This is a genomic window from Amycolatopsis sp. CA-128772, from assembly GCF_002904295.1.
GTDB lineage: Bacteria > Actinomycetota > Actinomycetes > Mycobacteriales > Pseudonocardiaceae > Amycolatopsis.
The window spans coordinates 1-55,402 of record NZ_PPHG01000096.1 but is presented as its reverse complement, the minus strand read 5'-3'; the positions used below and the strand labels follow the sequence as shown (position 1 = coordinate 55,402).

60 protein-coding genes (1 of these 60 cut by a window edge) are annotated in these 55,402 nt (G+C 71.4%); 33 read left to right on the top strand and 27 right to left on the bottom strand.

Annotated features, from left to right (window positions below; translation table 11 throughout):
• The 3 genes in view from C2L59_RS42990 to C2L59_RS42980 are tightly spaced (at most 22 nt apart) and all read right to left on the bottom strand, a layout consistent with a single transcriptional unit that may run on beyond the window.
• Positions 1-433, bottom strand: partial view of an ABC transporter ATP-binding protein gene (locus C2L59_RS42990; protein WP_103355336.1) — the 5' portion only. 254 nt of this gene lie to the left of the window's left edge; 433 of the gene's 687 nt are visible here — the first part of the coding sequence; it begins with the start codon at positions 431-433; its stop codon lies off the left edge, out of view.
• Positions 430-1,524, bottom strand: a complete 1,095-nt coding sequence (locus C2L59_RS42985) for a peptidoglycan-binding domain-containing protein (protein ID WP_199199671.1) — start codon at positions 1,522-1,524, stop codon at positions 430-432. Before C2L59_RS42985 ends, C2L59_RS42990 begins: the two co-directional genes overlap by 4 nt.
• A gap of 22 nt (positions 1,525-1,546) precedes the next feature.
• On the bottom strand, positions 1,547-2,059 hold the full coding sequence (locus C2L59_RS42980) for a hypothetical protein (RefSeq protein ID WP_103355335.1): 513 nt from the start codon (positions 2,057-2,059) through the stop codon (positions 1,547-1,549).
• A 112-nt stretch (positions 2,060-2,171) separates the two neighbouring features.
• Here C2L59_RS42980 and C2L59_RS42975 point away from each other — a divergent pair, with 112 nt between their 5' ends.
• The 3 genes from C2L59_RS42975 to sepH all read left to right on the top strand — a co-directional run bounded on the left by C2L59_RS42975 (position 2,172) and on the right by sepH (position 5,039).
• On the top strand, positions 2,172-2,834 hold the full coding sequence (locus C2L59_RS42975) for a response regulator transcription factor (RefSeq protein WP_103355334.1): 663 nt from the start codon (positions 2,172-2,174) through the stop codon (positions 2,832-2,834).
• Positions 2,831-3,979: a cell wall metabolism sensor histidine kinase WalK gene (locus C2L59_RS42970; protein WP_103355333.1), complete on the top strand. Its 1,149-nt coding sequence runs from the start codon at positions 2,831-2,833 to the stop codon at positions 3,977-3,979. The genes C2L59_RS42975 and C2L59_RS42970 overlap by 4 nt, the downstream gene beginning before the upstream one ends.
• Before the next feature lie 214 nt (positions 3,980-4,193).
• Complete coding sequence (sepH, locus tag C2L59_RS42965) at positions 4,194-5,039, top strand: septation protein SepH (RefSeq protein ID WP_103355332.1); 846 nt, start codon at positions 4,194-4,196, stop codon at positions 5,037-5,039.
• A gap of 90 nt (positions 5,040-5,129) precedes the next feature.
• On the opposite strand, the gene C2L59_RS42960 is transcribed toward sepH, so the two are convergent.
• Genes C2L59_RS42960 through C2L59_RS42950 form a run of 3 tightly spaced genes read right to left on the bottom strand, consistent with a single transcriptional unit; the run spans position 5,130 to position 6,932 of the window.
• The gene (locus C2L59_RS42960) at positions 5,130-5,483 is read right to left on the bottom strand and encodes an MmcQ/YjbR family DNA-binding protein (RefSeq protein WP_103355331.1); all 354 of its coding nucleotides are present in this window, start codon (positions 5,481-5,483) and stop codon (positions 5,130-5,132) included.
• Positions 5,483-6,094 carry a DUF2537 domain-containing protein gene (locus C2L59_RS42955; RefSeq protein WP_103355330.1) on the bottom strand — a complete coding sequence of 204 codons (612 nt, stop codon included), beginning with the start codon at positions 6,092-6,094 and terminating at the stop codon, positions 5,483-5,485. Before C2L59_RS42955 ends, C2L59_RS42960 begins: the two co-directional genes overlap by 1 nt.
• 31 nt (positions 6,095-6,125) lie before the next feature.
• Positions 6,126-6,932 (bottom strand): RNA methyltransferase, encoded by an 807-nt coding sequence (locus C2L59_RS42950; RefSeq protein ID WP_103355329.1) that lies wholly within the window; start codon positions 6,930-6,932, stop codon positions 6,126-6,128.
• Positions 6,933-7,135: 203 nt separating this feature from the next.
• Between C2L59_RS42950 and C2L59_RS42945 the strand changes: the two genes are divergently transcribed.
• The 5 genes from C2L59_RS42945 to C2L59_RS42925 all read left to right on the top strand — a co-directional run bounded on the left by C2L59_RS42945 (position 7,136) and on the right by C2L59_RS42925 (position 11,718).
• A complete protein-coding gene (locus C2L59_RS42945; RefSeq protein ID WP_103355328.1) occupies positions 7,136-8,641 on the top strand; it encodes a glutamate-cysteine ligase family protein in 1,506 nt (501 codons plus the stop codon).
• Between the two features lie 15 nt (positions 8,642-8,656).
• Positions 8,657-9,253: a TetR/AcrR family transcriptional regulator gene (locus C2L59_RS42940; RefSeq protein ID WP_103355327.1), complete on the top strand. Its 597-nt coding sequence runs from the start codon at positions 8,657-8,659 to the stop codon at positions 9,251-9,253.
• A gap of 74 nt (positions 9,254-9,327) precedes the next feature.
• A complete protein-coding gene (locus C2L59_RS42935) occupies positions 9,328-9,987 on the top strand; it encodes a heme oxygenase (biliverdin-producing) (protein ID WP_103355326.1) in 660 nt (219 codons plus the stop codon).
• Between the two features lie 189 nt (positions 9,988-10,176).
• Complete coding sequence (locus C2L59_RS42930; RefSeq protein ID WP_103355325.1) at positions 10,177-10,800, top strand: superoxide dismutase; 624 nt, start codon at positions 10,177-10,179, stop codon at positions 10,798-10,800.
• A 105-nt stretch (positions 10,801-10,905) separates the two neighbouring features.
• Positions 10,906-11,718: an arylamine N-acetyltransferase gene (locus C2L59_RS42925; protein WP_103355324.1), complete on the top strand. Its 813-nt coding sequence runs from the start codon at positions 10,906-10,908 to the stop codon at positions 11,716-11,718.
• A gap of 236 nt (positions 11,719-11,954) precedes the next feature.
• On the opposite strand, the gene C2L59_RS42920 is transcribed toward C2L59_RS42925, so the two are convergent.
• Positions 11,955-13,211 carry an MFS transporter gene (locus C2L59_RS42920; protein WP_103355323.1) on the bottom strand — a complete coding sequence of 419 codons (1,257 nt, stop codon included), beginning with the start codon at positions 13,209-13,211 and terminating at the stop codon, positions 11,955-11,957.
• A gap of 113 nt (positions 13,212-13,324) precedes the next feature.
• Entirely contained in the window at positions 13,325-13,756 is a 432-nt protein-coding gene (locus C2L59_RS42915) for a MarR family winged helix-turn-helix transcriptional regulator (RefSeq protein WP_103355322.1), read from the bottom strand.
• Positions 13,757-13,856: 100 nt separating this feature from the next.
• Here C2L59_RS42915 and C2L59_RS42910 point away from each other — a divergent pair, with 100 nt between their 5' ends.
• Entirely contained in the window at positions 13,857-14,420 is a 564-nt protein-coding gene (locus tag C2L59_RS42910; protein ID WP_103355321.1) for a hypothetical protein, read from the top strand.
• On the opposite strand, the gene C2L59_RS42905 is transcribed toward C2L59_RS42910, so the two are convergent.
• Complete coding sequence (locus tag C2L59_RS42905; RefSeq protein WP_103355320.1) at positions 14,421-15,890, bottom strand: NCS2 family permease; 1,470 nt, start codon at positions 15,888-15,890, stop codon at positions 14,421-14,423.
• Positions 15,891-15,972: 82 nt separating this feature from the next.
• Here C2L59_RS42905 and C2L59_RS42900 point away from each other — a divergent pair, with 82 nt between their 5' ends.
• Complete coding sequence (locus C2L59_RS42900) at positions 15,973-16,200, top strand: DUF2530 domain-containing protein (RefSeq protein WP_103355319.1); 228 nt, start codon at positions 15,973-15,975, stop codon at positions 16,198-16,200.
• Between the two features lie 3 nt (positions 16,201-16,203).
• Here C2L59_RS42900 and C2L59_RS42895 read toward each other — a convergent pair whose 3' ends face one another.
• Positions 16,204-19,014, bottom strand: a complete 2,811-nt coding sequence (locus tag C2L59_RS42895) for a sacsin N-terminal ATP-binding-like domain-containing protein (RefSeq protein ID WP_103355318.1) — start codon at positions 19,012-19,014, stop codon at positions 16,204-16,206.
• Entirely contained in the window at positions 19,011-20,444 is a 1,434-nt protein-coding gene (locus C2L59_RS49985) for a DUF3027 domain-containing protein (protein ID WP_103355317.1), read from the bottom strand. Before C2L59_RS49985 ends, C2L59_RS42895 begins: the two co-directional genes overlap by 4 nt.
• A 51-nt stretch (positions 20,445-20,495) precedes the next feature.
• On the opposite strand from C2L59_RS49985, the gene C2L59_RS42885 reads away from it, so the two are divergent.
• Genes C2L59_RS42885 through C2L59_RS42875 form a run of 3 tightly spaced genes read left to right on the top strand, consistent with a single transcriptional unit; the run spans position 20,496 to position 23,811 of the window.
• The gene (locus C2L59_RS42885; RefSeq protein WP_103355316.1) at positions 20,496-21,263 is read left to right on the top strand and encodes a glutaminyl-peptide cyclotransferase; all 768 of its coding nucleotides are present in this window, start codon (positions 20,496-20,498) and stop codon (positions 21,261-21,263) included.
• A 50-nt stretch (positions 21,264-21,313) separates the two neighbouring features.
• Complete coding sequence (locus C2L59_RS42880; RefSeq protein WP_103355315.1) at positions 21,314-23,323, top strand: MFS transporter; 2,010 nt, start codon at positions 21,314-21,316, stop codon at positions 23,321-23,323.
• Positions 23,324-23,334: 11 nt separating this feature from the next.
• Entirely contained in the window at positions 23,335-23,811 is a 477-nt protein-coding gene (locus tag C2L59_RS42875; RefSeq protein WP_103355314.1) for a DUF2771 family protein, read from the top strand.
• On the opposite strand, the gene C2L59_RS42870 is transcribed toward C2L59_RS42875, so the two are convergent.
• Positions 23,808-24,194, bottom strand: a complete 387-nt coding sequence (locus tag C2L59_RS42870) for a cold-shock protein (RefSeq protein ID WP_004559993.1) — start codon at positions 24,192-24,194, stop codon at positions 23,808-23,810. The genes C2L59_RS42875 and C2L59_RS42870 overlap by 4 nt on opposite strands.
• A 131-nt stretch (positions 24,195-24,325) precedes the next feature.
• On the opposite strand from C2L59_RS42870, the gene C2L59_RS42865 reads away from it, so the two are divergent.
• Positions 24,326-24,562 (top strand): hypothetical protein, encoded by a 237-nt coding sequence (locus tag C2L59_RS42865; protein ID WP_199199662.1) that lies wholly within the window; start codon positions 24,326-24,328, stop codon positions 24,560-24,562.
• On the opposite strand, the gene C2L59_RS42860 is transcribed toward C2L59_RS42865, so the two are convergent.
• Complete coding sequence (locus tag C2L59_RS42860; protein WP_103355313.1) at positions 24,559-25,173, bottom strand: HAD family hydrolase; 615 nt, start codon at positions 25,171-25,173, stop codon at positions 24,559-24,561. The genes C2L59_RS42865 and C2L59_RS42860 overlap by 4 nt on opposite strands.
• A gap of 95 nt (positions 25,174-25,268) precedes the next feature.
• On the opposite strand from C2L59_RS42860, the gene C2L59_RS42855 reads away from it, so the two are divergent.
• On the top strand, positions 25,269-25,868 hold the full coding sequence (locus C2L59_RS42855) for a TetR/AcrR family transcriptional regulator (protein WP_103355312.1): 600 nt from the start codon (positions 25,269-25,271) through the stop codon (positions 25,866-25,868).
• A complete protein-coding gene (locus C2L59_RS42850) occupies positions 25,865-26,833 on the top strand; it encodes a R2-like ligand-binding oxidase (protein WP_103355311.1) in 969 nt (322 codons plus the stop codon). The genes C2L59_RS42855 and C2L59_RS42850 overlap by 4 nt, the downstream gene beginning before the upstream one ends.
• Before the next feature lie 40 nt (positions 26,834-26,873).
• On the opposite strand, the gene C2L59_RS42845 is transcribed toward C2L59_RS42850, so the two are convergent.
• A complete protein-coding gene (locus C2L59_RS42845; protein ID WP_103355310.1) occupies positions 26,874-28,532 on the bottom strand; it encodes an AMP-binding protein in 1,659 nt (552 codons plus the stop codon).
• Between the two features lie 103 nt (positions 28,533-28,635).
• On the opposite strand from C2L59_RS42845, the gene C2L59_RS42840 reads away from it, so the two are divergent.
• The 12 genes from C2L59_RS42840 (at position 28,636) to C2L59_RS42785 (ending at position 38,149) form a co-directional block, all read left to right on the top strand.
• The gene (locus C2L59_RS42840) at positions 28,636-29,535 is read left to right on the top strand and encodes a hypothetical protein (protein ID WP_103355309.1); all 900 of its coding nucleotides are present in this window, start codon (positions 28,636-28,638) and stop codon (positions 29,533-29,535) included.
• A gap of 37 nt (positions 29,536-29,572) precedes the next feature.
• Positions 29,573-31,201, top strand: a complete 1,629-nt coding sequence (locus C2L59_RS42835) for an AAA family ATPase (RefSeq protein WP_103355308.1) — start codon at positions 29,573-29,575, stop codon at positions 31,199-31,201.
• Complete coding sequence (locus tag C2L59_RS42830) at positions 31,198-31,407, top strand: DUF2997 domain-containing protein (RefSeq protein WP_103355307.1); 210 nt, start codon at positions 31,198-31,200, stop codon at positions 31,405-31,407. The genes C2L59_RS42835 and C2L59_RS42830 overlap by 4 nt, the downstream gene beginning before the upstream one ends.
• Positions 31,395-31,970 carry a 4Fe-4S single cluster domain-containing protein gene (locus C2L59_RS42825; protein WP_103355306.1) on the top strand — a complete coding sequence of 192 codons (576 nt, stop codon included), beginning with the start codon at positions 31,395-31,397 and terminating at the stop codon, positions 31,968-31,970. Before C2L59_RS42830 ends, C2L59_RS42825 begins: the two co-directional genes overlap by 13 nt.
• The gene (locus C2L59_RS42820; protein WP_103355305.1) at positions 31,967-32,410 is read left to right on the top strand and encodes a hypothetical protein; all 444 of its coding nucleotides are present in this window, start codon (positions 31,967-31,969) and stop codon (positions 32,408-32,410) included. The genes C2L59_RS42825 and C2L59_RS42820 overlap by 4 nt, the downstream gene beginning before the upstream one ends.
• Positions 32,407-33,582, top strand: a complete 1,176-nt coding sequence (locus tag C2L59_RS42815; protein WP_103355304.1) for a hypothetical protein — start codon at positions 32,407-32,409, stop codon at positions 33,580-33,582. Before C2L59_RS42820 ends, C2L59_RS42815 begins: the two co-directional genes overlap by 4 nt.
• Positions 33,583-33,617: 35 nt before the next feature.
• Positions 33,618-34,331: an ESX secretion-associated protein EspG gene (locus tag C2L59_RS42810; RefSeq protein ID WP_103355303.1), complete on the top strand. Its 714-nt coding sequence runs from the start codon at positions 33,618-33,620 to the stop codon at positions 34,329-34,331.
• A 46-nt stretch (positions 34,332-34,377) separates the two neighbouring features.
• Complete coding sequence (locus tag C2L59_RS42805) at positions 34,378-34,935, top strand: DUF3558 family protein (RefSeq protein WP_103355302.1); 558 nt, start codon at positions 34,378-34,380, stop codon at positions 34,933-34,935.
• A 112-nt stretch (positions 34,936-35,047) separates the two neighbouring features.
• Complete coding sequence (locus tag C2L59_RS42800) at positions 35,048-35,533, top strand: hypothetical protein (RefSeq protein WP_103355301.1); 486 nt, start codon at positions 35,048-35,050, stop codon at positions 35,531-35,533.
• A gap of 2 nt (positions 35,534-35,535) precedes the next feature.
• Positions 35,536-36,978, top strand: a complete 1,443-nt coding sequence (locus tag C2L59_RS42795; RefSeq protein WP_103355300.1) for a hypothetical protein — start codon at positions 35,536-35,538, stop codon at positions 36,976-36,978.
• Positions 36,979-37,025: 47 nt separating this feature from the next.
• Positions 37,026-37,775 (top strand): PhzF family phenazine biosynthesis protein, encoded by a 750-nt coding sequence (locus tag C2L59_RS42790; RefSeq protein ID WP_103355299.1) that lies wholly within the window; start codon positions 37,026-37,028, stop codon positions 37,773-37,775.
• Positions 37,775-38,149 (top strand): YccF domain-containing protein, encoded by a 375-nt coding sequence (locus C2L59_RS42785; RefSeq protein ID WP_103355298.1) that lies wholly within the window; start codon positions 37,775-37,777, stop codon positions 38,147-38,149. Before C2L59_RS42790 ends, C2L59_RS42785 begins: the two co-directional genes overlap by 1 nt.
• Here the strand turns inward: C2L59_RS42785 and C2L59_RS42780 are convergent.
• Both C2L59_RS42780 and C2L59_RS42775 read right to left on the bottom strand, forming a co-directional pair.
• The gene (locus tag C2L59_RS42780; protein WP_103355297.1) at positions 38,146-38,946 is read right to left on the bottom strand and encodes a metallophosphoesterase family protein; all 801 of its coding nucleotides are present in this window, start codon (positions 38,944-38,946) and stop codon (positions 38,146-38,148) included. The two genes, C2L59_RS42785 and C2L59_RS42780, sit on opposite strands and share 4 nt — an antisense overlap.
• A gap of 37 nt (positions 38,947-38,983) precedes the next feature.
• On the bottom strand, positions 38,984-39,778 hold the full coding sequence (locus tag C2L59_RS42775; protein WP_103355296.1) for an HAD-IIA family hydrolase: 795 nt from the start codon (positions 39,776-39,778) through the stop codon (positions 38,984-38,986).
• A gap of 190 nt (positions 39,779-39,968) precedes the next feature.
• Here C2L59_RS42775 and C2L59_RS42770 point away from each other — a divergent pair, with 190 nt between their 5' ends.
• Positions 39,969-41,741 (top strand): multicopper oxidase family protein, encoded by a 1,773-nt coding sequence (locus C2L59_RS42770; RefSeq protein ID WP_103355295.1) that lies wholly within the window; start codon positions 39,969-39,971, stop codon positions 41,739-41,741.
• 130 nt (positions 41,742-41,871) lie between these two features.
• On the opposite strand, the gene C2L59_RS42760 is transcribed toward C2L59_RS42770, so the two are convergent.
• The 5 genes from C2L59_RS42760 to C2L59_RS42735 all read right to left on the bottom strand — a co-directional run bounded on the left by C2L59_RS42760 (position 41,872) and on the right by C2L59_RS42735 (position 45,608).
• Entirely contained in the window at positions 41,872-42,939 is a 1,068-nt protein-coding gene (locus C2L59_RS42760) for a sulfate/molybdate ABC transporter ATP-binding protein (RefSeq protein ID WP_103355293.1), read from the bottom strand.
• Positions 42,936-43,700, bottom strand: coding sequence for an ABC transporter permease (locus C2L59_RS42755; protein WP_103355457.1), 765 nt, complete (start codon positions 43,698-43,700; stop codon positions 42,936-42,938). Before C2L59_RS42755 ends, C2L59_RS42760 begins: the two co-directional genes overlap by 4 nt.
• A gap of 61 nt (positions 43,701-43,761) precedes the next feature.
• The gene (gene modA / locus C2L59_RS42750; protein WP_103355456.1) at positions 43,762-44,532 is read right to left on the bottom strand and encodes a molybdate ABC transporter substrate-binding protein; all 771 of its coding nucleotides are present in this window, start codon (positions 44,530-44,532) and stop codon (positions 43,762-43,764) included.
• Between the two features lie 158 nt (positions 44,533-44,690).
• A complete protein-coding gene (locus tag C2L59_RS42740) occupies positions 44,691-45,095 on the bottom strand; it encodes a molybdopterin-binding protein (protein WP_091318504.1) in 405 nt (134 codons plus the stop codon).
• Between the two features lie 33 nt (positions 45,096-45,128).
• Complete coding sequence (locus C2L59_RS42735; RefSeq protein WP_103355292.1) at positions 45,129-45,608, bottom strand: MarR family winged helix-turn-helix transcriptional regulator; 480 nt, start codon at positions 45,606-45,608, stop codon at positions 45,129-45,131.
• A gap of 93 nt (positions 45,609-45,701) precedes the next feature.
• On the opposite strand from C2L59_RS42735, the gene moaA reads away from it, so the two are divergent.
• The 3 genes from moaA to C2L59_RS50140 all read left to right on the top strand — a co-directional run bounded on the left by moaA (position 45,702) and on the right by C2L59_RS50140 (position 48,751).
• The gene (gene moaA / locus C2L59_RS42730) at positions 45,702-46,766 is read left to right on the top strand and encodes a GTP 3',8-cyclase MoaA (protein ID WP_103355291.1); all 1,065 of its coding nucleotides are present in this window, start codon (positions 45,702-45,704) and stop codon (positions 46,764-46,766) included.
• A gap of 1 nt (position 46,767) precedes the next feature.
• A complete protein-coding gene (locus C2L59_RS42725) occupies positions 46,768-47,028 on the top strand; it encodes a MoaD/ThiS family protein (protein WP_199199661.1) in 261 nt (86 codons plus the stop codon).
• A 1,069-nt stretch (positions 47,029-48,097) separates the two neighbouring features.
• Positions 48,098-48,751, top strand: a complete 654-nt coding sequence (locus tag C2L59_RS50140; protein ID WP_103355290.1) for a transglycosylase family protein — start codon at positions 48,098-48,100, stop codon at positions 48,749-48,751.
• A 127-nt stretch (positions 48,752-48,878) separates the two neighbouring features.
• On the opposite strand, the gene C2L59_RS42715 is transcribed toward C2L59_RS50140, so the two are convergent.
• From C2L59_RS42715 to C2L59_RS42700, 4 genes are all read right to left on the bottom strand, one after another.
• Positions 48,879-49,799: a molybdenum cofactor biosynthesis protein MoaE gene (locus C2L59_RS42715; protein ID WP_103355454.1), complete on the bottom strand. Its 921-nt coding sequence runs from the start codon at positions 49,797-49,799 to the stop codon at positions 48,879-48,881.
• A complete protein-coding gene (gene moaC, locus C2L59_RS42710) occupies positions 49,796-50,266 on the bottom strand; it encodes a cyclic pyranopterin monophosphate synthase MoaC (RefSeq protein WP_103355289.1) in 471 nt (156 codons plus the stop codon). The genes C2L59_RS42715 and moaC overlap by 4 nt, the downstream gene beginning before the upstream one ends.
• Before the next feature lie 20 nt (positions 50,267-50,286).
• Positions 50,287-51,675: an NAD-dependent malic enzyme gene (locus C2L59_RS42705; protein ID WP_103355288.1), complete on the bottom strand. Its 1,389-nt coding sequence runs from the start codon at positions 51,673-51,675 to the stop codon at positions 50,287-50,289.
• A 102-nt stretch (positions 51,676-51,777) separates the two neighbouring features.
• A complete protein-coding gene (locus C2L59_RS42700; protein WP_103355287.1) occupies positions 51,778-51,957 on the bottom strand; it encodes a hypothetical protein in 180 nt (59 codons plus the stop codon).
• Positions 51,958-52,046: 89 nt separating this feature from the next.
• Between C2L59_RS42700 and C2L59_RS42695 the strand changes: the two genes are divergently transcribed.
• The gene (locus tag C2L59_RS42695) at positions 52,047-54,284 is read left to right on the top strand and encodes a helicase-associated domain-containing protein (protein ID WP_103355286.1); all 2,238 of its coding nucleotides are present in this window, start codon (positions 52,047-52,049) and stop codon (positions 54,282-54,284) included.
• 201 nt (positions 54,285-54,485) lie between these two features.
• On the opposite strand, the gene C2L59_RS47645 is transcribed toward C2L59_RS42695, so the two are convergent.
• Positions 54,486-54,749 carry a hypothetical protein gene (locus tag C2L59_RS47645; RefSeq protein WP_233224005.1) on the bottom strand — a complete coding sequence of 88 codons (264 nt, stop codon included), beginning with the start codon at positions 54,747-54,749 and terminating at the stop codon, positions 54,486-54,488.
• Between the two features lie 171 nt (positions 54,750-54,920).
• On the bottom strand, positions 54,921-55,402 hold a 482-nt coding region (locus C2L59_RS42685), incomplete at its 5' end, for a DUF742 domain-containing protein (protein WP_146060511.1).

Genomic DNA, 55,402 nt, shown 5'->3' with positions numbered 1-55,402 from the left:
CGCCGGACAGCTCGCCGGGCCGGTGCCACGCCCGGTGTCCCAGCTTGACGCGGTCGAGCGCGGCCAGCGCCCGCGCGCGCCGCTGCCGCCGCGGCACACCGGCGTAGAGCAGGCCGGTGCACACGTTGTCCACCGCACTCATCCCTTCGTCGAGGAAGAACTGCTGGAACACGAACCCGATCCAGCGCGAGCGCAGCGCCGAGACCTTGCGGTCGGGCAGCGCGGCGACGTCGTGGCCGTGCAGCTCGACGCGACCCGACGACGGCCGGTCGAGCGTGCCCATCAGGTGCAGCAGGGTGGACTTGCCGGACCCGGACGGCCCGACGATCGCCACCATCTCGCCGTCTTCCAGGGCGAGCGAGACGCCGTCGAGCGCGGCGACCCCGCCCGGGTAGGTGCGCGTGACCTCGTGCACGCGCAGGACGGGCGTCACGACGTCGTCACCACCCGCAGGCCCGCGGCCAGGCCGGTTCCGGTGACCTCGACCTTGCCGCCGCTGAACAGTCCCGTTTGGACGGCGATCAGCCGGCGTTGCCCGTTCTCGTCGACCTCGACCGCGTACCCGCCTTCGGCGAGCGCCAGCAGCGCGCCGACCGGGACCGCGAGCACGTCGGCGTGGACGTCCTTGGTGAACCGGACGCTCGCCGGGGACGAGTCGAGCGAGCCGGCGACGGCCGGGTCGTCGAGCCGGACGGTCACGGTGATCTTGGGCTTGCCGTCGTCCTGGCCCGCCTGGTCCTTGCCTTCGACGGCGGTCCGCCCGACGTCGGTGATCGTGCCCGTCGTCGTCTTCCCGTTGATCGTCACCGACACCTTCGCGCCCTGCTGGGCGAGGCCCTGCTTGGCCGCGTCGAGCTTCACCTGCACCGACCGGACGGTGCCGGTCGTCTTGAGCACCTCCCCCTGGGCCGGCGAGCCGAGCTTGGCCGCCACGGCCGACACGCGGACCTCGCCCGCCGCCAGCACGACGTCACCCTGGCCGAACGCGCCGGTCTGCTCCAGGCCGAGGGACTTCTGCCACTTCTTCAGCGCGGCCGCCGTCGCCGCGGTGAACTTCTTGTCCGGCGTGCCGAAGCCGCCGAACCCGCACGCCTTGAGGTTCTCCTCCAGCTGCTTGACGTCGGCGCCGTCCTCCGCGCCGAGCGCGAGGTCGCGGTAGAACGGCAGGGTGCCGTAGAACAGCGGCACCGGCTTCGCGTCCACGCCGTACGCCGCCTGGCAGCGGGTGAGGGTCGCGCCGGCGGCGGGCAGCGACGTGATCGTGCCCGGCTTGCGGCCCGGCACGGTCTCTTCGTCGCCGTAGCCGAGGGTGCCGTCGGCCTCTTCCTCTTCGCGGAGGTCGGTCTTGACGACCTCGGCGGTCTCGACCGCGGGCGGCGCGGCCTCCTTGACCGGCGTCGCGCTCGACACCCGGGTCAGGACCACGACGGAGCTGGTGCCCAGCACCACGACCAGGACGGCGCCGGCGACGAACCAGCGCGTCCGGCCGCGGCGGCGGGGCTTGAGGTGGGTCACGTCGGTCACTTGCCCGCCTCGGCGCTGACGCTCATCCGAGCCCGCACGCCTTCGCCGCGGCCTCGAACTTCTTCGGGTCGTCGCCCGGCCCGCCGATGCGCGTGGCGCCCTTGCCGGCCGGGTCCGGGTCGGGCATGTCGATGCCGTGGTCCCGCATGCACTTGGCGTCCTTGCGCATCTTGTCGAGCTCCTCGGCGCTCGGCGGCTTCATCTCGCCGCCGTTGGGCATGAGGTGGCGGCACGCCTCCTGCGCGCCGTCGATCTTCGAGGTGTCGACGCCGTCGCCGCCCAGCGTGATCGCCATGCCCTTGCCGTCACCGGCGGGTTTCGGGTCGGGCATGTCGACGCCGTGCTCGCGCATGCACTTGGCGAACTCGCGCATCTTGTCCTCGTCGCTCTTGCCGCTGTTGTCGGCCGCGGCGGGGCCGCCGCTCTTCGGCGGCGTCGAGATCGAGGCGACCTTCGACCCGTCGTCGGCCCTCGCGCCGCAGCCCCCGAGCAGCAGGGCCGCCCCGAGCGCCGCGACGGCCATCCGTGTCCGCATCGGCTCGCTCCTTTCCTCCGGTGGGGTCCCAGGTCTACGGACCGGGGGATTCGGGCGCGCTAAGCGACGCCGCTTATGCGGTCCTTATGGCCCGCCTGCGCAGACTGGGCCGGTGCGGGTGCTGGTGGTGGAGGACGAGCGGTTGCTGGCCGACTCGGTCGCGGAGGGGCTGCGGCGGTTTTCGATGGCCGTCGACGTCTGTTACGACGGCGCGCAGGCCCTGGAACGCGTCGGCGTGCACGGCTACGACGTCGTGGTGCTCGACCGCGACCTGCCGGAGGTGCACGGCGACGAGGTCTGCTCGGCGGTGGTCCGTGCGGGCGGCGAGGCGCGGGTGCTGATGCTGACCGCGGCCGCCGACGTCACCGACCGCGTCGCCGGCCTGGGCCTCGGCGCCGACGACTACCTGACGAAACCGTTCGCGTTCGCCGAGCTGGTCGCCCGGGTCCAGGCCCTGTCGCGGCGCGCGCGCCCGGCGTTGCCCCCGGTGCTGGAACGCGACGGCGTCGTGCTCGACCTGCCGCGGCACCAGGCCGCCCGCGACGGCCGGTTTCTGCTGCTGTCCCCGAAGGAGTTCGCCGTGCTGGAGGTGCTGATGCGGGCCGAGGGCACGGTGGTGAGCGCCGAAGAGCTGCTGGAAAAGGCGTGGGACGAGCACGCGGACCCGTTCACCAACGCGGTCCGCGTCGCGGTGATGACGTTGCGGCGCAAGCTGGGCGACCCGCCGGTGATCGGGACGGTGCCGGGCGCGGGCTACCGGTTCGGCGCACCGTGAACGGCATCTCGGTCCGGACGAAGCTGACGGCCTGGTACGGCGCGCTGTTCCTGCTCGCCGGGCTGGTGCTGGTGGTCATCAACTACCTGCTGGTGCAGAGCACCTTGCCGGACCCGACCCGGGCCGCCTTGACCACGATCGACTCCGCCGACGTGACGTTCGGCGTCGCTGCCCGCACGGCTGTCACGTCCCCGGGCGCCGCGGTGCAGCTGCTCAGCGGCTCCCTCGTTGAATACCGCTCCTCGACGCTGTCCACGCTGGTGGTGGGCTCGGCGATCGCCCTGGTGGTGACGGCGGCGCTGGCGGTGCTGTTCGGCTGGCTGATGGCGGGCCGCGCGTTGCGGCCGCTGCACGACATCACGTCGACCGCGCGCCGGCTGGAGGCGGGCAAGCTCGACCGCCGGATCAACCTGGAGGGCCCACCGGACGAGCTGAAGGAGCTCGCGGACACCTTCGACGGCATGCTCGACCGCCTGGCGGAGTCGTTCGACAGCCAGAAGCGCTTCGTCGCGAACGCGTCCCACGAGCTGCGGACGCCCCTGGCGGTGCAGCGGACGCTGATCGAGGTCGCGATGGCCGACCCGGAGGTGACGCCGGAGCTGCGCAAGCTCGGCACGCACCTGCTGCACACGAACGAGCGCAGCGAACGCATGATCGAGGGCCTGCTGGTCCTGGCCCGCAGCGACCGCGGCCTGCACACGCGCACCCCGGTCCGCCTGGACGAGGTGGTGGCGACGGTGGTCCGCGCCACGGCGTCCGCGGCCTCGGCGGCCGGGGTGGCGGTGGAGACCCGGCTGCGCCCCCGCGTGGTGGCGGGCGACCCGGTCCTGGTGGAGCGGCTGGTGACGAACCTGCTGATCAACGCGATCACGTACAACGCTTCGGGCGGCTGGGTGTACGTGGAGGTGCGCGGGGATCCGGCGCTGGAGGTGCGGAATTCGGGCCCGGTGGTGCCGCCGGCGGCGGTGCCGACGCTGTTCGAGCCGTTCCGCCGGGTGGGGTCCGAGCGGACCGGGGACACGCGGAACGCGGGATTGGGGCTGTCGATCGTGCGCTCGGTGGCGCAGGCTCACGGAGGACGTGCAGAGGCCCAGCCCGGACGGCGTGGCGGGCTCACGGTGACGATCCGGCTCCCCCCGGCTTGACGACGGCTCGACGCGCGCTTGATCCACTCGATCGTGACTGACCGTGTCCGGCGTGTCACCCTTTTGCCGCTGACCTGGGTGGGCGACGATGCGGAGGACGCGAAATGAACAGTGGGCACTTCGGTGCGGACTCGGCGCGCCTCGCACGTCAAGCCGACGCGCCGTTCTAACGTGGGTACCCACAACGGTGAAGAAGATCGGGGAGGCGAGAACAATGCGGGCGCTGCGAGTGGTCGGACTGCACGAGGACGGCAAGTCCATCGTGCTGGAAGACCCGGCGAGCCGTACTCGCTTCCTGCTCCCGGCTGATGAGCGACTGCGCGCGGCGGCGCGGGGTGACATCACCCGCCTCGGCCAGATCGAAATCGAGTTGGAGAGCCAGATGCGGCCACGCGAGATCCAGCAGCGCATCCGGGCCGGCGAGTCCGTCGAGCAGGTCGCCGCGAGCGCCGGTGTCTCGACGCAGCGGGTCGAGCGGTACGCCTACCCCGTCCTGCTCGAGCGGTCCCGGACCGCCGAGCTGGCGCAGAGCGCCCACCCGGTCCGCGAGGACGGCCCCGACGTGCAGACGCTCGGCGAGGTCGTCGCGTACGGCTTCGGCGTCCGCGGCCACGACTACTCGCAGGCCACCTGGGATTCTTGGAAGGGCGACGACGGCCGCTGGGTCGTCGTGCTCCGCTGGAAGGCCGGCCGGTCGGACAACCGCGCGCACTGGGCGTTTTCGCCGGGTGCGCACGGCGGCACGGTGACGGCGCTGGACGAGAACGCCGAGGTCCTGCTCGACCCGAACGCCTACCGCCCCCCGCGCACGGTCCGCGCCCTCGCGCCGGCCCGCGAGACGGAGTTCCAGCCGACGCTGGATTCGGTCGAGCCGGAGCGCGCCCAGCTGCCGTCGGCCGAGCCGGACCCGGACGACGACACCCGCGAGATCCCGCGCGTGCCGACGGACCCGGACGAGGACGCAGCGGTACCGGAGCCACGGCCGAAGGCCAAGAAGAACCACCCGATCGTCCCGTCCTGGGAGGACGTGCTCCTCGGGGTCCGCTCGCAGCGCGGCTGAGCCCCAACACCCCAATGTGGCGTTGGGTGCATCCCACGCACCCAATGTGGCGTTCGGTGCATCCAACGCACCGAACGCCACATTGGGGCGCTAGTCCACCCGCACCGCGAGCGTCTTCGGCGCCACCAGCCGATACGCCTCGCGCACGATCCGGCCGACCTCGCCCCAGTCGACGTCGACGTCCAGCCGCACGCCCAGCCACCCGCGGTGCCCGACGTACGCCGGCCGGAAGAACCGCTCCGGCTCGGTGCGCACCAGCTCCTCCTGCACCCCGGGCGGCGCCGGGCACCAGAAGGCGAGCCGGCCGTCGCCGTGGTGGTCGTCGGCGAACGTGACGAACGTCTTCTTGCCGCGCACGAACCACGCCGGCGTCCCGTGGCTCAGCCGTTCCGTCGCCTCCGGCAGGGCCAGGCACAACTTCCGCAACGCGTCCAGCTGCTCCATCAGAACGCGATCACGAGCACGCCGACCCACGCGACCACGACCCCGCCCGCCGCACCGTAAGCGGCCCAGCGCAGGATCGGCGTACGCCGGATCAGCCACAGCGACGGCGTGATCCCGGCCGTCACGATCACCGACGCCAGCAGGGCCAGCCAGCCGCTCGTCTCGCGGGCCAGCGTCGAGGCCAGCGCCAGCATGGCGACGACCACCACGGCCGCGATGAACGCCGACACGGTCAGCCCGGTCAGCCACGGCGTCGGCTCTCCCGGCGGCCCGGGCGGGCCGAGCACCGCGCGGACGAACCGGTGGCCCGGTGCGGTGGCGGGCGGGGGCGGCTCGACGACCGTGTCGGCGCCCGTCACCGGGTCCACGAACCGCACGGTCGTGCCCATCACCGAGGCCAGCCGGCCGGCGAGCTGACGTCCGCGCTGCGAGACCACCGCGCCCGCCTCTTCCCCGGAGCCGGCGGAGACGGCGGACGCCACGCGCGCCCATTCGTGCAGGGCCTGGGCCAGGTCGGCGCCGATCGCGAGCTTGTGCGGGTCCACTTCGCGGGCGTGCTCCCCGCCCGGGCCGGCCAGCACGGCGCGCTCGCCGCGGATCCGCAGCTCCATGGTGCCCCTTCCCGCCTCGGAGACCAGAACCTTAGCCGCCCCGGGCCAGTTCGTAGAAGGCAACGGCGGCGGCCGTCGCGATGTTCAGTGAATCGACTCCCGCCGGCATGGGTATCCGGATGGCGTGATCAGCCGCCGCGAGCGCCGTTTCGGTCAACCCGGGACCTTCCGCGCCGAAGAGCAACGCCACCCGCCCGGGCGCGCGCTCACGCAGTTCCCGCAGCGGGACCGAACCCGGCCGCGGGGTGAACGCCGCGACCGCGAACCCGCGCGCCCGCAGGTCGTCGAGGCCGCCCGGCCAGTCCGTCAGCGGCCCGAACGGCACGCGCAGGACGTGTCCCATCGACACGCGCACGCTGCGCCGGTACAGCGGGTCGGAACAGCCCGGCCCGAGCAGCACGCCGCTCACACCGAGCGCCGCCGCGTTGCGGAAGAGCGCGCCGAGGTTTTCGTGGTCCCCCACGCCTTCCAGCACGGCGACCGGACCGGTGCCGCCGACGACTTCGGAAACCGTCAGCGGCGCGGGCCGGTCGGCGACGGCGAGGATCCCGCGGTTGAGGTGGAAGCCGACGACGTCGGCCATCGTCTCCGCGGAAGCCACGTACTGCGGCACGTCGAGCCCGGCCAGGTCATCGGCCAGTTCGGCGAACCGCCGCGGCACGCCCAGCAGCGCGCGCACCGGGTAGCGGGACGCCAGCAGCCGCGAGACGACGACCGTGCCTTCGGCGATGACGAGCCCCCGGCCGCCGGGCCGGTCGGGGCGACGGTCCGCAGTGGACAGGTCGCGGAAATCGTCGACGCGGGGATCGCCGGAGTGGTCGATGTGGATCACGCCCATCCGCCCAGTCTGTCATCCGCTTGCCGGGCGCTTCACTGGTCCGAACGTCCACCGCCGGGTGGTACGAACGGGGCCATTTTGCTTTCGGTTAACCGCCCGTGACGGAGAGCACCAGTTTGGCCGCTAGCCCGGCTGCATCGGCTGTGTAACGGTTGTCCGCCCGGTCTGAAACACGTCCTAGTCCACGCCGACACGAAGCAGGGATGGTCATGGGGATGGACCTCGAGGCCCAGTCGTTCAACACGCTGGACCGAGGACGCTACCGCCGCAAGGTGCAACGCTGTCTGGACACGCTGGCCCGGATGCTCACCGACGGCAGCTTTTCGTTCCCCCGCAAGAACATCGGCCTCGAGGTCGAGCTGAACCTCGTCGACCGCGAGCTGCGCCCGTCGATGACGAACACCGCGGTGCTGGAGGCGCTCGACGACCCGTCGTTCACCACGGAGCTGGGTCAGCACAACATCGAGCTGAACGTCCCGCCGCGGCCGCTGGCCGGCGATTCCGCTCTCCAGCTGGAAGACGACCTGCGTGCGTACCTCGACGTCGCGGCGACGAAGGCCCGTGACACCGGGTCGTCGCTGGCCATGATCGGCATCCTGCCGACGTTGAAGCACGAGCACTTCGACCAGAAGTGGCTCACCAACAAGACCCGGTACTCCACGCTGAACGACCAGATCTTCGCCGCGCGCGGGGAACGCACGGTGCTCGCCATGGAGGGCGCGCCGCTGCCGGGCCAGCAGCCCGAACGCCTGCGCAGCTACGCGGAGTCGATCCTGCCGGAGGCCGCGTGCACCAGCGTGCAGCTGCACCTGCAGGTCGCGCCCGAGGAGTTCGCCGCGCACTGGAACGCGGCGCAGTGCCTGGCCGGGCTGCAGATCGCGCTCGCGTCGAATTCGCCGTTCCTGCTCGGCAAGGCGCTGTGGCACGAAACGCGCATCCCGCTCTTCCTGCAGGCCACCGACACCCGGCCGGAAGAGCTGAAGAACCAGGGCGTGCGGCCGCGGGTGTGGTTCGGCGAGCGCTGGATCACGTCGATCTTCGACCTGTTCGAGGAGAACGTCCGCTACTTCCCGGGCCTGCTCCCGGAAACCGACGCCGAGGACCCGATCGAGGCGCTCGACGCGGGCCAGGCGCCGAAGCTCACCGAGCTGCGCATGCACAACGGCACGATCTGGCGCTGGAACCGCCCGGTGTACGACGTCGTCGACGGCCTGCCGCACCTGCGGATCGAGAACCGGGTGCTGCCGGCCGGCCCGACGGTGGTCGACACGGTGGCCAACGCGGCCTTCTTCTACGGCGCCCAGCGCGCGCTGGCCGAGGCGGACCGCCCGGTGTGGAGCCAGATGTCGTTCCAGGCCGCCGAGGAAAACCTTTACGCGGGCGCACGCCGCGGCTTCGACGGCCAGCTGTACTGGCCGGGCATCGGCTGGATCCCGCCGGACGAGCTGGCCCTGCGCGTGCTGCTGCCGCTCGCCCACGAGGGCCTGCGCCGCTCCGACGTCTCCGACGAGGCCCGCGAGCGCTACCTCGGGATCATCGAGCGCCGCTGCCTGGCCCGCCGGACCGGGGCGACCTGGCAGCGCGACTACGTCCTGCGCGCCCAGGAACGCGGGCTGGACCGCGAGGCGGCGCTGAGCCGGATGCTCGGGCGCTACCTGGAACTGTCCGAGACGGGCGAACCGGTTCACACGTGGCCGGTGGCCGATTGACGCTAGCCTGAGGGGATGCCGAAGATTCTCGGTGAGTCCCTGGAGGCGCACCGGCGTGAGGTGCGGACGCGGGTCTTCGACGTCCTGCGCGCCCAGCTGTACGAGCGCGGCTTCGACGCGATCACGCTCGCCGGGGTCGCGTCGGCGGCCGGGGTGGGCCGGACGGCGCTGTACAACCACTTCCCCGACAAGGAAAGCCTGCTCGTCGCCTTCGTCGAAGACGAGGCGGCGCAGTACGTCACCCGACTGACCGATGCCGTCGAAGCGCAGGCGGATCCGGTCGACCAGCTGGCCACCTTCGTCCGGCTGCAGCTGCGCGTGCTGGCCGAGTACCACATGCCACCGGGCACGGCGCTCGCGTCGGCGCTGGCGCCCGCGGCGTACCGGCGGATCAGCGCGCACGCGGACCCGATCACCGACCGCCTGCGCGCGATCCTCGCCGGCGGCGTCGACCTGGGCCGCTGGCCGGCCGAGGACCCGGACGTGCTGATCCCGATGATCACCGCGGCGCTGGGCAACCGCACCCTGGTCGACGGACCGGCCGAGCAGCTGAAAGACGTCGTCGAAGCGGCCGTGCGCTTCGTCCTGCGGGCGGTCGGCGCGACGATTTAGGGTGGCCTAACCCGGGACTATGCCCTACGCTCTTTCTGACAGCGTGTCAGATCGATCGCCCGGGAGGCCTGCCCATGTCGGTGACCACGGACGCCCGCCCCTTTTCGGCGACCCTGCGCGCGTCGACGCTGGAGGTGCACGAGAAGGCGAACTACTCGACGTACATGCGCGCCCTGCTCGGCGGCGAGCTGACGCAGGAGGGCTACACCCAGCTGGCGATCCAGTACTACTTCGTCTACGGCGCCATCGAGGCGGCCAGCGATCGGATGGCGGATCACCCGGTCGGGGGCGAGTTCGTCTTCGACGAGCTGCGCCGGCTGCCGAACCTGGAGCGCGACCTGGCCCACCTGGTCGGCCCGGACTGGCGTTCGACGATCACGCCGCTGGCCTCGACGCAGGCGTACGTGGCGCGGGTGCGCGAAGCGTCTTCGTGGGCCGGCGGATACGTCGCCCACCACTACACGCGTTACCTGGGCGACATCGCGGGCGGCCAGGCGATCCGCCGGCTGCTGGAACGCCAGTACGACGTCGCCGAAGCGGGCACGCTCTTCTACCACTTCGACGGCATCGGCAGCGCCCCCCGCTTCCGTGACGTCTACCGCGCGAAGCTGGACAACGCGCCGTGGGACGAGGCCGAGCGGGCGCGGGTGATCGACGAGACACTGGTGGCGTTCGAGTGCAACGTCGCGGTGTTCGAGGAGCTGGCTTCGCGGCTCGACGAGTTCCGTGCCTGATCTCACAGGTCGTTGACCTCCAGTCAAGTCCAGGTTGCAGGCTCGGTTTCGGGTGGCGTGCTCCCGGGGTACGCCTCTTGCGAACCGCCGTCTCACGCACTGACGGCCATGCGCCCCCGCTCGCCGCGAGGGGGCGTGTGCTACTAGGTTCGGTACCGGAAACTTGTGTCGAAGACAGAAGGAGGGCCAATGGCCCGCTACGAGCTCCCCGATCTCGACTACGACTACAGCGCCTTGGCGCCGCACATCTCCGGCGAGATCAACGAGCTGCACCACAGCAAGCACCACGCGACCTACGTCAAGGGCGCGAACGACACGCTCGACAAGATCGCCGAGGCCCGCGACGCAGGTGACTTCGGCTCGATCGTCGGCCTGGAGACCACGCTGGCCTTCAACCTGGCCGGCCACGCCAACCACGTCGTGTGGTGGAAGATCCTGTCGCCGGAAGGCGGCGACAAGCCGACCGGCGAGCTGGCCGCGGCGATCGACGAGGCGTTCGGCTCCTTCGACAAGTTCAAGGCGCAGTTCACCGCCGTCTCGACCACGATCCAGGGCAACGGCTGGGGCGCGCTCTCCTGGGACCCGATCGGCAAGACGCTGATCACCCAGCAGCTGCGCGACCACCACAACAACCTGATCCTGCCGACCGTGCCGATCCTGCTGGTCGACGTCTGGGAGCACGCGTTCTACCTGGACTACAAGAACGTGAAGCCGGACTACGTCAAGGCCCTGTGGAACATCTTCAACTGGGCGGAGATCTCCAAGCGCTTCGACAACGCCGTCGCGGGCGGCAACGGCCTGCTGCTCGGCTGAGCCGTTCCTCGCCGGACGGGGTCCTCCTTCCGGGAGGGCCCCGTTTTTCGTCGCCGGGTGAAAATCCCTTGACCTCGACCGCGGTCGAGGTGTTTGGCTGAACGCATGGATATCGACGCGTACCTGGACCGCCTCGGCGTCGCGCGGCCGGCGGCGCCCGCTCTCGCGAACCTGCGTCACCTGCAGGAACGGCACCTGGCCGCGGCGCCGTTCGAGAACCTGAGCAGCCACCTCGGCGAGCCGGTGGTCCTGGCCGAGGACGCCCTGTTCACCAAGATCGTGCACCGCCGCCGGGGCGGGTTCTGCTACGAGCTGAACGGCCTGTTCGCGGCGCTGCTGCGGGCGCTGGGGTACGACGCCGCGCTGCACGCGGCGCAGGTCTTCGGCGCCGACGGCACGCCCGGCCCGCCGCTGGACCACGCGGCGATCGTCGTTTCCCTGGACGGCGAGGACTGGCTGGTGGACGTCGGGTTCGGCCGGTTCTCCCGGCACCCGCTGCGGCTGTCCGCCGTGGACCCCCAGCCCGACCCGGACGGCGAGTTCCTGCTCCTGGACGCCCCGTACGGCGACATCGACGTCCTGCGGGACGGCAAGCCGCAGTACCGCCTGGAGCGCCGCCCGCGCCCGCTGGCCGACTTCGTCCCGATGGCCTGGTGGCAGACGACGTCGCCGGAGTCGCACTTCACCCGGTCCCTGACGTGCTCCCGCCCGACGGCCCAGGGCCGGGTGACGCTTTCGGGCGACCGGCTGATCGAGACGGTCGACGGCGTCCGGAACGAGGTCCTGCTGCCGGCCCCGGAGGCGATCCGCGCGGCGTACCACGTGTACTTCGGGATGACGTTGACGCGGCTGCCGGTGCCGCCGGGTGAGAGTCTCTTGACGCACGGCGCGCCCCAGCCGGACACTGCGCTGACGTGAACGAAGCCCCGGCCTGGGGTTCCCAGGGCCGGGGCTCCGTCCGTTCCCGAACTGACTGCCGCTCCCACCACGAAGCGGACATGCATGAGGTTAGCCTAACCTCACCTCGCGCGGCAAGAGGTTTGGCTCGAAGAGCCCGATCTCACCCTTTCGGGCGACATGGAGACCCGGGACCCCGGGTTTTTGTCGGTGGCCGCCGATACGGTCACGCCATGAACACGACCCGATACGTCCTGTCAGACCTTCGTCCGCTTCAGCACCCGCAACCCGAGGCCCCGCTTCACCGGCCAGGAAACGCCTCCCCGCCGGATCAGCACGACCGCGCACACGACCGCGGCCACCGCCGAGACCGCCCCGCCGATGTAGAACGGAGACCGGCCGCCGAACTCCTGGGCCATCCACCCGACCATCGGGCCGCCGATCGGGTTGCCGCCGATCAGCACGAGCACGTAGAGGCCCATCACGCGGCCGCGCATCTCCGGGCTGACCGAGGTCTGCACCAGCGCGTTCGCCGTGTTGAGGAACGTCATGGTGGCGAAGCCGAGGGGAATCAGGCCGAGGCCGAACGTCAGGTACGTCGGCATGAACCCGGTGATCAGCTCGAACACCCCCAGGAAGAACGCCGACACGAGCATCAGCCGGACGCGGGGCCGGCCCTTCGTCCCGCGGCGGGCCGACATGATCGCGCCGGTGAACGTGCCCACCGCGACGAGCGTCGAGAGCAGGCCGTAGCCGTCGGCCGCGGTGTGGAAGACGTTGGCCGCGACGATCGGGAGCGAGCTGAAGTACGTGATGCCGAACGTGCTGACGAACAGCACCAGCACCATCACGGTCATCAGGTCCGACCGCCGCCGGACGTACCGCAGGCCCTCGGCCAGCTGTCCTTTCTCGCGCGGCACCGCCGCGACGCGGAACAGCTTGTCCGGGTTCATCAGGACCAGCCCGGTGATCACCGCGACCGTGCTGACCGCGTTCGCGATGAACAGCCAGCCGGTCCCGATCCAGGTGATCGCGAACCCGGCGATCGCCGGGCCGACGATCCGCGCCATGTTGAAGATCGAGGAGTTCAGCGCGACGGCGTTGGCGATCTGGTCGCGGCCCACCATCTCGGCGACGAACGACTGCCGCGTCGGCACTTCCAGCGCCGCCGTCACGCCGAGGGTGAAGCACAGGACGTAGACCTGCCACAGCGCGACGATCCCGCTGATGTCGAGCACGCCCAGCACGACGGCCTGCAGGCACGCCGCCGTCTGGATCCAGGTGAGCAGCCGCCGCTTGTCGACGCGGTCGGCGAGCACGCCGGCCCAGAGCGAGAGGAACAGCGTCGGGGTGAACTGCAGCGCGACCGCGACACCGAGGGCGATCGGGTTGTTGCCGCTGAGGGTGAACACCAGCCAGTCCTGGGCGATGCGCTGCATCCAGGTGCCGATGTTCGAGATGACCTGGCCGGTGAAGAACAGCCGGTAGTTGCGGACCCGGAGGGAGGCGAACATCCCGCCGCGCGTGGACGGGGATGGCGGTGAGGCGGACGGCGGTGGGGCCGTGTCCCGGGTAGCAGTGGTCTGGATCGAACGCTTGGTTTCGCTACCCGTGGCCGTCACCGTGGTTAGTTCCCCGCCATCCTGTCGATGATTTCGGCGGCTTTGGAGAGCACTTCCCGCTCTTCGTCGCCGAGTTCCGCCAACTGCCGGTCCAGCCACGCCTCCCGCACGGAAATGGCCTTCTGCACGTAGGCCAGCCCGCTCTCGGACAGCTCGACGATGGCCTGCCGGCCATCGGTCGGGTGCGGGCGCCGGTCGACGAACCCCAGTTCCTCGAGCGCGGCGATCACCCTCGTCATCGAAGGTGGCTGGACGCCTTCCTTCGCGGCGAGCTGACCCGGGGTCAGCGCACCGCACTTGTGCAGGGTGGACAGCGCGGCGACCTGCGTGAGCGTGAGGTCGTCCCCGACGCGCTGTGCCCGCAGCCGGCGGTTGAGCCGGACCACCGCGAGACGCAGCCGGCTCGCCAAGGAGCGTTCGTGCGTGTCGCCGGACATATAGTTAGCATACCTTACGAAACTTCGGCCGCACGGGTGATCTCGGCCGCAACCCCCGGTGACCCCGTGCGTCCTCCCCAGGACGAGACCTGGGGGTTCGATGAACAAGAAGCTGGTGGGCACGGCCGTGGTGGGCGTGGCGGTGGCGGCGATCGTGGCGGCGCAGTTCCTGGGCGGTGGCGACCGGGCCCCCGCGGCTGCCCCGCCACCGCCACCGCCACCGTCGCCGACGCCGATGCCGTCCATCCAGCAGGGGCAGCTCCAGGTCTACCAGTCCCCGGACGCGTCCGGTCCCGGCTCGGCGATCGAGATCCCGGTGCCGGGCGACTGGGCCGCCACCCACGAAAAGGACCGCGCGAGCTACCGCCACGGCGATCTCCTGCTCGAGACCGACCGGGTGCCGATCACGCAGGAGGATCCCGTGAGCGGGCTCCGGGCGGTGGCCGGCGGGCCGGGCGGCACCGTCGTGGAGCACGCCCCGATCGCCGGCCACGACGCCGCGGAATGGAACTACACCTACGCTCGCGACGGCGTGCCGCGGCGGGTGACCGTGGTCGGTCTCGGCGCCGGGGACGCACTGGTGACCGTCCGGTTCGACGCCCCGGCCGCCGAGTTCGAGCGCGATCGCGGTGTGCTCGACGAAGCCCTGAGGATCAAGGGCTGATCAGCGGAACGCCGCCTGGATCGGTCCCACCGCGAAGTAGGCGACGAAAGCCAGCGCGATCACCCACATCAGCGGGTGCACCTGGCGGGCCTTGCCGGTGGCCGCGCGGATCACGACGTAGCTGACGAAGCCGGCGCCGATGCCGTTGGCGATCGAGTAGGTGAACGGCATGACGACGATGGTCAGGAAGGCCGGCAGCGCGATCGAGTAGTCGGTGAAGTCGATGTCGCGGACCTGCGACATCAGCATCGCGCCGACCACGACCAGCGCCGGCGCGGCCGCCTCGACCGGCACGACCTGGTAGAGCGGGGTCAGGAACATCGCGGCGATGAACAGCACGCCGGTGACGACGTTGGCCAGGCCGGTCCGCGCGCCCTCCGCGATACCGGACGCCGACTCGACGAACACCGTGTTCGAGCTGGCCGAGCCGAACCCGCCGGCCGCGCCCGCGAGCCCCTCGACGAACAGCGCCTTGCCGACGTTGGGGAGCTGGCCGTCCTTGGGCAGCAGGTCCGCCTCCTTGGCGAGGCCGGTCATGGTGCCCATGGCGTCGAAGAAGTCGGCGAGCACCAGCGTGAACACGAGCAGGCAGACGGTGATGATCGGCAGCCGCGTCCAGGCGCCGAACGAGACGTCACCCACCAGCGACAGGTTCGGCAGGCCGAGCACCTGGTCCGGCAGCGCCGGGTAGCCGAGGTTCCAGCCCTTCGGGTTGGTGCCCTGCGACGGCCCGGCCTTGACGATCGCCTCGACGACGATGGCCAGCACGGTCGACGCGAGCACGCCGATCAGGATCGCGCCCTTGACCTTGCGGACGACCAGGATGCCGGTGAGCAGCAGGCCGACGACGAACACCGCGGTCGGCCAGGAGGCGATGGAGCCGTTGATGCCCAAGCCCACCGGGACGGTGGTGTGCGCGGCGTCCGGCAGCCGGCGCACGAACCCGGCGTCGACCAGGCCGATCAGGCAGATGAACACGCCGATACCGACGGCGATCGCCGACTTCAGCGCGGCGGGCACGGCCCGGAACACCGCGGTGCGGAACCCGGTGAGCACGAGCAGCACGATGATCACGCCCTCGATGACCACCAGGCCCATCGCCTCGGGCCAGGTCATCTGCGGGGCGATGGTGACCGCGACCAGGCTGTTGATGCCCAGGCCGGTGGCGATGGCGAACGGGTAGTTCGCGACCAGGCCCATCAGGATGGTCATCACCCCGGCGGCCAGCGCGGTCACCGCGGCGACCTGCGGCACCGGGAGGATGCCGCCGAGGACGTCCTTGTGCGCGCCCGCGTCGTCGGCCGAGAAGCTGCCGATGATCAGCGGGTTCAGCACCACGATGTAGGCCATCGTGACGAAGGTGACGAGCCCGCCGCGCAGTTCCCGCGGCACGGTCGAACCCCGCTCGGTGATCTTGAAGAACCGGTCCAGTGTGGACGTCCCGGTGCGGGTCGTCTCCTGCTCCGCCATTCGCCTGCCCATTCTCTCGCTGCTGCGGAGTACCCTGCACCTCGTGAGTGAACCGATCAATCCACCGGAGGTTACGGGCTCGTTGCGGCACACGCCGGAGCTGCCCAAGAAGCTGACCGACCTGACGCCGGTGGTGATCGTAGGCACCTCGATCTGGACTGTCGCGCTGGTGGTGCTCTTCTTCACGACTTCGGGGCTGTGGGTGCAGACGGCGCTGTCCGGTTTCGCGCTCGGCTTCGTCGGCCTGGCGATCATCGCCTGGCAGCGCGCCGCCGCCCGCCGCGGGTCGAAGTCGGCGCAGCGCCTCTAGCGCTTACGCGAGGAGCGTCCGCGGCGAGGGGTCCTCGAGCAGGGCCGCGATCAGGTGCCGATCGGGCCAGCGCCCGGCCGCCCAGGCGAACGCGCGCGCGAGGCCCTCGGACGTGTCGGCCGCGTGCAGCCGGTCGTCGGACCACCACGGGACGTCGTGTTCGCCGCCCTGGATGCGCACGGTGAGCGGGTCGTGCACCAGGACGCCACCGTCGGGTAGCGGAACCCCGAGCTGGTCCGCGACGAGCTTCAGCGCGGGCAGCTCGGCCCAGGGCGCGTACTCGCCCTCGCTGGTCACCTCGGCGGGCGCGCCGCTCGCGAGCGGCAGGTCGAGCAGGTCCGCGAGCCGCTCGGGCTCCTCGGGGGCGACGACGTACTGGTCGGGCTCGAGCGCCCCGGCCACCCACGGCACGTCCAGTACGAGCGCATCGTCCACAACGGACCCGTCCGCGGCCCGCACGGCCCGCGGCGGCCCCGGCTCCATCCCGGACTCGACGACGGCGGCGTAGGCCCGCGTGGCCAGCCCGGGCGAAACCGCGCGGTCCGGGTCGGCGAGCCGGTCCAGCAGATCGGCCGCCTCATCCACAGTGGACAGCGTGAGATCGGCGCGCACCCCGGCGATCGCGAGAAGGTCCTCGTTCAGCCCGACGTCGGGAATCTCGTCGTACAGCCCCGCCAGATCGGCGTCCGGCAGCCGCCACTCGCTCGGCGCAGCGCCTTCGAGCACGGCGTACTGCGCGATCCACCAAGCGGCGTGCCCCAGCGGCGTGCGCAGGGCGCGCCAGGTGCCAGGTCGCGCAGCCAACAGGCGCAGAGCCGCGGGCCAGGCGTCATCACCGACGAGATCGAGGTCCCGGATCGCGACGAGCGTGCCCGGCGGTTCGGGCAGCGAGTCCCACCAGGCTTCTTCGTCGGGCAGGTCGTGATCGGGCTCGTGCGGTTCGTCATCGACGACGACGGCGAAGGAGTCGAGCACCCCGGCGGCTTCGAGCGTGCTTTGCGGCCAGTCCTCGGCGAAGTCCTCGTCGAGGACGTCGAGCGCACCGTCCTCTTCGAACACTTCTTCGTCGAAGATGTCCAGCAGCGGCGACGCGGGGAGAACGAGTTCGTCGGCCCGGCGCCAGGTATCGGTGCCGGGCAGGGCAAGGGCGCCCACCCAGCGCGGGGCATCGTCCCCGCAGTCGGCGATCAGCCGCAGCACGGCCCCGGCGAGCGTCGTACCGTCCAACCCGGACCGGACATCTTCGACGCTGCGCTCGACGGCGTCCCGCAGCTGATCGGAGTTGAGCAGCTCCCGGGCGTCGGCATGCTTGGCGCCCAGCCGTTCCAGCAGCGGGTGCGACGCACCGGGGTGCACGAGCCGCAGCCCGGGAATGTCCACATCAGACAGCAGTTCGAGCAGCTCGGCCGAACCTTCCACGAGCAAGCAGCCCCGGGCTCCGGGCAGCGTCCGGCCGTCGGACAGCGGAACGGGCAGCCCGTCGAGCCGTTCCCCTGCGATGGCGTGCGACTCGACGGCGATCGCCAGAGCCGCATACAGTTCCCGCCACCAGCCGGGGTCTTTCGCAACGCCGGTCAGCGTTTCCAGCACCTCTTCGACGCCGACCACCTGCGCCGAAACAGCTTTCAGCGTCTGCGCCGGCGCGGATCCCCCCAACAGCCCGGGCACGAAATCGGCGAGCAGAGCAGGCAGCCCGGGCACGTCGACATCAAGCACCCGAGCCTGCCGCCCGGAGACCTCGTTGCCGTCCTGAGTGGACAGCCAGGGTTCGGCGCTGAGCGTGGCGAGCACCGCATCACGCAACTCGGCATCCACAGCGGACTTCGGAAAGCCGGGCCGGGGAACGAGCGCGAACCGGTGTTCGGCCGGCAGGAGCCGAACGAGCTCGACGTACTCTTTCGCGGCTCGTTCAAGCGCTTCGGTCAATTCGGCTCCGGGAAGCACCCGCCGACGCGAAGGTTCGACGGGAACGGAGGCCAGCAGCCGAGCGGGTAACGACAGCCCGTCATCGGTCGGGGTGGGCGCACGCAGAACGTCTTCTTCGAGCGGCTCGGGCGCGCCACCGGCATCGACCGGAACGGCCCACACGACATCGCCCCGGTGCACCAGCCAACGGGTTTCCCCCACCGGCCCCCGGATCGCCACGACGTCACCATCGACCTGGCGTGTCCAAACGCGACCGTCCACTTCGAATTCGGCCAGCCACGGCAGAGCCAGCAGCAGATCACCGACGTCCTCGGCGAGTTCGTCGAGAAGCTGCCGGCCGTCGACGCCCTCTCGCAGCGGAAGCCGCACCTCGGTGTCGAAGCCGGCCGGAACATCCCCGGGCAGCGGCCAGGGCAGCCTCAGGACGGGAACGTCACCATCGACCCCGACGGCGGCCCTGGTGCGCGCGGCCGAGAAGGCAACCCCACCGGAGGCAGAGAGGACGCGGGGTTCATCGGAAACGGTCCGCACGGCGGCAAAGCCGACCCCGAACCGCCCAACGGTCTCACCGGTCTTCCCGGAGGCCCGCAGCGAAGCGAGCGACGCGACACCGCGGGCATCGAGCGGAGCACCGGTGTTGGCGAACCGGAGTTCGGAGTCCACAAGAGACACCCGAACCCGCCCCGCAGACCCCCCGGCCATGGCGGCATCGGCGGCATTCTGCGCAAGTTCGACGAAGAGCCGATCCCGATAGGCCCCCACCCGCAGATCACGCTCGACGTTGGTGTCCTCGATCAGCCGAGTGGGCGACTCCCGCCAGGAACGCAGAGTGGTGTCCCGAAGCTGCGCGGTTCCAAACGGATCTCCCAGAGCGGCGAAGTCGCTCACCGGTCTTCGTCGACCTGGGCCTGAGCGTCATCGGCAGCTTCGGCCCCCACGGACTCCGGCCCCGGCTCGGCGAGATCAGCCACCTCGGAGGGAACGGGATCAACTTCAGCCGCATCCGACTCCGCGGCCAGAGGCTCGGCCGCCTCCGCCTGAGTCGGCTCCGCTTCCGCAGGCTCGGGCACCTCAGCCGCAACCGGCTCGGCCTCCACCGGCTCCGGCACCGGCCGCGCCACGGCCGCATCGGTCACCTCAGCCTGGGTCGGCTCCGCAGGCGCAGGCTCCGGCGCTTCGACCGGCTCTGGAGCTGCCTCCACCTTGACGGCATCGGTCACCTCGGCTTGAGTCGGCTCCGCTTCCGCAGGCTCGGGCACCTCAGCCACAACCGGCTCGGCAACCTCATCGGTCACCGCCGGCACCGCCGGAGCAACTGGCTCGGCCGCCCCCACCGGCGACTCCGCATCCTCCGGCCCGGCCCCCGCCGCAACCGGCTCGGCCGCCGCGGCAACCGCCTCTTCCTCCGGCTCTGCGTCCGGCCCAGCCGCAACTTCCGGCCCAGCCTCCGCCGCCGCGACCGCCGCAGCCTCCACGACCTCCGGCTCCACCTCCGCCGGTGCCACGTCCGACTCCGCGACCCCCGTCTCCCCCTCGGCCGCCGCCGTTTCCACGATCTCCGGCGCCGGTGCGAAGTCCAGGAGCGAATCGTCGTACACCAGCTCGGCCACCGGGATCGAGGATGTCACCTCGACCTCGACCTCCGAGTGCGCTCCGCAGCCGTACTCCACGTCCACCACGTGGCCGTCCGCCGGGGCTATGTCGTTGCTGCAGACCCCGAACACGCCGCGCAGCGAGCCCGCCAACGGCACGAAGAACCCGCACGTGCCGCACACGTCCGGGGCGCTGCGGGCCATGTCCGACCGCGGGCCGAACTCGCCTGCGTGCCAGCGGGCCGCCGCGTCCGTTCGGCCGAAGCGGGACAGCACGTGGATCCGGCCCAAGCCCGCTTCGCGCGAGACCTCCTCCACCGCCGGGTCGTCCGACTGCAGGTACGCCGGGGCGAGGCGGGGGTCGTTCTCGTCCGTCGGGAAGATGTCGCCGACGCCGAGGTCGCCCGCGCGGACGCGGCGCTCCCACGGCACCCACGCCGGGGCCACCAGCGCCGACGGGCCCGGGACCAGCACGACCTCGCTGACCGTCACCGGCTCGTCGTCGCCCGCCAAGGCCACCGTCACCGACCAGCGCCAGCCGCCGTAGCCCGGGACCTGGGCCTCGAACAGGTGACTCGCCGTGACCGCGTCTTCGCGGGTGACCCCCACGTGCGCGCCGAGCTGCTCCTCGGGTGCGTCCTCCAGCACCGCAGCTCGCGCGAACTCCACCGCATCGGCGAGTTTGCGCTGCACGGAACCGTCGTCCAGGGTCAGCAGCAGAGTCATGCGGCCAATTGTGCCGCACGCATCCGCGGCACCCGTGCCAGGCTGTTCATCGTGCGCACGCCGATCGTCACCACCCTGCTGCTGGCCGCCGCGCTCGGCGGCTGCGCCAGTGCCCCCGCCCAGGAGGCGGGGCCCGAACACCTCACCGTCCAGGTGCTCTCGACCCTGCCGCACGACCCCGCCGCCTTCACCGAAGGACTCGAGTTCGCCGGCGACACGCTCTACGAGAGCACCGGGCTCGCCGGGCGGTCGACGCTCACCGCCGGGCCGCCCGGCGGCGGCCCCCGGACCACCGTCTCGCTGCCGTCGCCGCTGTTCGGCGAGGGCGTCACCGTCCTCGGGCCGACGCTGTGGCAGCTGACCTGGCAGGACGGGTTCGCCATCGAACGCGACGCGCAGACGCTCGCCGAGCTGCGGCGGGTGCCGTTCCAGGGTGAGGGCTGGGGCCTGTGCCACCAGGCCGACGGGCGGCTTGTGATGAGCAACGGCTCCGCGCGGCTCACCTTCCGCGACCCGAAGACCTTTGCCGTCACCGGCGGGGTCGACGTCGGCCGTGACCAGCTCAACGAGCTCGAGTGCGTCGGCGGCGACGTCTACGCAAACGTTTGGCACACCGACACGATCCTGCGGATCGACGCCGCCTCCGGACGCGTCACCGGAACGATCGACGCAGGTCAGCTGCGTGCCCAGGTGAACGCGACGGGTTCCGAGGACGTGCTCAACGGTATCGCCGCCGTGCCGGGCACCGGCGAATTCCTGCTCACCGGGAAGCAGTGGCCGGTCACGTTCCGGGTGAGGTTCGTCCCGGCTCCGGCGTGAAAGCACGGATGAGCAGGCGGAACCGGCCCCCGGTAAGGCAGGATTGACACGTGGCACTCTTCGGCTCCCGCTCCGACTCCGACGGCACCCGGTCGGGTCAGCCGCGCGGCCGGAAGTCCAAGCGGCGCTGGACGCCGGAGCCCGGCGCGGCGCAGGCCAGGGACTGGCGGGACGCGGCCGCACCCCGCGCCGCGCACGGCAGCCCGCCGCCGCCCACCCGGGTCGCGCAGCCGAGCCCGCCGCCCAGCCGCGTCGATCCGTCCACCCGCGCCGCGCAGGCGAGCCCGCCGTCCACCCGCGTCGATCCGCCCACCCGCGCCGCGCAGGCGAGCCCGCCGCCCAGCCGCGTCGATCCGCCCACCCGCGTCGAACGGCCCGCCCCGCCACGCGGCCGTCCCGAGGACGCCGGGCCACGGGTGCCGGACGCGAACGAGGCGCCCACCGCCGCCACGCGCCGCCCGCCGCCACCGCGCGGGGCGCGGCCCTACGACCCGCATCGCACCGAACCCGTCCGCCGCGAGCCGCCGCCCGGCGGCTTCTACCAGGGCGAACGCCACCCCGGCAGCGGCGAGTACGAGCACTACGACACCGGCGGCTACGCGGGCGAACCGCGGCCGGAGGCGCCGCCGCGGGAGGAACCGCGGACCCCGGGCGGCACGCCGAAGCTGCCGAGGAAGATCACCGTCACGCGCGTGGCGGCGATGCGCAGCCGCCAGCTGACCGGCCAGGCCGTCGACGCCTTCCAGCGCGCGACGAAGGCCGACGGCGCCGAGAAGTCCGGCCTCACCTCGCTGACCTACGCCGTGATGCTGAACTACGCCAGCGACGCGGCGATGGCGATCGCGCTGGCCAACACGCTCTTCTTCGCCGCGGCCAGCGGCGAGAGCAAGGGCAAGGTGGCGCTCTACCTGCTCATCACGATCGCGCCGTTCGCGCTGGTCGCGCCGGTGATCGGGCCCGCGCTCGACAAGGTGCAGCGCGGCCGGCGGCTGGCGATGTGCGCGTCTTCGGTCGGCCAGGGGCTGATGGCCGTCGTGATGGCGCTGCACTTCGACGACTGGCTGCTCTACCCGGCCGCGCTCGGGATGATGGTGCTGTCGAAGTCGTTCACCGTGCTCAAGGCGGCGGTGACGCCGCGGGTGCTGCCCTCGGAGATCACGCTCTCCAAGACCAACGCCCGGCTGACCACGTTCGGCCTGGTCGCCGCGGGCGTGTTCGGCGCGCTGGCCAGTGGCATCAACGCGATCTCCGGCTCGGCGGGCGCGCTGTGGTTCACCGCGCTGATCTGCGTCGCCGCGGCGGTGCAGTCGATGCGGATCCCGGCCTGGGTGGAGGCGACCGAGGGCGAGGTGCCGACGTCGCTTTCGGCCCACCCGAAGGAGAGGAAACGCCGTCAGCCGATGGGGCGCCACATCGTCGTCGCGCTGTGGGGCAACGGCTCGGTCCGCGTGCTCACCGGCTTCCTGATGATGTTCGCCGCGTTCGCGGTCAAGGCCCAGACCGAGGGCAGCGGGCAGACGCCGTTCATGCAGCTGCTGCTGCTCGGCGTGATCGGCGCCGCGGCGGGCGCCGGCGGGTTTCTCGGCAACGCGCTGGGCTCGCGCCTGCACTTCGGCAGCCCGGACCAGGTGATCGTCGGGTGCGTGGCGGGCTGCGTGCTGGCCGCGCTGGTCGCGACGGTCCTGCCCGGGCTGGCCACGGCCGCGATCGTCGGCCTGATCGGCGCGACGGCCAGCGCGCTGGCCAAGATCAGCCTCGACGCCGTCATCCAGGAGGACCTGCCCGAGGAGTCGCGCGCGTCGGCGTTCGGCCGCTCGGAAACCGTGCTGCAGCTGGCCTGGTGCATGGGCGGCGCGGTCGGCCTGCTGCTGCCGCCGACGTACTGGATCGGCTTCCTGGTCATCACGATCGTGCTGGCCGTCGGCCTCACGCAGACGTACCTGGTGCGCCGCGGCGGCTCGCTCGTACCCGGCCTCGGCGGCGACCGGCCGCTGCGGCCGGAGCCGACCGGGAGCTTCCCGGCCCAGGGCCTGCCCAGGGACGCGGCGCCCCGCCGGTAGGGTCTGGGCCCATGCGACGTTCCCGGGTGGTGGCCCTGCTTGCGGCCGGTGGGTTCGCGGTGGCCGGGTGCTCGGCCCCCGGCCCGGCCGAGGTCACTTTCTACGCCGACGGCCACACGATCAACACCACGCCGGTGCTCACGTGCGACTACTCGCAGAAGCTCGCGCAGCCGTGCAGCGCGCAGGGCTCGACGCGGACGCTGAAGGTCCGCCCGGGCAAGCCGGTGCAGGTCTCGGTGCCCGGCGAGGTCGCCGACGCGCCCTGGCAGATCGTCTACGAGTACGTCACCCCGCAGGGCGAGTACAAGCAGAGCGACCCGATCCCATTCACGTCGCTCGACCGCTACGCGTACACGGTCACGCCGCCGACGCCCGCCGACCGCATCTCCGCGGTGGACGTGCAGAAGTACACGGCCGTGCTCAACGGCGACACCGGCGAGTCGGGCCTGCTGCCCAGCGACGTCTGGGGCCTGCGGCTGGAGGCTTAGGGATCCAGGTCCCGGGCCACCGCGCGCAGGATCTCGCCGATCTGCTTGGTGTGCTTGCGGTCCGGGTAGCGGTTGCGCCGCAGGTCCGGCTGCACCTTGAGCTCCAGCAGCTTGATCATGTCCTCGATCAGCCCGTGCAGCTCCTCCGCGGGGCGGCGGCGCGCCTCGGCGACGGACGGCGGCGGGTCGAGCAGCCGGACGGAAAGCGCCTGCGGCCCGCGGCGGCCGTCGGCCACGCCGAATTCGAGCCGCTGCCCGGCCTTGAGCCCCTCGACGCCCTGCGGCAGCGCGGCCTTGCGGATGTAGACGTCGGCGCCACCGTCCTGCGTGACGAACCCGAACCCCTTCTCCGCGTCGTACCACTTGACCTTGCCGGTCGGCACTTCCCTCACCAGTCCTTCTGCTGTCCGCTCATGACTAACGCGCCCGGGGCGTACCCAGGGCGCGCTGGGTAAAGGGTATCTCGCCACACGCCCTGGGGAGAAGTCGATACCGGCGGATACCCTCTTGCGTCATGAAGAGCACGACGAAGGAGGCCGGCGTGGCCACTCCCGGCAAACCGTTCCTGATGCGCGTCGGCATCGGCTTGTTCGGCCTCGGCATGCTCGCCGTGCTGGCGGTGTTCATCATGTTCGCCGCCGGCCTGGAGAACCTGCCGATCTGGCTGTCGGTCGCCGCCGGGGTGATCACTCCCCTGGGCCTGCTGCTCGGCCTGATCGCGCTGGTGATCGAGGCGCGCGCCAAGAACTAGACCGTCGCGAACGTCTTCTCGAACCACTCCGGGAACTCCGTCAGCGACTCGAACACCACCTCCGCCCCTTCGCTCAGCAGCAGCGTGCGATCACACGGTCCGGTGGTGACGCCGACCGCGATCGCGCCGGCGGCGAGCGCACCGCGGATGTCCCCGGCGTGATCTCCGACATACACCCGGGCCTCGTGGGCCAGGAGCGCCTCGGCCTTCTGCGTCGACCACAGCTCGCCGACGACCTCGTCGACGTCCAGGCCGAGCGCGTCCACGTGCAGTTGTGCGTTGGGCCCGTACTTCCCGGTGACGACCAGCGTGCGCCCGCCGGCCTCCCGCACCGCGCGCAGCGACTCGACCGCGCCCGGCAGCGCGACCGTGCCCGGGACGACCACCTCGGGGTAGATCGCGCGGAACCGGTCGACGAGCCCGGGGATCCGCTCCTCGGGCGCCTCGAAGCCGCGCAGGATGTCGTCGAGCGGCGGCCCGAGGTTGGCCGCGAACGCCTCGCCGTCCAGCGGCAGGCCGGATTCGGCGCCCAGCGCGTTCATCGCCGCGGCCATGCCCGGCCGGGCGTCGATCAGTGTCATGTCGAGGTCGAACCCCACGGTGATGCCCACGGCCAACACGTTAGCCGCCACCCCCGACAGTTTTACACCTAAGCCGATCGTGTACAGCATCTTGACAGCGAGTCGATCTGTGTCAAGGTGAAAGTGTGACCAGCTTCACCGACCGGACGAAGGCGTCCCTCCGGGAAGCGCTGCTCGACGCCGCCGCCGACCTGCTGCCCGACCGGGGCCACGCGGGCCTGCGGATGGCCGACGTCGCCGCGAAGGCCGGCGTGAGCAGGCAGACGGTCTACAACGAGTTCGGCAACAAGGCGGCGCTGACGCAGGCGGTGGCGCTGCGCACCGCGGCGGAGTTCCTCGACGGGATCCGGCAGCGGTTCGAAACGGCGGACGGGCTCCTGGCGGGCATCCACCACGCCGTCGTCTACACGATCGAGCACGCGCGGGAGAACCGCCTGGTCGCGGCGGCGCTCGGCACCGAAGCGGGCGAGGACCTGCTGCCCCTGCTGACGTCCAGGGGCGAGCCGATCCTCACCGCGGCCGCCGACCTCGCCGCCGAGCAGTACCGCGAGTTCGAACCCGGGCTGTCCGCCGAAGCCGCGGCCCTGCTCGCGGAGACCGCCGTCCGGCTGTCCCTGTCGCACCTGGTGCTGTCCACGCACTCGGCGACCCGGGCGGCCGACGCCGTCACCGCGGTGCTGGAACCCGCCATCCGCCAATTCGTCCACAATGGAGTGACACGATGACCGACACGCTCCCGGAGCTCCGGACCGGGTTTTCCTCGCTGCGCAAGGGCGGCCTGAACTGGGACTCGTTCCCGCTGCGCCTGTTCGTCAAGGGCAACAGCAAGTTCTGGAACCCGGCGGACATCGACTTCAGCCGCGAGCGCGAAGGCTGGGACACGCTCGACGACGAGCAGAAGCGCAGCACGACGTACCTGGTCGCGCAGTTCATCGCCGGCGAAGAGGCGGTCACCGAGGACATCCAGCCGTTCATGCGGGCGATGTCGGCGACCGGCCGCTTCGGCGACGAGATGTACCTGACGCAGTTCTGCTTCGAGGAAGCCAAGCACACCGAGGTGTTCCGGCGCTGGATGGACGCGGTCGGGCTGACCCAGGACCTGCACCCGTTCGTCGCCGAAAACCCGCACTACCGCAAGCTGTTCTACGAAGAGCTGCCGCAGTCGCTGCGGGCCCTGGAGGACGACCCCAGCCCGCTCAACCAGGTCCGCGCGAGCGTGACGTACAACCACGTGATCGAGGGCAGCCTGGCGCTGACCGGCTACTACTCGTGGCAGCTGATCTGCACCCAGCACGACATCCTGCCGGGCATGCAGGAACTGGTCCGCCGCATCGGCGACGACGAGCGCCGCCACATGGCCTGGGGCACGTTCACCTGCCGCCGCCACGTCGCCGCGGACGACTCCCTGTGGGACGCGGTGCAGCAGCGCATGGGCGAACTGCTGCCGCACGCGCTGAACATGATCCAGTGGGTGCAGGACCAGTTCGAGGAACTCCCGTTCGACAACGACCCGCAGGAGATCATCCAGTACGCGGCCGACCGGGCGCAGCGCCGGCTGGGGGCGATCGAGTCGGCGCGCGGGATGCCGGTGGAGCAGATCGACGTCGACTACTCGCCGGAGCAGCTCGAGGAGACGTTCGGCGAGGAGGACGCCAAGGCGATCGCGGAGGCCGCCGCCGCCGTCTCCTGACCAGGGTGCGGGGCGGCCTGACCCGGCCGCCCCGGCCCGGTCAGGCGTGCTTGGTGGCGGCCGCCTTCTCCAAGCCCAGCAAGCTGATCGACTTCTCCCGCATCTCCACCTTGCGCACCTTCCCCGTCACCGTCATCGGGAACGCCGCCACCACGTGGACGTACCGCGGGATCTTGTAGTGCGCCAGCTTGCCGCTGCAGAACTCGCGCACCGCTTCCGCGGTCAACGGCGAAGCGCCCTCGCGCATCCGGACCCAGGCCATCAGCTCTTCGCCGTATTTCTCGTCCGGGACGCCGATCACCTGCGCGTCGAGGATGTCCGGGTGGGTGTACAGGAACTCCTCGATCTCGCGCGGGTACAGGTTTTCGCCGCCGCGGATGACCATGTCCTTGATGCGGCCGGTGATGTTGACGTAGCCGTCGGTGTCCATCACCGCCAGGTCGCCCGTGTGCATCCAGCGGGCCGCGTCGATCGCCTCCGCCGTCTTGTCCGGCTGCTCCCAATACCCCAGCATCACCGAATACCCGCGCGTGCACAGCTCGCCCGGCTCGCCGCGCGGGACCGTCAGGCCGGTTTCCGGGTCGACGACCTTGACCTCCAGGTGCGGCCCGACCCGGCCGACCGTCGACACGCGACGCTCGATCGAGTCGTCCGCGCGGGTCTGCGTCGACACCGGGGACGTCTCGGTCATGCCGTAGCAGATGGACACCTCGGCCATCCCCATCCGGTCGATGACCTGCTTCATCACCTCGACCGGGCACGGCGAGCCGGCCATGATCCCGGTGCGCAGGAACGACAGGTCGAACTCGCCGAAGTCCGGGTGGCTGAGCTCGGCGATGAACATCGTCGGCACGCCGTAGAGCGACGTGCACCGCTCGGCCGCGACCGCTTCCAGGGTGGCGCGCGGGTCGAACGCCGGCGCCGGGATGACCATGCAGGCGCCGTGGCTGGTGCAGGCCAGGTTGCCCATCACCATGCCGAAGCAGTGGTAGAAGGGCACCGGGATGCACACCTTGTCCCGCTCGGTGTAGCCGCACAGCTCGCCGACGAAGTAGCCGTTGTTGAGGATGTTGTGGTGCGACAGCGTGGCGCCCTTGGGGAAGCCCGTCGTGCCGGACGTGTACTGGATGTTGATCGGGTCGTCGGCCGACAGCCCGGCCTGCAGGTGCGCCAGCTGCGCCCGGTCGCCGCCGCGGCCGGCGTCCAGCAGTGCCTGCCAGCCCTCGCCGCCGAGGATCACGACGTGCTCCAGCGCGGCGCACTTCTCGCGGACCTCCTCGACCATCGCCGGGTAGTCGGACGTCTTGAACGCGTCCGAGGCGACCAGCAGCCGGATCCCGGCCTGGTTCAGCACGTACTCCAGCTCGTGCGACCGGTACGCCGGGTTGATGTTGACCAGGATCGCGCCGATCTTCGCCGTCGCGTACTGCAGGAACGTCCACTCCGCCCGGTTCGGCGACCAGATCCCCACCCGGTCGCCCTTGCCGAGGCCCCGCGCCACCAGCCCCAGCGCCAGCGCGTCGACCTCGGCGGCCAGCTCCCGGTAGGTCCACCGGCCGCCGCCGGCCCGGTCCACAAGCGCGTCACGATCACCGAACGCGGCCACCGTCCGGTCGAAGTTGTCGCCGATGGTGTCCCCGAGCAGCGGGACCTCCGACGTCCCCGAGGCGTAACTCGGCAGGGCGGGCGCGTCAGGCATGGTGCCTCCTGAAGTCGGCGGTGACTGCCGCCGAGTCTAAGAACCAGGTGCCTGATCAGCCAGCTCGGTGGCAGTATCCACTGAGGATGAGGGAGGGGAACCCATGCGAAGAATCCTGGCTTCGGTGTCCGCTGTCCTGTTGCTCGCGGTGGCCGCGCCGGCGTCGGCGGCGACGCGGGTGATCGTGCTACCCGGCGCCACGTCCGCCGAAGGCATCACCGCGGCCGGCGGCGGTGACTACTACACCGGCGACCTGATCGCCGGCACGATCTTCCGCGAAAACCTCGGCCGGGGCACGGCCGAGCGCTTCATCGAGGCGCCGCCGGGCCAGATGGCGGCCGGGGTGGACTTCGACCGGCGCCACGACCTGCTGTTCGTCGCCGGCGCGATCGGGGGCAAGGCCTACGTCTACGACGTCCGCACCAAGGCGAAGGTCGCGGACTACACCTTCGGCGACCCGCAGACGTCCTACGTCAACGACGTGGTCGTGACCCCGCAGGGCGCGTGGTTCACCGACTCGTACCACCCGCAGCTGTTCTTCGTGCCGGTCGTCGCCGGCCGGCCCGGCACCCCGCGCACCCTGCCGCTGAGCGGACCGGGCGCGGGTGGTTCGCCGGGGAACTTCTTCATGAACGACATCATCGCCACGCCGTCCGGCGGCACGCTGCTGGTGGCCGCGACGATACCGGGCAAGGTGTACTCGATCGATCCGCACACCGGGGTCAGCACGGAAATCGCGGGGGTGGACGCGCCCAGCGTGGCCAGCCTCGTCCTCGAAGGCAACCGGCTCTGGGCGGTGCAGCTCGACGACCGGATCACCCGGTGGTGCCTCGACGGCGGGCTGAGCCACGGCACGGCCGCGGGCGCGATCACCGATCCGCGGTTCGACCAGCCGGTTTCGGCGATCAAGGTGGGCGACCGGCTCGCCGTCGTCAACTCCCACATCTACAGCGGTTACCCGCCCACCAGCCCGACGTACGAGGTCCTGGTGGTCGGCGCCTGAGTTGGTAGGGTCCGAACGGACTTCGAGGGGGCGACCGATGGCCGGGTTCCGCGACGAGCTGACCCAGTTGCTGCAGGCGCGTTACCCGCTGCTCGTCGTCGAGACGCACGAAGAGCAGCGGGTGCTGCGGGAGATCCGCGCGGTCGCCGAGGACGCCGGCCGGCTGCGGACCCCGCGGCGCGTGTACGTCTGGTCGTCCACCACCGGGCTGGCCCCGGCGGGCGGGCCGCCGATCAGCGAAACGCGCGCCGCGTCCGCCGCGTTGGAGCGGATCCACGGCTGGGGCGAGCCCGCCGTGTTCGTCTTCGCCGACCTGCATCCGTCGCTGGTGTCCGAGGGCGGGCACCGGCCCGATCCCGACGTCGTGCGCCGGCTGCGCGAGCTCGCCGCCGCGTTCAAGACGCGGCCGGTACCGCTGAGCGTGATCCTCGTGTCGCCGTCGCTGCCCGTGCCGCCGGAGCTGGAGCACGACGCCACCGTCGTCGACTTCCCGCTGCCCGACCAGCGCCAGATCGGCGAGCTGCTGGACAGCATGGTCGCCGCGCACCGGCAGCACGTCCGGATCAGCATCGACCGCGACGACCGCGACATGATCATCGGCGCGGCCCGCGGGCTGACGCTGCCGGAGGCCGAGAACGCGTTCGCCAGGGCCCTGGTCGAAGGCGGCGGGCTCGACCCGAGCGACCTGGAACTGATCCTCGCCGAGAAGCGCCAGGCCGTGCGCCGGTCCGGGATGCTCGACATCGTGCCGGCGGAGACGAGCTTCGACGCCGTCGGCGGCCTCGACCGGCTCAAGCGCTGGCTCACCAAGCGCACCGGCACCTGGACGCCGGCGGCGTCGGCGTACAACCTGGCGGCGCCGAAGGGCCTGCTGCTCACCGGTGTGCCCGGCTGCGGCAAGAGCCTGTCCGCGGTGTGCGTCGCGAACATGTGGCGGCTGCCGCTGCTGCGGCTGGACCTGGGGCGCGTCTTCGCCGGGCTGGTCGGTTCGAGCGAGAAGAACATCCGCACGGTCATCCGCACCGCCGAGGGCATCGCGCCGTGCGTGCTGTGGGTCGACGAGATCGAGAAGGGCCTCGCCGGCGCGGGCGGCGGTGGCGACGGCGGCACCGCGCGGCGCGTGTTCGGCACGTTCCTGTCGTGGATGCAGGAGAAATCGGCGCCGGTGTTCGTGATGGCCACCGCGAACCAGGTCGGCTCGCTGCCGCCGGAGTTTCTGCGGAAGGGCCGGTTCGACGAGATCTTCTTCGTCGACCTGCCCTCGACGCCCGAGCGCGCCGCGATCTGGCGGATCCACTTGCGCCGGCGCGTCACCGACGCGTTCGTCGCCGGTGAACTGGCCATGGACGACGCGCTGTTCGCCGAGCTCGCCGAGGTCAGCGCGGGCTACAGCGGCGCCGAAATCGAGCAGGCCGTGCTGTCCGGCCTGGTGGACGCGTTCGCCGAGAAGCGGCCGCTGCGCCGCGACGACCTCGTGCGGGCGGTGAAGTCGACCGTGCCCCTGTCGATCACCCAGGCCGACGAGATCCTGGCCATCCGGAATTGGGCGGAGACGCGCGCGGTCGCCGCGACGGACACTTCGGTGCCCGCCGCGGCGCCGGTCCCGCAGCCGGTCGCGCCGCCGGCGTCGCCGGCGTCACCGAGGGGAAGGACGATCGACGTATGACGCACCGCGTGACCGTGACGATCGGCAAGGACGGCTCGATCAGCGCCGAGACGCACGGCGTGACCGGCTCCAAGTGCCTCGACTACATCCCGCTCCTGGAGGACCTGCTGGGCGCGGAGACGGTGACGTCGGAGTTCACCGGGGACTACCGGCGCACTTCCGTGGAGAACACCGCGTCGCAGCGGCAGTCGCAATGGAACTCCTGAACCTGCACCGGATCGTCGACGTCACCGCGGCCGAGGGTCCGGGCGTGCGGTGTGCCGTGTGGACGCAGGGGTGCTCGGTGCGCTGCCCCGGGTGTTTCAACCCGCAGACGTGGACGACCCGCGGCGGTTTTCCGTTGCCGTGGCCGGAGTTGGCCGCCCGGGTGCTGGCCGTCGAGGGCATCGAAGGCGTCACGCTGCTCGGCGGCGAGCCGTTCGACCAGGCGGAACCGCTGGGCCGGTTCGCCGCCGCCGTCCGGGCCGCGGGTCTCTCGGTGATGACGTTCACCGGGCACGTCCTGGCGGAGCTGCCGCCGTCAGAGCTGCTGGCGTCGACGGATCTGCTGGTGGACGGGCCGTTCCTGGCCGACCGGCCGGAGCCCTCGCGGCCGTGGGTGGGGTCGGAGAACCAGCGGTTCCACTTCCTGAGCGACCGGTACGACGAGTCGATCTTCACCACGCCGAACCGCCTGGAGCTGCGGATCGCCCCGGACGGCGGGATCGAGCTGAACGGGTTCGCCACCACCGAAGTACTCGAAGCGCTGCTCGAAGGGGACCGTCGATGAGTGTCACGCTCAAGCTGCGCAGTGAAGCGCTGGCCCAGCTCAACGCGGCCACCATCGCCGCGCACGCGCAGGCGCAGCCGGGTGTCGTCACGGTCCGGACGCGGATGCGCCACCGCGACCTGCTGGCCCGCGCGCTGGCCGGGCTGCGGGCCCAGGTCACCGACGACGGCAACGCCGTGACGGCCGCGTGGGAAGGCCGGCGGATCACGTTCACCTACGGCCCCGAAGGCGTCCAGGTGGCGCACGTCGACGGGCCTGGCCTCACCGAGGCCGAAGCGTCGCGGCTGGTGTTGTCGGTCGACGAGGCGTACGCGGCCGAAGTGCAGCGGGCCGTGCTGGCCCGGTTGAAGGACCGCGCGGCCCAGGCGGGCATGCGCGTGGAGTCGGAGCGGGTCAACGCCGACCAGTCGATCAGCGTCACGCTGGCCGCGACGTCGTGACCGAGACCAGGGTCGGGCTGATCGAGTTCGGCAAGGCGCTCAACGACTCGGTCACCCTCCCCGGTCTCGGGGAGCTGCCCGGCGGCCAGGTGAGCGCGGGCCGCGCGCTCCGCGGCGCCCGGGCGCGGCTGCGCCGGGGCGACCGGATCGTCGCGGACAACCTGCGTCTCGGGATCGTGGTGCGGAAGAAGTTCTTCTCCAGCGACGTCGAGCCGGTGACGGACGCCGGGTTCCTGAAGGACGTGTTCGTCGCGACCGGCCGCCGCGACCTCGGCCACGGCGACGCGCTGGAGCTGTACACCGACGACGTGGCGGGCCCGGACCTGAGCCGTCCGGAGGCGACGGCGTCGGTGCTGGCGCCGGCGTTCGACGAGCTGACGGGGTTCCACGCGCAGGTGCACGTCCGCGACGGCGTCCTGTGGTCCGGGGCGTTGTGCGTTTCGGCGCGCGGCGGCCAGCCGATGCGGGTGCTCGGGCTGTTCGGGCCGGCGGGCCCGCTCGAACAGCTGCCGTCGGGGCAACGGGGAACGGTGCTGCTGGGTTTCCAGTGCGACGCACCACCGATGGCCGGCGACACGCTGACGGCGTTCACGTCGCAGGACACGTTGGAGCGGCGCGACGGGACGGCGGTGGTGCACGGGGTGAGCGACCTCGGCACCGGCGTGGTGGTGGCGGCGGTCGAGGTGCCGGAGGGCCGGAGCGCGGCGTTCACGGTGGGGGTGAGCGTCCGGGTGCTGCGGCCGATCGGCACGACGCTCAACGAGCGGAGCACGGTGATCGCGACCGGGCTGAAGGTGCTTTCCCTGGCCCGGGACGGGATCCCGGTGCACTCGACCGCCGGCTCACGGGTGTTCACGGCCGGCCTGGGGACGCGGGACCTGAGGCAGAACGACGTGCTGGAGGCTTATGCCCCGGACGCGGCCCGGCTGCCGCCCCCGCCGGCGCCTTTGGTGGACGTGAACACGGCATCGGGCGATTCGCTGGCCGGTTTGGGCCTTTCGCCGTCACAGGTGGCATCGGCGCTGGAGCAGCGTCAGGGCGGCTTCCCGGACGTGGAGGCGTTCGGAGTGGCGATCGGCTTGCAGCCACACGAAATCGTCCGGCTACGCGGACGGGCGACGGCCAGCCGGGTGGCAACGCGCGAGACGGGCGTCCGCCAGCTCGACATTTGACGGCGCGGGGTACCGGTTCCGCTACGCTCGGGGACGTGCCGGAGGAATTCTCGCTGGGCTTGACGGAGGTGGCGGCCGCGGTCAGCCGCACGGGCCTCCCGGCGAACTGGCACCCGTTCGAGATCCGCAGCCCGGGCCACACACTGGACGAACACGCCCGCATCACGGCGGCGGCGTGGGAGGCGCTGAGGGCGCGTGGGCTGGCGGGCCCGGACAAGCTGGACATCGAGGTGGAGCAGACCCTCCGGGCGTGGACGCAGCCGGAGGTGCAGATCATCGTCCGCGCGGCGGAGGTGGTGGACGGCCGCCAGGTGTTCTACCGAGCAACCATCGGCCACGGCTTGGGCGTGTATTCGGAGCGGGTACCGGACGGCATCAACTTCGTCCGCATCCGCCCGGACCACCTGGTCGACGCCCTGGTCGGCATCCTCCCCCGCTACGGACCGCTACCGGTGGCCCCGGTGACGTTGACCCTGGGCCCCCACCGGACCCCGGACGCGGAGGCGTTGAAGGCGTACGCCCAGTGGCCCACGCACCGCCACGGCACGTTCGAGCTGTCGACCAGAATGGGCCAGGCCGCCCTCCGCCCAGCGGGCACGGCCACATTCGCGGACACGGACGGCGGCCGCTACCTGACGTTCACGGAACAGCTGTCGGCCGGCGAATCGAGATTGACGTTCGTCCCCTCGGACGGGGGACACCTGAGAGGGTGGCTACACGACCGCATCGCAGAGACGACCCACCGATGACCCGCATCCTCGCCCCGGCGGGCGGCTTACCCGTAGTGTTCAGGTTGTGACCCGAGCAGTCCGCGTTCGCGCCGTTGTGTTCACGTTGGCCTCGTTGGTGTTCGCGTTGAGTGCGTGTGACAGCAAGGTCGGCGGGACGCCGCAGGCCGCGGGGACGCCTTCGAGCAGCGCGCCGACGAGTTCGCCGAGCAGCGGCAATGGGGACAATCCATTCGGCGGGTTGAGCCCGTGCACCATCATCGACCAGGTCATGGCGGGCGAAGGGTTCCCGGCGGCCGCACCCGGCACCGTGGACAGCGCACGAAGCTGCGCCTCGAACAAGCCAGGCGACGCCAACGTCGGTGTCGCGCTCCAGGACAACGCCGGTTACGACCAGAACATCCCGGACCCCTCGAAAGCGTCGCGGGGCCATGTCGGGGCCCGAAACGCGATCATCGAGCGTGAGGGCATCGGCGCCGTGGGCCAGTGCACCATCTCCATCGAGGTCAAGCCGAACTCGCGGGCCCTCGTTTCCGTTTCCGGCAACGGCACGACGCAGGAGGCCTGCGATCGCGTGACAGCGATCGCCATCAAGGTCGAGAAACTGCTCCCGCCCGCCTCCTGAGCCGACCGACGGAGTGACATACGTCCGGCTGTCGCCTCTGCCGCTGACCGCCGGTCACAACTACAGTAGGAGCCGGGCACCGAGAGTACTGCTCGACAGGAGGGGACCTGACGTGAGCTCGGACGCGAGTTTCAGTGACCAGCCGATCGCCGCGCCCGCCTCGGGTGACGCAGGGTCGAACTTCCTTTCGGGGCTCCTCAACACCCCCACCGACCCCGAAGGGGCGAAACGCCTCAACGAAGGCGCCGCGGGGCTGAAGAGCCTGGCGTTGAACGGCGGTTTCGCCATCAACCAGGCCGGGCTCGACAGGTACACGAAGGTCTGCGACGAATTCATCGACGGTTACCGCGGCATCGAATACGAGCTCGAGGTGCTGGCCTGGAAACCACGGATGGGATCCAGCGCCTACGCCGACCAGGTCGCCCAGTTCAACGTGAAGGTCGCCGCGGGCGACGAGCAGTCACTCGTCCCGAACCTGGAACTGCTCATCAAAGGTTTCCAGCAGGTCAAAGAGGCGTTGGCGATCGCTCGCAAGAACTACCGCGAGACCGAGGACACCCACGCCCAGACGTTCGCCGAGCTGCGCGGGAGCGAGTGACGATGGCTCAGGAGCACGCCGGATACCGGCAGTACGAAGGCGACTTCTACGCCGAGACGCAGCAGAAACTCCAGCAGAACGTCCACCACTTCGGAGCCGAGGACCAGGGCGACGCTCGCGACGGGGTGGCGCCGCAAACCCAGAACCAGGCCGCGCAGTACTCGGTCGAGCAGGGCAAGGTGCTCCTGCACAACCAGTCCACCCGCGGTGATGCACCCGCCCCGGAGCAGAACTACCCGGCGAGCACGCACGAAGAGCTGTACAACATGGTCCACCAGAACATGGACCCGAAGGATCTCGACGACCGAGGACGGCTGGCCAACCGGATCGGCAACTGGCTCGCCGACGTTTCCAATTCCGCGAACGACGCCGTCAACTCGAGCGAGATCCAGTGGCAGGGCACCGGCGCCGCGCAGGCGCACGGGTTCTTCCAGAACACCGCCAGCTACACCGCCGAGACGGCCAATGCCGCTCAGCTCAGTTCGAACCGCTACTCCCAGCAGGCCGCCGCCGCTGATTATGCGCAGAAGAACATGCCTGAACCTACCGGGTTCGACCAGCAGGCCGAAATCAACAAGGCCACCCAGCAGTACCAGGGCGGGGATCTTGTCGGGGCGACGCAGACCATGACCAACGTTGCCGCCAAGCAGCAGCAGGCTGATGCTGCTCATCAGCAAGCCGTTCAGGTTCTCCAAAATCTCGACTCCACCTATCACGAGACCGCCAGTACCCAGCCCACCTACACGCCGCCTCCGCAGCTTGGGCAAGGGGACTCCACCTCCGCCAGTGGGTTCCACGGCACCAGCAGCGCCGGGTTCTCCGGTACCCCGACCATCGGCGGAAGCGGAGGCGGAGGCGGCGGCACTGGCCCCGGAGGCACCAGCGGCACCTTCGCGCCCGGAAGCCCGGGAAGCCCGGGAGGCCCCGGCACCACCCCGCCGAACACCTACGTCCCCCCAGGCACCACCAGCGGCACCGGGACCTTCACCGGCAACACCAACTTCCGCACCACCCCGAACACCCCAACCCTCGGCCGCATGACGCCCGATGGCCTCGCCCTGCCCGGAACCACCACCGGCACCGGAAGCGGTGGCGGCAACGACGTCACCCGCGGCAAAGGCATCGGCTCCGGCCGGGCCGGTACCGGGTTCGCCGGCTCACGCGTCTCCGGAAGCTCAGGCACCGCACCAAAAGAACCGCTGGAAGGCGGCAAGACCGGCAGCAAAACCGGCGAACGGCTCGAGCGCGGAGCGACCGCCGCAGCCGCTGCCAAAGGCACGAGCAAAGGCGGCGCCGCCGCCACCACCGCAGCCGGCAAGAAAAAGGACGACGACAAAGAACACAAGAACAAGTACGCCGTCGACGAAGATGCCTTCGACCTCCAGACCGAGCGTGGGCCCGATGGGGAAAAGGTCGTCAAGCCGACCATCGGGGAGTCCACCTAAGGGACAGACCCGAGGGAAGCCGCGAAATCCCCGGCTACATTGGGGGCATGCGCTTCTTCATCGTCGACGCCTTCACCGATCGCGCCTTCGCCGGGAACTCCGCCGGGGTCGTCCTGCTGGACGAACCCGCCGATCCGGCCTGGATGCAGGCCGTTGCCGCCGAGATGAAGCACGCTGAGACCGCCTTCGTCGTCACCTCCGACGCCGGCCCCAAGTCGCTCCGGTGGTTCACCCCCGCCGTCGAGGTCGCCCTCTGCGGGCACGCCACCCTCGCCGTCACGCACGTTCTCGGCGGGAACCAGACCTACACCACCAAAAGCGGCGAACTGCGGGCCAACGCCGAAGACGGCTGGGTCGAGCTGGACTTCCCCGCCGACCCGCCGCAGCCCACCGACGACGACCTGTCCGAAATCCTCCCCGGTGTCGAGATCGAGTACACCGGCCGCGGCGTCGAGAACCTCTTCGCCGTCGTCAAAGACGCCGACACCGTCCGCGGCCTCGAGCCGGACCTCGGGAAGCTCAAGCACACCTGGACCGGGCGGCTGCTGGTCACCGCGAAAGAAAACGACTACGTCAGCCGCTTCTTCGCCCCCGGCGTCGGCATCGACGAAGATCCCGTCACCGGCTCCGCACACTGCATCCTCTCGCCCTACTGGTCCGAGCAGCTCCAGAAGAACGAGCTGACCGGGGAACAGGCGTCGAGCCGTGGCGGGATCGTGCGGACCCGCCAGGACGGCGACCGGGTGCACATCGCCGGCCAGGCCGTCACCGTGCTGAGCGGGGAGCTGCACGTCTGATGCGCACGCTGCTGAACATCATCTGGCTCGTCCTGTGCGGCTTCTGGATGGCCGTCGGCTACCTGATCGCCGGCGTCATCTGCTGCATCCTGATCGTCACCATCCCGTTCGGGCTGGCGTCGTTCCGGATCGCGCGCTACGCCTTCTGGCCGTTCGGGCGCACCGTCGTCGACCGGCGGGACGCGGGCGTCGCGTCCTGCCTCGGCAACGTCGTCTGGTTCGTCTTCGCCGGGTGGTGGCTGGCCCTCGGGCACGTCTTCACCGGCATCGCCCTGTGCCTGACGATCGTCGGCATCCCGCTCGGCGTCGCGAACTTCAAGATGATCCCCGTGTCGCTGGTGCCGCTCGGCAAGGAGATCGTCGAGATCGCCTAGGACTCCGGTTCGTACGGCAGCGGCACCACCAGGCACGGCCCGCCGACGAACAGCCCGCCGTCGACGCCGAGGGCCTTGCCGCCCGCGTACAGGAACGGGCCCTCGATCTGCGTCGGGTGGATCCCCAGCTGGTCCGCGATGACGCTGTGCCCGTGCACGATCCGCGACCCGCCGAGCTCGTCCATCAGCTTCTGCGCGTTCTCTTCGCCGTCCGGGCCGCGGAAGGCGTACCGCGTCGTCATCCGGCGCCAGACGTCCCACCACGACTCGATGTCGCTGCCCTCGAGGATCTCGCGAGCCGCCTCGTTGATCTCGTCGATCGACGAGCCCCAGTCGAGGTACTCCAGCGTGTCCGAGTGCAGCAGCAGGTGGTCCGCGGCGACGGCGGCCAGCGGGCGCGCGGTCAGCCACTCGATGTGCTCCGGGGTCAGCCGGTCCTGGTCCGACAGCAGGCCGCCGTTGATCTCCCAGCTGCGGGCGAAGCTGCGCGGGCCGAAGTCGGACGGCACCGGCTCGTCGCCGAAGTGGTACATCCCCAGCGCCAGGATCTCGTGGTTGCCCAGCAGCGTCTGGACCTGGCCGCCGGCCTCGGCCGCCTGCGCTTCGAGGCGCATGACCAGGTCGATCGCGCCGACGCCGTCCGGGCCGCGGTCGACGAAGTCGCCGAGGAACCACAGCTGGTCCTCGCCGCCGGACCAGTTGTCCTGCTCGTCGACCAGGCCTTCGGATCTCAGCGCGTCGGCGAGTTCGTCACGGTGGCCGTGGACGTCGCCGACCACGTACGTCGACTTGCTCATCCGGTGACGATAAGCCCTGCTCGCACCCGGCCCTCGCTCAGCCTTCGCCGAACGGGTCCAGGGTCCGCCCGATCAGGTCAGCGATCGAGTCGATCACCAGTGTGGGCCGGTACGGATAGCGTTCGGCCGACTCCGGGGTGGATATGCCGGTCAGCACCAGGATGGTCTGCAACCCCGCCTCGATGCCGGAGTGCACGTCGGTGTCCATCCGGTCGCCGATCATCAGCGTCGACTCCGAGTGCGCGCCGAGCCGGCGCAGCGCCGAGCGCATCATCAGCGGGTTCGGCTTGCCGACGTAGTACGGCGAGCGCCCGGTGGCCTTCTCGATCAGCGCCGCGACGGACCCGGTGGCCGGCATCGAGCCCTCCATGCTGGGGCCGGTCGCGTCGGGGTTCGTCGCGATGAACTTCGCGCCGCCCTCGATCAGCCGGATCGCGCGGGTGATCGCGCTGAAGCTGTACGTGCGGGTCTCGCCCAGCACGACGTAGTCGGGGTCGCGCTCGGTCAGCACGTAACCGACCTCGTGCAGCGCCGTCGTGAGGCCGGCTTCGCCGATGACGTACGCCGAGCCGTTCGGCCGCTGCGACGAGAGGAACTTCGCGGTCGCCAGCGCCGAGGTCCAGATCGACTCCTCGGGGATGTCGAGCCCGGTGCGCTCCAGCCGCGCCCGCAGGTCGCGCGGGGTGTAGATCGAGTTGTTCGTCAGCACCAGGAAGTCGATGCCGTTCGCCTTCAGCTCGGCGAGGAACTCGTCGGCCCCGGGGACGAGGTGCTCCTCCTTCACCAGGACGCCGTCCATGTCGGAGAGGTACGTCCACCGGCGTTCGCTCATGGCGCGAAACCTATCACGCGCGCGAGACACCTGCGGGCCACGCCGAAAACGGCTACAGTGGAAATTGCCGGTAACGCGAGGGGAGTCGCGCGCCCGGTCACCGAGGGGGTTCGGGGGAATACTTTTCGACGTCGGCGGCACACGTGCCGTCGCGCTATTCGTCCTGCCCCCGTTCCGAAGGGGGAAACAAATGACCGAAATCATCGAGCGCCCGGCGACAGCCGGGCCGATCACCGCACCGAACTGGGGACTCACCAAGTTCCTCGACCCGCTGCGCATTCCACCGGTGTACCGGCCCCGCGGCCGGGAAACGATCACCATTCCGATGGTGACCCGGCAGCAGCGGCTGCACTCCGAATTGCCCGAAAGTACGCTGTGGACGTACGCCGGGCATTTCCCGGGTCCGACGATCGAAGTGCGCAGCGGCAGGCAGCTGCGGATTTCGTGGTCGAACGAAATCGAGGGCGAGTTCCCGTTGGTCGCGGTTCAGGGCCCGGTCGCCACCGCGCCGACCAGCCGGCCGGGCCGGGAACTGGACAAGAAGGACTACTCGATCATCGAGGGGGTCGCCGACCTGCCGGCGTGGACCGTCGTGCACCTGCACGGCGCCCGCACCAACGCCGGCAACGACGGCTGGGCGCACAACGCGGGTCTGAAGGGGACGTCGCAGCTGGCCGAGTACCAGAACCACCAGCAGGCGATGCCGCTGTGGTACCACGACCACGCCATGGCGATCACGCGGTTCAACGTCCACGCCGGCCTCGCCGGCATGTACCTCCTCCGCGACGACGAGGAGGACGCGCTCGGCCTGCCGCACGGCGACCACGAGATCCCGCTGATCATCACCGACCGGAACCTCGACACCGACCCGGCGACCGGCGCGCTCACCGGGCAGCTGCTGTTCAAGGTCCCGTTCGTGCCGAACGGCCCGATGATCCCGTTCTCCGGGCCGTTCAACCTGGTCAACGGCGTCATCTGGCCGCACCTGGACGTCGACGCCCGGTGGTACCGCTTCCGCCTGCTCAACGCGGCGAACTCGCGGTTCTACACGCTCAACCTGGTCGACGAGAACAACGTGCCGGTCAACGACGCCGTCCGGCTGATCGGCACCGACGGCGGCCTGCTGCCCGCGCCCGCCGAGCTGCCGAAGGGCGGCCTGAGCGTCGCCCCGGCCGAGCGGTTCGACGTCCTGATCGACTTCAGCCGCTTCAAGGGCCGGAAGCTGAAGCTGCGCAACGCCGACCCGCAGCTGGGGACCATCGAACCGGACCTCATGGAGTTCCGGGTGGACGGCCGCGCGAAGCACGACCCGTTCACGCTGCCGGCGAAGCTCTCGACGTCGTACGTCCGGCTGCAGCACGGCACGACACTGCCGGAGGACCACGACCACGTCTGGGTCGCGCTGCTGCTCAACGCCGAGGGCCACCCGGAGATGTGGGACCTCCAGGAGGTCGACGCGGACCCGGGCGGCGCGGGGATCATCCAGCTCCAGGACCCGAACGGCGGGCTGAAGACGTTCCGGATGAACGGGCGGCTCTTCGACGACACCACCGGGATCTTCATCGACCACGACCGGTGGGCGGTGTGGAACCTGGTGCACGTGGCCGCCGGGCCGCCGGCGCACCCGATCCACATCCACCTGACGGAGTTCCAGGCGCTGTTCCGGCGCAGCTTCACCACGACGTTCGACCGGCCCACCGAGCGGACGACGGCGCCGATCGCCGGCTTCACCGACATCCCGCTGGAGAAGTACGAGGAGGGCTGGAAGGACACGATCATCGTGAACCCCGGCCAGTGGGTGAGCGTCGCCGGCCGGTTCGGCGGTGGCACGGGCGAGTTCATGTTCCACTGCCACATCCTCGACCACGAGGACGAGGGCATGATGCGGCCGTTCGTCGTGCACCCGCCCGAGGTGGCGAAGTTCCACGTCCACCCGGGCGGCGGCCACCACCACGACGCCTGACCCAAGCGCCCCAATGTGGCGTTCGGTGCGTCCCACGCACCCAATGCGGCGTTCGGTGCATCCGACGCACCCAACGCGGCGTTCGGTGCATCCAACGCACCCAACGCCACATTGGGGGTGTTCTGGCGCGTCAGGGAGCCGCGGCCGGGTGGATCGCCACGGTCGCGGCCTTCACCGAAAGCGTCACCGCCGTGCCGGGCTCCAGCGCGAGCTCGGCCACGGCGGCCGGGGTGAGGTCGGCGGTCAGGCCGCGGGCCCAGCCGTCGCCCTCGGCCCGGACCCGGATCACCGGCCCGTGCGGCTCCAGGGCCGCGACCACGGCGCCGGTGGTGTTGCGCGGGCTGCCGCGGTGCTCGCCGTCGCGGGCGTAGACGGCGACGGCGTTCGGCGGGAACACCGCCACCGCGGGCTCGCCCGGGACCACGTCGGCCGCCGGGAGGCCGCTGACCACCTCGCCGGACACCGTCCGCAGCCCCTCGGGGACCGCGGTGCCGGCGACCAGGTTGAGGCCGGCGATCCGCGCGGTGAACGCCGTCCGCGGCGCCGAAAGCACGTCACGGGTCGGGCCGCGTTCGACGATCCGGCCCTCGTTCATGACGGCGACGTGGTCGGCGAGCGCGAGCGCGTCCAGCGGGTCGTGCGTGACGAGCACGGTCGTCGGCCCGGCCTTCAGCACCCGCCGCAGCAGGCCGCGGATCGCCGGGGCGGCGTCGACGTCGAGCGCGGCGAACGGCTCGTCGAGCAGCAGCAGGTCCGGATCGGCGGCCAGCGCCCGGGCGATCGCCACGCGCTGGGCCTGCCCGCCGGACAGCTGCCCCGGCCGCCGGTCGGCCAGCGCGACGGCGTCCACTTCGGCCAGCCAGTAGAAGGCGCGCTCGCGGGCGGCGCGGCGGCCGGCGCCGGTCGAGCGCGGCGAGAAGGCGACGTTGTCCGCCGCCGAAAGGTGCGGGAAGAGCAGCGCGTCCTGGGAGAGCAGCCCGATCCCGCGGCGGTGCGGGGCCACGCCGGCCAGCGCGCGCCCGGCCACGGTGATCTCCGCCGACGCCGGCGTGATGAGGCCGGCGAGGCAGCCCAGGACGGTCGACTTGCCCGAGCCGTTGGGGCCGAGCAGTGCCAGCACCGTCCCGGCCGGCACGTCGAGGTCGACGTCCAGCGAGAACGAGCCGCGCACGGCCTCGATCCGGGCGGCCAGGCTCACCGGAGGCCGCCTTCCCACGAGCGCGGCCGCGCGACGGCGATGACCAGCATCGCCACGACGATGAGCAGCAGGGACAGCGCGACGGCGCTGTCGATGTCCGCTTCGGCCTGCGTGTAGACCTCGAGCGGCAGGGTGCGGGTGACGTCTTCGAGGCTGCCGGCGAAGGTGATCGTCGCGCCGAACTCGCCGAGCGCACGAGCGAAGCTCAGGACGACGCCGGAACCGAGCGCGGGCAACAGCAGCGGGAGCGTGACCCGGCGGAAGACGGTCCACGGGCGCGCGCCGAGCGTCGCGGCGACCTGCTCGTAGCGATCACCGGAGCCGCGCAGCGCGCCTTCGAGGCTGACCACGAGGAACGGCATCGCGACGAACGTCTGCGCGATGACCACGGCGGTCGTGGTGAACGGGACGGACTCCCCGGTCAGCGCGGTGATCAGGACGCCGAGGAAGCCCTTGCGGCCGAGCAGGTAGAGCAGCGCGAGACCGCCGACGACCGGCGGCAGCACCAGCGGCAGCAGCACGATCGACCGCAGCAGCCGGACCCCGCGGAACCGGGCCCGCGCGAGGACGACGGCCAGCGGGACGCCGAGCAGCACGCAGGCCAGCGTCGACAACGCGGCCGTGACGAGCGACAGCCGCAGCGCGTGCCACGACGACGGCGTGGCGATCAGCGACGGCAGCCGCGTCAGGTCCGAGCGCACCAGCAGCCCGACGACCGGGAGGACGACGAGGGCCAGCGCGAAGGTGGCCGGGATGCCCAGTACCCACGGAACCCGCGAACGACCGGCCGGGACGGATCCCGGCCGGCCGCTGGGGAACCGGTTACTGCGCAGGGCCGAACCCGACCTTCGCCAGCTCGTTCTTGCCCTCGGTGCCGAGGACGAAATCGCTGAACTGCTTGGCCAGGTCGGCCTGCCCGCCCTTGACCGCGGCGATCGGGTAGCTGTTGACCGCCTGCGCGGCCTCCGGGAAGTCGACCTTGTCGACCTTGCCCGCGGACGAGGTGACGTCGGTGACGTAGACCAGGCCCGCGTCGGCGTCACCGGACGCGACCTTGTTCAGCACCTGCTTGACGTCCTGCTCCTCGCTCTTCGGCTTGAGCGTGACGCCGGTGGCCGTCTCGACCTTCTTCGCCGCGGCGCCGCACGGCACCTGCGGGGCGCAGGTGAGCACGGTCAGGCCCGCCTTGTTCAGGTCGGCGAAGGACTTGATCCCCTTGGGGTTGCCCGGCGCGACCGCGATGGCCAGCTTGTTGGTCGCGAAGACCGTCGGCTGCCCGTCGATCACGCCGCCCTGGACGGCCTTGTCCAGGTTGGCCTGGTCGGCGGAGGCGAAGACGTCGGCCTTCGCGCCGTTGGTCAGCTGCTGCACCAGCGTGGACGAGCCCGCGAAGCTGAACTTCACGGAGGTGCCGGGGTGCTTGGCCTCGAACTCCTTGCCGAGCGCGGTGAACGACTCGGTGAGCGACGCGGCGGCGAACACGGTCAGCGTGCCGCCACCGGCGTTCGCGGCCCCCTTGGGCGCGGGCGCGGTGACCGACGCGCCGGGCTGCGTGCTGGGCTCGTCCGAGCTGCTGCACGCACCCGCGAACAGGGCGACAGCCGCGACGACGAGAGCGAGCTGTGAAAACCGGGGCCTCGCCCCGGGCCGGGGGCTCCGCCACCCGGACCCCCGAAAAGCCTGCTGTGACAACCGGGGCTTCGCCCCGGGCCGGGGGCTCCGCCACCCGGACCCCCGAAAAGCCTGCTGGTTCATCTACTTCCTTCCGGTGTTTCCACCACGACAGTGGTCGCTTTGACCACCGCAACCGCGAGCACCCCCGGGCGCAGGCCCAGCTCGCGGACGGCTTCGGTACTCATCAGGGACACCACGCGGTGCGCCCCGCACTGCAGTTCCACCTGGGCCATCACCTTGTCGGTGATGACCTCGGTGACCAGCCCCACGAACCGGTTGCGGGCCGACCGGCCGACCGCCGAGGGGTCGTCGGGCGCGGCGGCCTGCGCACGGGCGAACCCGGCCAGCTGGGCGCCGTCGACGACCTTGCGGCCGGCGGCGTCGTCGGTCGCGGTCAGCTGTCCCGCCCGTACCCACCTCCGGACGGTGTCGTCGCTGACCCCGAGCAGGCGCGCGGCCTCGGACAACCGAAATTGCGGCATGCCACCGAGATTATCTCCGCAGTTGAGGAAAAGCTACGCGGGGCCCGAATTGCCCATGACTTCGGCGCGCAGCTCCTCGAGCATGACATTCTGATAACGCTCGATCACTTTTCGCTCGGCCGGGGAGAACTGCGCGAGCAGGTCGCGAAGGGTCCCGAAGGCCGACTCGAAGAGCGGCGCGAAGCGCTCGGCCGCCCCCGGCACCACCTCGACGAGCACCTTGCGGCGGTCGTGGGTGTCCCGCACCCGGCGGACCAGCCCGACCTTCTCCAGCCGGTCGACGACGCCGGTGACCGCGCCGGTCGAGAGGCCGGTCAGCTCGGCGATCCGGCCGGCGGTGAGCGGGCCGCCGGCCTGGATGACCAGGTCGAACGTCTTGTGGTCGGTGCCGGACAGGCCCATCCGCTCGGCGATCCGGGCGTGCCGCAGGACGGTGAACGTGCTGCCCGCGCGGCCCAGTTCCGCGAACCGGAAGAGCTCCTCTTCCGTGACCGGGTAAGTCTTTTCCGTCACAAGCCCTCGTTAGTTCGGCTGCTGAACCACTCACTGCGCAAAGTATCCTAGAGAAGAAGCCGGTTCGCCCGTTCCGGAGCTACCCTGTGCGTAATGACGGCAGTGGATCTCGGGTTTCCTCGCGTCCCCGGCACACGAGGGTCATCTCGCGCGCCCAGGCCCGCGAACCCGCACCTCATCGACACCTTCGGCCGGGTGGCCACCGATCTCCGGGTTTCCCTGACGGATCGGTGCAACCTGCGCTGCACCTACTGCATGCCCGCCGAGGGCCTCGACTGGATGCCCGGCGAGCAGGTGCTGACCGACGACGAGCTGGTCCGGCTGATGCGGATCGCCGTCGAGCAGCTCGGCGTCACCGACATCCGGCTCACCGGCGGGGAACCGCTGCTGCGGCCGGGCCTCGAGGACCTCGTCGCGCGGATCACGGCGCTCTCGCCGCGGCCGCGGTTGTCCATGACCACCAACGGGATCGGGCTGGCCAAGCGCGCCGCCGGGCTCGCGGCGGCGGGGCTGAACCGGATCAACGTCTCGCTCGACACCGTCGACCCCGAGACGTTCAAGACGATCACCCGCCGCGACCGGCTCTCGCACGTGATCGCGGGTCTCGCCGCGGCGCGGGACGCCGGGATGGCGCCGGTGAAGGTCAACGCGGTGCTGATCCGCGGGCTCAACGAGACCGAGGCCGTGCCGCTGCTGAAGTTCTGCCTCGCCGAGGGCTACCACCTGCGGTTCATCGAGCAGATGCCGCTGGACGCCCAGCACGGCTGGAACCGCGGCGAGATGATCACCGCGGCGGAGATCCTCTCGATGCTGCAGACGTCGTTCGAGCTGACGCCGTTCCCGTCGGCCCGGGGCGGCGCGCCCGCCGAGCGCTGGCTGGTCGACGGCGGCCCCGGCGACGTCGGCGTGATCGCGTCGGTGACCCGGCCGTTCTGCGCGGCCTGCGAGCGCACGCGCCTGACCGCGGACGGCGCGGTCCGCTCCTGCCTGTTCAGCAACGACGAGACGGATCTGCGATCCCTCGTGCGCGCGGGCGCGCGCGATGAGGAGGTAGCGGACGCCTGGCGGGCGACGATGTGGGGCAAGCTCGCCGGCCACGAGATCAACGACGCCGGATTCGCCCAGCCGATCCGGCCGATGAGCGCGATCGGCGGTTGAGATGGGTCCCGTGACGATCGTGGTGCGGTACTTCGCGGCGGCCCGCGCGGCCGCTGGGACGGAAGAGGAGAAGGTGCAGCTACCGGACGGCGCAACGGTCGCCGACGCGGTGGCCGAGCTGCGCCGCCGCCACCCGGAGGGGCTGCCGCGCATCCTGGACGCGGTGAGCTACCTGCTGGACGGGGTGGCGGTGCGGGATCTGAGCCGCCCACTGACGGACGGCGCGGAGCTGGACGTCCTCCCCCCTTTCGCCGGCGGCTGACCCACCCGCCTCACCGCTTCTCTCTGCCCACCTCCCCGCCGGCTCCTCTCGCCCCTGCCGGCTAGCTCACGCGCCTGGGAGGTCGGCTCGGCGCGGGTAGCCCACCGCAGAGTGGCGGCCTCCTGATCACGTAAACCGGCCATCCGGGCCACGCCAGCCGACCATCTGGGTGCGTGAGCCGACAGTCTGGGTACGCCAGCCGACCCTCCGGGTGCGCGAGGCGACCCGGCTGGGGGTGGCGCCGCGCGTTTTGCGCCGAAGCTTGCAAGCAGGTGGGCCGTCCGGCGGAGGGCCCTGACTTCGGTGTGTCTGTATCCCGGCGACCGCTCGGGCGCCGCCGCCGACCGCTCGCCGACCGGCTTTTCCGGTCCTCGGCGTGGCGCGTCACCAGTTCCGGGTGTTCGCGAGAAGCTGATCCCCGCCGGGCACCACCCGTCCGGTGACCTGTTTCACCTGGTCCGCGCCCCGTTTCGGCCCCGGCGAGCGAGGTCGGCCGCCGGGGTCGCTCCGGGCGTGGCCGCAAACCCCCCTAACAGGTGGGACTGCTGTGACTCAAGGGGCAACTGGGGCAGGATTGTCAAGTCTGGCGCCGTCCTGCCGGTGGTCATAAGATGCGCGCTCCAATCGCGTTCCGGGCGTCGCGAATGGGCCATTCGCTACGCGAAACACGTGATGCAAGCCTCACGATCCGTGTTTTATCTCGACCAGGAAACGGGCAGATAACGGCCGCCTGACCTGCACAAACACCTGTATCGGCCAGGGTTGCGTGTCGTTACTGTGACGTAGGTCACGCCCCGAATAATTTCCGATCACGGCCATCGTTACGTACCGTCGCTTTTCGGTTGGCCCCGACCGACCGCGCAACACCGGGAATCCGTAGCGCCTAGCCCTGTCCGACGGATCCCCGGACCCATACCCCGAGCGAAAGCATTTCCGGACAGGGACGAGGGGACGACGATGACGCGCCGTGCGTCGGACTCGTCTGCCGGTCTGAGACGGCCGGCGCCAGGACCCCGATCCTGACCCTCACCACTGGGTCGTAGGCGCTGGGAAACCGAGATGCATTCAAATGTCTTACCGAGGCAAGCACCGCAAGATGTCCGCTGCCACCCGCACCGTCGCTCGCGTCGCCATCGCGGGCATCGCGGTCGGCGCGCCCCTCGCGATCGCCGCGACCCCCGCGTCGGCGACCAACTGGGACGCCATCGCGCAGTGTGAGAGCAGCGGCAACTGGAACACCAACACCGGCAACGGCTACTACGGCGGCCTGCAGTTCTCGCAGAGCACCTGGAAGGCCTACGGCGGCACCGGCAGCGCGGCGAACGCGTCCCGCGAGCAGCAGATCGCCGTGGCCGAGCGCGTCCTGCAGGGTCAGGGCATCGGCGCGTGGCCGGTCTGTGGCAAGAAGGGCGGCGGCGGTTCGTCGGCCCCGAAGGCCACCGGCAAGACCACCAAGAAGGTGACCCCGAAGAAGGACACGACCGCGACCGCCCCGAAGAAGGCGGCGAAGGCGGCGGCGCCGGCTCCGGCGGCCCCCGCGGCGACCGGCGTGAGCAGCTCCAACCCGGCGGGCAACTACACCGTCGTGGCGGGCGACACCCTGTCGAAGATCGCCAAGCAGTTCAACGTCCAGGGCGGCTACCAGAAGCTGCAGGACCTGAACGCGAAGTACATCCCGAACGCGGACCTGATCCTCGTCGGGCAGAAGATCGCCACCAAGTGACGATCACGCAGTGATGCGCGAGTCCGGCCTCGAGCCGTGACCTGACAGGGCTCCCACCGCCGATCCCCCGGGCGGTGGGAGCCCTTCACACGTTCCACGGCGATTGCTGCAGCCGCCGTCCCGGGGGTCAGGGCGAGTTGACCCACTCGTCCGTGCCGTCGGTGAAGTGCTGGTGCTTCCACACCGGCAGGCGCGCCTTGACCTCGTCCACCAGCTCCGAGCACGCCGAGAACGCCTGCCCGCGGTGCTCCGCCGCCACCGCGCACGCCAGGGCCACGTCGCCGATCGTCAGCGGCCCCAGCCGGTGGCTCACCGCCACCGCGCGGACGCCCGGCCAGCGGGCCGACAGGTCCGCCACCACGTCCTCGATCACCTGGCTCGCGCTCGGGTGACCTTCGTACGTCAGGTCCCGGACGCCCTTGCCGCCGTCGTGGTCGCGGACCACGCCCGAGAACGTCACCACCGCGCCCGCCGCGTCGTCCTCGACCAGGCGGGCGTGCTCCTCGACCGACAGCGGCTCCTCGGTCACCAGCGCTCGCGCCACGCGCACCAGCGGCGCCGGAGCGGCCGCGCGCGGGTGGTCGCCGCCCGCCAGTTGGTCCACCGCGTGCTCCAAGATGCCCTCCAGCACGCCCAGGCCGTCCCTGACGCCGCCGGTGGAGCCCGGGAGGTTCACCACCAGGGTCCGGCCCGCCACGCCCGCCACGCCGCGCGAGAGCACCGCCGTCGGCACCTTCGGGAGGCCGGCCGCGCGGATCGCGTCCGCCACGCCCGGGAGCTCGTGGTCCAGGACCGCGCGGGTGACGTCCGGGGTGCGGTCCGTCGGCGAGATACCCGTACCGCCCGTCGTCAGCACCACCGCGACGCCGTCGGCCAGCGCCGACCGCAGGGCCACCCCCACCGGGTCGCCGTCCTCGACGACGACCGGGGCCGGGACGTCGTACCCGCGGTCCGCCAGCCAGGCCGTGATGACCGGGCCCGTCTTGTCCTCGTAGACGCCCTTCGCGGCGCGGTTGGACGCCACGATCACGCGTGCGGTGCGCTTCACGGCCGCTCCCACGTTCCGGTCTTGCCGCCGTCCTTGCGGAGCAGGCGGACCTCGTCCAGGGTCGCCGCCGGGTCGACGGCCTTGATCATGTCGTGCAGGGTCAGCCCGGCGACCGCCACCGCGGTCAGCGCCTCCATCTCGACGCCGGTGACGTCGGTCGTCTTGGCCGTCGCGCGGATGCCGACCTCGGTCTCGCCGAGGGTGAACTCGACCTTGACCCCGGACAGCGCGATCTGGTGGCACAGCGGGATGAGCTCGGGCACCCGCTTGGCGCCCATGATCCCGGCGATCCGGGCGGTGGCCAGTGCATCGCCCTTCGGGAGGCCGTCGACGGCCAGCAGCCGGAGCACCTCGGCGGTGGTCCGCACGGTGCCGGCGGCGAGCGCGGTGCGGGCGGTCGCGGTCTTGCCGGAGACGTCGACCATCCGGGCGGCGCCGGTCTCGTCGACGTGGCTGAGTTCACTCACGCCCCGAGGCTACTTCGGGATCAGCGCTCGGCGAGCACAGCCTTCCGGACCGCCTCGGCGACCGCCGGGGCCACCGCGCTGTCGAACACACTGGGCACGATGAACGACGCGTTGAGCTTGCCGTTGTCCACCACGTCGGCGATCGCGTCCGCCGCCGCCAGGAGCATCGAGTCGTCGATGTTGTGCGCGTGGGCGTCCAAGAGGCCGCGGAAGACGCCCGGGAAGGCCAGGACGTTGTTGATCTGGTTCGGGAAGTCGCTGCGGCCCGTCGCGACCACCGCGGCGTGCTTCTGGGCCTCCATCGGGTCGATCTCCGGGTCCGGGTTCGCCAGTGCGAAGACCACGGCGTCGGACTTCATCGTCGCCACCTGCTCGGCGCCGAACAGGTTGGGCGCCGACACGCCGATGAACACGTCCGCGCCGGCCAGGGCCTCGTGCAGGGTGCCGCTGACCTGGTCCTTGTTCGTGTGGGACGCGATCCACGCCAGGTTGTCGTCGAGGTTTCCGCGGGCCGGGTGGACGATGCCGTCGATGTCCGCCGCCACGATGTCGCCCGGGTTCTTCTGCAGCAGGAGGCGGATGATCGCCGAGCCGGCCGCGCCGACGCCGCTGACCACGATCTTGCAGTCCTCGATGCTCTTGCCCACCACGCGCAGCGCGTTGCGCAGCGCCGCGACCACCACGATCGCCGTGCCGTGCTGGTCGTCGTGGAACACCGGGATGTCCAGCTGCTCGCGCAGGCGCTTCTCGATCTCGAAGCAGCGCGGAGCCGCGATGTCCTCCAGGTTGATGCCCGCGTACACCGGGGCCAGCGCCTTGGCGATCATGATGATCTCTTCGGTGTCCTGGGTGTCCAGGCAGACCGGCCACGCGTCGACGTCGGCGAACTTCTTGAACAGCGCCGCCTTGCCCTCCATCACCGGCAGCGCCGCGGCCGGGCCGATGTTGCCCAGGCCGAGGACCGCGGACCCGTCCGTCAGCACCGCGACGGTGTTGCGCTTGATGGTCAGCCGGCGCGCGTCCTCGGGGTTGGCGGCGATCGCCTGGCAGACGCGGGCGACACCCGGGGTGTAGGCGCGGGAGAGGTCGTCACGGTTGCGGAGCGCGACCTTGGGCGTGACCTCGATCTTGCCGCCGAGGTGGATCAGGAACGTCCGGTCGGACACCTTGCGCACCCGGACGCCGGGCAGCGAATCGAGCGTCTGGGTGATGTCGTTCGCGTGGTTCTCCGACAGCGCGTTGGCGCTGATGTCGACCACGATCGAGTCGGAGTGGGACTCGACGACGTCGAACGCGGTCAGCACGCCGCCGACGCGCCCGACGGCGGCGGTCAGGTCCCCGGCCGCGGTGACCGAGGCCGGGGCCTCGACCCGGACGGTGATCGAATATCCGGGACCGGGAACCGGCATGGCACTACCCCCGTGTGGGAAAAGCGGGCTGGGACGGAGGGAAACCTACTCCCGTGACCGCCCTCACGAGGGGCCGATACCGGTACTGACCAGTAACTCTCGCTACCGGTTGATCTCGGTCTCCGGGTGCACATAGGGCACCGTGTCGAGCGGGAAGGCGATGTCGCCGAACGGCGACAGCGCGCCCTGGCGGTCGGACGCGAGCTCGGTCACGGGGTGCTCGCCGGCCTCGCCGGGCCAGGTCGGATCGACGCCCTTGTGCTTCTTCTCACCCTTGGCCACAACGTCCTCCACAGCCGTCCACGGTTGTACCCGGACAGTCTGCCTGAGCCCGCGCGGCCCGGCTCAACCGCCCGGTACCCTGGTCTTCTATGCCCGCGACCTCCTTGGCGGACTGGCTGCGTGCGGAGCCCGACGGCGCGCTCGCAGAGCTGCTCCGCACGCGGCGCGACCTGTCCACGCCGCCGCCCTCCGACAGCACGGTGCTGGCCACCCGGGCCGGCACGCCGGGCTCGGTCGCGCGCGCCTGCGAGGACCTCGACACCGTCACCATCTCCGTGCTCGAAGCCTGCCTGCTCGCCGGCGCCGACCGCGACCCCGTGCCGGTCGAAGACGTCGCGAAGCTCGTCGGGGCCGACATCGCCGAGCCGCTGGCCCGGCTGCGCGCGCGGGCGCTGGCCTGGGGCCCGGACGACGCCGTGCGCGTGCCGCCCGCCGCCCGCGAAGCCCTCGGGCCGTTCCCGGCCGGGCTGGGCGCGTCCTCGGCGGCGCTGGCCGGCGAAGACCTCGAAGCCCGGCTCGCCGAGCTGTCCGAAGACGAGCGCGCGGTGCTGAACGCCCTCGCCGCCGGGCCGCCCATCGGGCGCACGCGCGACGCCGGGCGGGAGTTTTCGCTCGAAAAGGCCGAGACGCCGGTGCAGAAGCTGCTCGCCCGCGGCCTGCTGCTGCGGCGCGACGACCAGACCGTCGAACTGCCGCGCGAGCTCGGCGTCGCGCTGCGCGGCGGGGTGTTCGCGCCGGGCGCGCTCACCGAGCCGGAGCTGCCGCGCCACCCGCACCAGACGTCCACTTTGGACCAGGCGGCGGCCGGCGAGGCGATGGAGTTCCTGCGCCACACCGAAGCCCTGCTGCGCTCGTGGTCGGCCGCGCCGCCGCCGGTGCTCAAGTCGGGCGGTCTCGGCGTGCGCGAGCTGAAGAAGCTCGCCAAGGACCTGGAGATCGACGAGACCCAGGCGGTGCTGCTGGCCGAGCTGGCCGTGGGCGCCGGGCTCGTCGCGGACAGCGAGGCGACCGTGCCCGAGTGGGTGCCGACGACGCTGACCGACTCGTGGCTCGCGTCGCCGACCGCGCAGCGGTGGATGACGCTCGCCCAGGCGTGGCTGGAACTGCCGCGGCTGCCGGGGCTGGCCGGCGGCCGCGACGCCAAGGACAAGCCGATCGCGCCGCTGTCGGAGGAGCTGCGCCGCCCGCTGGCGCCGGTCACCCGGCGGCGGGTTCTCTCGGCGCTGGCCGACCTCCCCGCGGGCGCCGGGGTGAAGAGCGTCGACGAGCTCGTCGCGGTGCTGGCCTGGCGCGCCCCGCGCCGGGGCGGGCGGCTGCGGGACGAGACCGTCCGCTGGACGATGGCCGAGGCGTCGGCGCTGGGCCTGGTCGGGCTCGGCGGCGTCACGACGGCGACGCGCGCGCTGCTCGCCGACGACCGGCCGGCCGCGGTCGAGGCGATCCTGGACGCGCTGCCCGCGCCGGTGGACCACGTGCTGCTGCAGGCCGACCTGACGGTCGTCGCGCCGGGACCGCTGGAGCCGGAGCTGGCCACGGAGATGTCGGCCGTGGCCGACGTCGAGTCGGCGGGGCACGCGACGGTCTACCGGATCACCGAGGGCTCGGTGCGGCGGGCGCTGGACACCGGGCGCACCGCCGACGAGCTGCACGCGCTGTTCAAGGCCAAGTCGGCGACGCCGGTACCGCAGGGCCTGAGTTACCTGGTCGACGACGTCGCCCGCCGCCACGGCCGGCTGCGCGGCGGCACGGCGGCGTCCTTCCTGCGCTGCGACGACGAGGCGCTGCTGGCCGAGCTGCTGGCCCATCCGATCGCCGCGGAGCACGCGCTGCGGCTGATCGCGCCGACGGTCGTGATCAGCCCGGACCCGCTGCACGAGGTCCTGGCGGCCCTGCGCGGCGCCGGCTTCGCCCCGGCGGCGGAGGGCCCGGACGGCCGCGTGGTCGACATCCGGCCGGGCGGCCGCCGCCTGCCGGCGAAGGCCCGGGCGGCCCGCCGCAGCCCGGGCGAGCAGGCGGTCCTGACCGAGGACCAGGCGGCCCGGATCGTCTCCAACCTCCGTGCGGGTGACGCGGCGACGGCCCGCCGCCGGGGCTCGGCGGTCCGCGCGCCGGTCGGCGGCGGCGCGGACACGTCGGCGACGCTGGAGCTGCTGTCCCGGGCCACGCTCGAACGCCGTGAGGTCTGGATCGGGTTCGTGGACTCGAAAGGGACCGCGAGCCAGCGCGTCGTCCGGCCGGTTCGCGTCGGCGGCGGCGTCCTCGAAGGGGACAACAACGAGCGGTACTCGCTGCACCGCATCACCTCCGCCGCCCTCGTCGAGGACTGACGCCGGATTCGGTGAATCGCCGCCGGAGGGCCCGGGCGGGTGGTAAGCCTGATCCATGAAGTGGGGAACGCGCGTGACCGCGGTGGCCGCCGCGACCGTCGTGGCCGGAGCCGCAACAGCGGCCACGGCCGACGCCGCCGGGCCGCCGGTCTACTCGAAGTACTCCGTCGGCGGGAGCACGCACATCGCGAAGGCGGACGTCTACCTGAACCTCGGGCCCGGGCAGTTCGAGGTGTACACCCTGATCGGGCCGTACAGCTTCACCGGCACGTTCACGCTGCCGCCGGTGCCCGTCACCCGGTCGGTGCCGGGCGTCGGCCGGATCGACGGGACCGTCACCTTCGGCCCCGGCCACGCCGAAGGCTCGATGTTCGGCGGGTTCTCCGGCTCGGCGACCTGGCCTGTCACGCTCTCCGACGTCCACGTCAACGGCATGCCGTACGACGTCGGCGCGAAGTGCGGCACGAAAGAGCCGGTGACCACCGCCCTCGCGTCGGACGACTTCGCCACCGGCCGCGGCGGCCGCCTCGAGTCGACCTACGCGATCGGGGCCTTCGAGAACTGCGGCTCGGCGACTCCGCTGATCAACGCCTTCGTCCCGGGCCCGGGCAACACCCTGGCCCTCGACCTCGCCGGTCAGAGCGCGCGCAGGCCGGCCAGGACGCGTTCCATGAACTCGCGGGACGACCGGTCGCCGAGGATCAGCTCGGTCTGGTGGATCAGCACCAGGCCGATGTCGGCCATGTCGCCGACCAGCACCTTCACCACGCCCAGCGGCAGCCGCAGGTGCGCGGCGATCTCCGCCACGGACCGGGTGTCCAGGCACAGGTCGCAGATCCGGCGGTGCTCGACCGAACGGACCCCGCGGTAGCGGCGCCCGTCATCGGACGTCGAGACCAGCGCCTCCAGGGCCAGGTTGTGGTCGGACCGCGTGCGCCCGCCCGTGCGGGTGTACGGGCGGACCCGCGAGTTCACCACCGGCACCGGGCTCGCCACCCGGGCGCGCTCGTTCCACGGCGGTTCTTCCCACGCCTCCGGCTGCGGGACCCAGCGGGTCTCCGGGTCCGGCGGGGGCGTCCAGTCGGCCGGCGGCGGGGCCCACGCGGGTGGCGGCGCGG

Bases quoted from the DNA above. Each gene is read 5' to 3' on its own strand.
- C2L59_RS42980 (WP_103355335.1), bottom strand. From the start codon at position 2,059: ATGCGGACACGGATGGCCGTCGCGGCGCTCGGGGCGGCCCTGCTGCTC.
- sepH (WP_103355332.1), top strand. From the start codon at position 4,194: ATGCGGGCGCTGCGAGTGGTCGGACTGCACGAGGACGGCAAGTCCATC.
- C2L59_RS42960 (WP_103355331.1), bottom strand. From the start codon at position 5,483: ATGGAGCAGCTGGACGCGTTGCGGAAGTTGTGCCTGGCCCTGCCGGAG.
- C2L59_RS42955 (WP_103355330.1), bottom strand. From the start codon at position 6,094: ATGGAGCTGCGGATCCGCGGCGAGCGCGCCGTGCTGGCCGGCCCGGGC.
- C2L59_RS42950 (WP_103355329.1), bottom strand. From the start codon at position 6,932: ATGGGCGTGATCCACATCGACCACTCCGGCGATCCCCGCGTCGACGAT.
- C2L59_RS42945 (WP_103355328.1), top strand. From the start codon at position 7,136: ATGGTCATGGGGATGGACCTCGAGGCCCAGTCGTTCAACACGCTGGAC.
- C2L59_RS42940 (WP_103355327.1), top strand. From the start codon at position 8,657: ATGCCGAAGATTCTCGGTGAGTCCCTGGAGGCGCACCGGCGTGAGGTG.
- C2L59_RS42935 (WP_103355326.1), top strand. From the start codon at position 9,328: ATGTCGGTGACCACGGACGCCCGCCCCTTTTCGGCGACCCTGCGCGCG.
- C2L59_RS42930 (WP_103355325.1), top strand. From the start codon at position 10,177: ATGGCCCGCTACGAGCTCCCCGATCTCGACTACGACTACAGCGCCTTG.
- C2L59_RS42925 (WP_103355324.1), top strand. From the start codon at position 10,906: ATGGATATCGACGCGTACCTGGACCGCCTCGGCGTCGCGCGGCCGGCG.
- C2L59_RS42920 (WP_103355323.1), bottom strand. From the start codon at position 13,211: ATGTTCGCCTCCCTCCGGGTCCGCAACTACCGGCTGTTCTTCACCGGC.
- C2L59_RS42915 (WP_103355322.1), bottom strand. From the start codon at position 13,756: ATGTCCGGCGACACGCACGAACGCTCCTTGGCGAGCCGGCTGCGTCTC.
- C2L59_RS42910 (WP_103355321.1), top strand. From the start codon at position 13,857: ATGAACAAGAAGCTGGTGGGCACGGCCGTGGTGGGCGTGGCGGTGGCG.
- C2L59_RS42905 (WP_103355320.1), bottom strand. From the start codon at position 15,890: ATGGCGGAGCAGGAGACGACCCGCACCGGGACGTCCACACTGGACCGG.
- C2L59_RS49985 (WP_103355317.1), bottom strand. From the start codon at position 20,444: ATGACTCTGCTGCTGACCCTGGACGACGGTTCCGTGCAGCGCAAACTC.
- C2L59_RS42875 (WP_103355314.1), top strand. From the start codon at position 23,335: ATGCGACGTTCCCGGGTGGTGGCCCTGCTTGCGGCCGGTGGGTTCGCG.
- C2L59_RS42865 (WP_199199662.1), top strand. From the start codon at position 24,326: ATGAAGAGCACGACGAAGGAGGCCGGCGTGGCCACTCCCGGCAAACCG.
- C2L59_RS42850 (WP_103355311.1), top strand. From the start codon at position 25,865: ATGACCGACACGCTCCCGGAGCTCCGGACCGGGTTTTCCTCGCTGCGC.
- C2L59_RS42845 (WP_103355310.1), bottom strand. From the start codon at position 28,532: ATGCCTGACGCGCCCGCCCTGCCGAGTTACGCCTCGGGGACGTCGGAG.
- C2L59_RS42840 (WP_103355309.1), top strand. From the start codon at position 28,636: ATGCGAAGAATCCTGGCTTCGGTGTCCGCTGTCCTGTTGCTCGCGGTG.
- C2L59_RS42835 (WP_103355308.1), top strand. From the start codon at position 29,573: ATGGCCGGGTTCCGCGACGAGCTGACCCAGTTGCTGCAGGCGCGTTAC.
- C2L59_RS42830 (WP_103355307.1), top strand. From the start codon at position 31,198: ATGACGCACCGCGTGACCGTGACGATCGGCAAGGACGGCTCGATCAGC.
- C2L59_RS42825 (WP_103355306.1), top strand. From the start codon at position 31,395: ATGGAACTCCTGAACCTGCACCGGATCGTCGACGTCACCGCGGCCGAG.
- C2L59_RS42820 (WP_103355305.1), top strand. From the start codon at position 31,967: ATGAGTGTCACGCTCAAGCTGCGCAGTGAAGCGCTGGCCCAGCTCAAC.
- C2L59_RS42795 (WP_103355300.1), top strand. From the start codon at position 35,536: ATGGCTCAGGAGCACGCCGGATACCGGCAGTACGAAGGCGACTTCTAC.
- C2L59_RS42790 (WP_103355299.1), top strand. From the start codon at position 37,026: ATGCGCTTCTTCATCGTCGACGCCTTCACCGATCGCGCCTTCGCCGGG.
- C2L59_RS42785 (WP_103355298.1), top strand. From the start codon at position 37,775: ATGCGCACGCTGCTGAACATCATCTGGCTCGTCCTGTGCGGCTTCTGG.
- C2L59_RS42780 (WP_103355297.1), bottom strand. From the start codon at position 38,946: ATGAGCAAGTCGACGTACGTGGTCGGCGACGTCCACGGCCACCGTGAC.
- C2L59_RS42775 (WP_103355296.1), bottom strand. From the start codon at position 39,778: ATGAGCGAACGCCGGTGGACGTACCTCTCCGACATGGACGGCGTCCTG.
- C2L59_RS42770 (WP_103355295.1), top strand. From the start codon at position 39,969: ATGACCGAAATCATCGAGCGCCCGGCGACAGCCGGGCCGATCACCGCA.
- C2L59_RS42740 (WP_091318504.1), bottom strand. From the start codon at position 45,095: ATGCCGCAATTTCGGTTGTCCGAGGCCGCGCGCCTGCTCGGGGTCAGC.
- moaA (WP_103355291.1), top strand. From the start codon at position 45,702: ATGACGGCAGTGGATCTCGGGTTTCCTCGCGTCCCCGGCACACGAGGG.
- C2L59_RS42725 (WP_199199661.1), top strand. From the start codon at position 46,768: ATGGGTCCCGTGACGATCGTGGTGCGGTACTTCGCGGCGGCCCGCGCG.
- C2L59_RS50140 (WP_103355290.1), top strand. From the start codon at position 48,098: ATGTCTTACCGAGGCAAGCACCGCAAGATGTCCGCTGCCACCCGCACC.
- C2L59_RS42705 (WP_103355288.1), bottom strand. From the start codon at position 51,675: ATGCCGGTTCCCGGTCCCGGATATTCGATCACCGTCCGGGTCGAGGCC.
- C2L59_RS42695 (WP_103355286.1), top strand. From the start codon at position 52,047: ATGCCCGCGACCTCCTTGGCGGACTGGCTGCGTGCGGAGCCCGACGGC.